Source organism: Stakelama pacifica (assembly GCF_004361835.1).
GTDB lineage: Bacteria > Pseudomonadota > Alphaproteobacteria > Sphingomonadales > Sphingomonadaceae > Sphingomonas > Sphingomonas pacifica.
Genome location: NZ_SNWD01000010.1, coordinates 1 through 57,504 on the forward strand (window position 1 = coordinate 1; position 57,504 = coordinate 57,504).

A 57,504-nucleotide genomic window follows, 5' to 3' on the forward strand; every position below is an offset into this window, starting at 1 on the left:
CCCCAATACGGTTGTTGCCATCACGCCCAGTGAAGGGCATCAAAACGGCCCAAGGCTCTACTCGTAAATGGTAGAAACTACGGGCTCAGACCAATGAGCGACGACTGCGCGCGCTAGGTCGCTCGCGTAACTGCCTGTTCTATTGCGCTGGTCGCATTACCCGAGGCGACAGCCGCATGACGCAGATCTTCACTGCGGGCTGGCCTGCATCACCGCAATGCGAAAGCACTTTAAGACGGTTTCGGGTTGGCGAACGTCTCGAAATCTCGGCGACCAATCTCGCAGAAACCTGCGCATTTTATCGCATGATCGCCACCGATCTGAATAGCGATTGCCCGGCACTCGCATCCGACCGGCTCTGATTTAAGGAAAATAATCTATGACGAATAAGATGGCTTTTCGCGCGAACCGAACACGCCCGCCTGCCGATCAGCAGGAACGACAGGGCCGTATTGCCCGCATCGCCTGGCTTACGCTGCCGGACAGAGACATGGCGATGTTGTTTCTCAACGAACATAACGAAGCTCTGGGTGGCAGGCCGATCGACCTTGCCATCGAAAGCGAAGAGGGATTGCTGGCCGTCGAACGTGCCATTCGCGATCTTGGCAACAACGCAGACGGACCGAATAATGCAGAAACGCCGATGACTACCAAGTGATCACATCGGGGGCGTCGTCACACGTTTCGCACGCCCTCGAGCAGCACGGCATCGACCTGCTCGCCATGCAGTACCGAAATATCGCCTGTGGTTTCGAGCACAACCGCCCGAACGCGGGACAATTGCAAGGCGTTGGCCTCGCGCAGTTTCGCGATGACGTCGCTTCGCGAGACGCGGCTGATCTTCAGCGCCTTTTCGATGAATTCGCCGTCGCGCATCAGCATCAGCGGCTCGTTTTCCAACCCGGTTTTCACGGCGCTGGAGGCATTGCGCGCAAGTGCGAGGCCCATTTGCCCTGCCAGCAGCGCAGCGATCGCGATCATCGCCTGCGCGAATACCGACCAGGAGGAAGCCGTCGCGGCGCTGGCGAGGCATGATCCGATGGCCAGCGTGACGACGAAATCGAAGGCAGTCATTTTTGAAAATGACCGTAATCCAATTATCCTGACCACCAATATGACCCATGCCAGCCCGGCAAGGGCTAATATAAGGCCACGCAGCGCGGTATCGGGCAAAGTATCAAGGCTGAACATCCCCTGTTATGCGCCATTGCGATCAGACCGGCGAACGAAATCGTAACGATCAATCATGCCCGCTTAATTGGCAGGCGGCAGCCCGGTAATCCAAATATTGGGTATAAAGGATCGCCGCGAAGCCCGTCCGGGCGTGAACGGTTTCGTTCCGCCACGTTCGGTCCGGCGCATCCGAGGTTAATTGCCGCTTATCGCACCAAAGCGCGATGATCTTCTCGCAATCATGCTATTGAACCCGCAAAGGCCGGAAAGCGTTCGGTCCCGGTGGAGATATATATGCACGAAGCAATGCCGCGCGACGCGGCGACAGGCATTGTCGGTCTTGATGATGTCCTTGGCGGCGGTCTGGAGCGAGGCCGAACCTATCTTTTAGAAGGAAACCCGGGGACGGGGAAAACCACCGTCGCGATGCAGTTTCTGATGGCTGGTGCGAAAGCAGGCGAGTGCTGTTTGTATATCACCTTGTCCGAGACCGAGGATGAGTTGCGGTCTACGGCGCGGTCCCACGACTGGGATCTGGAAAATGTCGACCTTTACGAGCTGGTTCCCCCCGAAAATCTTCTCGATGACGAACAGCAGCAAAGCCTGCTCTATTCTTCAGATCTGGAACTGGGAGAGACGAGCAAGCGCGTGTTCGAGGCGTTCGAACGGGTCAGGCCGGATCGCGTCGTTGTCGACAGCCTGTCCGAAATCCGCCTGCTTGCGCAAAGCTCGCTGCGTTACCGGCGCCAGATCCTCGCGCTCAAACATTATTTCGCGAAGAGCGGCGCAACGGTGCTGATGCTCGATGATCTGACGACCGACACGAACGACAAGACGGTGCATTCGGTCGCGCACGGCGTGGTCCGGCTGGAAGAGCTGGCGCCGGAATATGGCGCGGAACGTCGCCGGCTTCGCGTCATCAAATATCGCGGACGGCGTTTTCGCGGCGGCTATCATGATTTTGCGATCGAAACGGGCGGGGTGAGTGTTTTCCCGCGTCTGGTTTCGGCAGAACACAGGATGCCGTTCGAGCGTGATGTGCTGGGCACCGATTCGGAGGCGTTCAATGCATTGCTCGGCGGCGGCATCGAACGCGGATCGAGCGTGCTGGTGCTTGGTCCCGCCGGCACCGGCAAGTCGGTGCTCGCGCTGACCTTCATAAAGACCGCGATCTCCCGCGGGGAACGTGCTGCGATGTTCGTCTTCGACGAAGAAATCGGTTTGCTGATTCAGCGTGCCAAAGGCCTTGGCTTCGACCTGCAGAAGATGGTCGACGACGGCAATCTCGTTCTGGATCAGGTTGATGCTGCCGAACTCGCTCCGGGGGAATTTTCCTCACGCGTGCGGCGCTGCGTCGAAGAAGAAGGCGCGCGAACCGTCGTTATAGACAGCCTGAACGGCTATCAGGCCGCGATGCCGGGCGAGCATGCCCTGATCCTGCACATGCATGAATTGCTTCAGTATCTGAACCGTCAGGGCGCAACGACTTTCCTCACCGTTGCGCAGCATGGGCTGATGGGCAATATGCGCTCGCCGGTCGATGTTACCTATCTTGCAGATACAGTAATCCTGCTTCGCTATTTCGAAGCGACGGGAAGGGTCCGGCGCGCAGTATCGGTCGTAAAAAAGCGCACCGGCCCGCACGAAGATACCATTCGCGAATATCAGATCGGTTCGCGGGGCGTTACCCTTGGTGAACCCCTTACCGGGTTCCAGGGCATTCTTCGCGGCGTGCCCGAACTGGTTGGCGATCCAAACCTGCTGAAGCGCGCCGACGCGTGAAACGGACCACCATATCCGAAAGAGCGCTGCTGCTCGCCCCGAGAGGACGCGATGCGCCGCTCGCGGCGTCGATGCTGCACGAGGCAGGTATCGACGCCAGTGCATGCGCGTCGTTGACGAACCTGGTCGAGGAACTCGATCGCGGAGCAGCATTTGCGATCATCACCGAAGAAGCGGTCGCCACCGCCGACCTCAACCGACTTTCACAGTGGCTGGCCAATCAGGAGGAATGGTCAGATTTCCCGATCATATTGTTGACCAGTCGTGGGGGTGGCCTCGAGCGCAACCCTACGGCCACCCGGCAACTCGACGTCTTGAGCAACGTGACGTTTCTCGAACGGCCGTTTCATCCGACGACGCTGGTCAGTCTTGCGCGCTCTGCGGTTCGCGCGCGGCGTCGGCAATATGAGGCCAGAGCCCGACTGATCGCGCTGCGCGACAGCGAAGAACGCTATCGCACGCTGTTCGAAACCATGGACGAGGGTTTCTGCATCATCGAGTTTCTCGACGGGCCACACGGGCCGATGAGCGATTATGTCCATGTTCAGGCGAACCCGGCCTATACCGCAAACGCAGGCGTGCCCGATATCTTGGGCAAACGCTTGCGTGAGGTCGTGTCCGAGTCCGAAGCTGATGCATGGGCGGCCATATACCGCCGAGTTCTGGTCACAGGCGAAGCGATCCAGTTCGAGCGCGAACTCGTCGAGACGAAGCGGCATCTCGAACTTTCGGCATTTCGTATCGAGCCTGAAAGCCGGCGGCAGGTAGCAGTCCTTTTCAAGGATGCCAGCGACCGAAAACAGGCGGAAAATGAGCTTCGCGTCCTGAATGAGACGCTGGAACGCCGTGTCGAAGATGCGGTGTCGGAACGGGAGAAGGCAGCTGCCCAGCTCCACGAGGTTCAGAAGCTGGAAACGCTCGGCCAGCTTACCGGCGGGGTCGCGCACGACATCAACAATCTTCTCACGCCGATCACCGGCGCGCTCGACATGCTGGCGCGGCGACATGTCGGGAATGATGAGCGGGCTACCAGACTGATCGGCGGTGCGCAGCAGTCCGCGGAACGTGCACGCATATTGGTGAGCCGCTTGCTCGGCTTTGCGCGCCGGCAGTCGCTTGAAACGCGTCCCGTCGATCTCGCCAGCCTGATTGACGGTATGCGCGATCTGATCGCGAGTTCGGTCGGCTCGACGATAACGATCGAGGTATTTGCTGAGTCCGATCTTCTTTCGGCAGTCGCCGATCCGAACCAGCTTGAACTTGCACTCCTCAATCTGTGCGTGAACGCGCGCGACGCGATGCCGGATGGCGGAACGGTCACGATAGCTGCGCGAAAGGCCGGAAGCGGCCTGCACGATATTCCGGCACTTCCGCCCGGCGATTATGTGGTGCTGTCAGTGATCGACACCGGAACCGGCATGGACGAAGCGACGCTCGCCCGCGCGATCGAGCCCTTTTATTCGACCAAGGAAATCGGCAAGGGGACCGGACTGGGCCTTTCGATGATCCACGGGCTTGCCGCCCAGCTTGGCGGTGCGTTCAGGCTTTCCAGCGCTGTCGGAGCAGGCACGCGCGCCGAACTCTATCTCCCCACGACCACCGAAACCGGCAAGCGCGACCAGAACGACAATGTCGATCTGGTCGCCACGCTCAATCCGATGACCATTCTCCTCGTCGATGATGAGGAGCTGGTTCGTGCCGGGACGGCAGACATGCTGAGGAATATGGGGCATGTCGTGCATGAAGCCGCCGGCGGCATGGAAGCGCTCGACAAGCTTGGCGGCCAGACGGGAATCGACCTGGTGATCACTGACTATCTGATGCCCGGCTTCAATGGTGCCGAACTGGCGAAGCGGATTCACCAGCAGGACAGCCGACTGCCCGTGCTTGTCGTAACCGGATATGCTGGCGGCAATCTGGACATCGGTCTTCCGCAACTCGCGAAGCCCTTTCGTCAATCCGATTTGGCAAAGGCTCTTGCCGAACTGGTGGGGGCCGCTCCTTCGCCGCTGCCCGCAACCCGCGTGTAAGGTTGCAACCGGATTTTTGTCGGCCTGCAAATTGCCTGATACATTCCGGAAGGGCTGCAATATGCGATGGTGACTTAGCCCCTCCAGACGGCGACATTGCGGCGACTCTGACGATCAAGTTATGCTGTTTGTCAGCGCGCTGGCGGATGTTCGCTGCTTTCCCAATTGGGAATCTCTAATGGGAAAGCCGGCGCGTGAGAATGGCGCTTCGCTGCTCGCTGGACAGCTTTCTTAAAACCTGTTCCCGATTGCGCTTTCCCGAAACGGCCTGCCAAACACGGGAAAACGGGAATCCTGCCGCGGCTTGAACGTCCGATTCGAGATCTTGCTTCGACCAATTGCATGACCGGGATTGGGCGGCGCCTGTCAAGCTGCAATCGCTGACATTGCCGACGTTCTCTGGCCTCGCGTCGCGCGTTGAAACCTGCCTTACATTCATGTCCAGCCAAAGACGGCAACTGTGCCGGGAGCCCCAGGGGGGGCTTACGTGCGAGTAGGCTTGATAGCCGCCGCTTAATCTGTAGCCGAGCCGAGCGCCCGTGCGGCGATCGTCCTAAGGGCGTCCTGGACTTGTAACGGTTTTGCGCCGGTCACCGATCTCATTATGCCACCTTGGCCTCGAAGGCGAGCGGGCTGATGCCGCCCAGATATGAGTGGCGGCGGCGGGTGTTGTAGAATCCGTTGATGTACTGAAAGATGGCGGCTTGCGCTTGCCGCCGGGTTGGCCAACTCTGCCGCCAGATGAGTTCCGCCTTCAGGGATTTGAAGAAGGTTTCGACCGCAGAGTTGTCGTAGCAATTGCCCTTGCCGCTCATCGATGGACGCAGGCCATAGGCCTGCAGCTTTTTCTGATAATCATAAGAGCAATATTGGCTACCGCGATCTGAGTGGAAAATGCAGCCCTCGGGCGGCTGACGCAACCGCACCGCCATATCCAGCGCGCGGATCGCCAGATCCTTTTTCATCCTGTCACTGACAGCCCAGCCAATGACGCGACGGCTGTGCAGGTCGAGAATGTCGGCAAGGTAGAGCCAGCCTTCTGAGGTCCAGATATAGGTGATGTCGCCCGCCCACTTACGGTTGGGTGCATCGGCGGCGAAGTCGCCGTCCAGCCAGTTCGCCGCAACACCCAGACGATGGTGGCTGTCCGTCGTGACCTTGTGCTTGCGCGTGCGGACCGGCTTGATCCCGTTGATCCGCATGAGCCGGCCGACCCGGCGCTCGCCAACCTCGAGCCCGGCCTCCTTCAACTCCATCGTCATTCTCGGACGGCCGTAGCTGCCAAGGCTCAGGCTATATTGTTCTCGGATATGGGCCAGCACTTTCATATCCGTCCGCTCCCGCCGACTGATCGGGCGCGAGCGCCAGGAACGATAGATAGCCGCGCTCGCTCACCTGCAGGACACGGCACATCAACTCCACCGGCCAGCGATGCCGCCAGCTGTGCACAAAGGCGAACCTCACGGCCTTTGGCTCGCGTTGCCTTTTTTAGAACTTCCCTCTCCTCCCGGAGCACACGGTTCTCGAGGCGAAGCCGCTCATTCTCTCGCGCCAGATCTGCCTGTGGCGCTGCCACCACGTCCCACGGACGATAGTGCGACACCCATTTGTTCAGCGTCGATTTGCCGATCCCAAATCTGACGCCACCCGATCGCGCGGCAACCCGCTGGTCAGCGCAATGCGCACAGCCTCCTGCTTAAACTCTTCACTGCGCTTGATCATCTCGTCGATCTCCTTGAAACAAGCCTTAAACTCTCAAGTGACCGGCACAAAACCGTTACAAGTCCACACTGCGCCAGACAATCTGAAAGACGGCGGACATCAACCGGTGACGCAGGTCGCTCCGGTGCGGCGTCGGTTGCCTCCTTGATAGCCATTGGTGTGATAATCTGATCGATACCTTTCGGCCAGAACTGGAAGCGATGCTCTGCCAGATATCGCAGGACGCATTCGGACAGCGCATCGAAAAGGGGCGTTCGCATTTTCACCGTCGCCTTGGCAGCGCTGGCGACCAACAGGGCCTCATATTCAGCCGCCTGCCAACTGCGCCGAGCCAGCAAGGCGCGTGCAATTTCGCGATTGGCGTAGCTCTGGTAGCGTGGATCGCCTTCCAACCCGCTCGACCGGTCTACAAATGCCTCCCGATCCTCTTCGTTAACGAACCCCAAAGGCATGGCAGGGATATAATTCTCCGTCGGGTCCGAAATGTCGCCGAACAATTCAAGCTCGGCCCGAGCGGCATGATCCCGCCCCCCAGGTCAGGCGGGTCCGGTAGGCCAGAAATTTGAGCATCCCATGTGCGACGTTATCCTGGGCGGCTGTAATATCCGTGACACCATCGTCGTTCGCGAGCAGATTGCTTCTGGCCAATGCCTGAAGGCCGCGCTGGCAGATGACGTGAGCTTCGCTGCCGACCGATGCCAGTTCTTCGAATTCTAAAGTCAGGCACGAAGCGCGCGGACTTCACTCAGCTTATAGGCATGCCTTAAACGGGCGACATCGCTGTCTGTCGTCTCCAGCGAATATTTGAATTCGCGCTTTCCAACTCCGTCATGAAATCGGGCTGGGACCGCCATGCGGAACCAGAAATGTTCGATCAGGGACGCTGCCAGATTCCAGCCACGCGTAACCTCATTTGTACCACTGGGCAGTAAACAAATCGAGAAAATGCGCGAAAACCTCGCAAATCCACTCTTCCTGAAGAAGGGTGGTGACCCCTACGGGACTCGAACCCGTGTTTTCGCCGTGAGAGGGCGACGTCCTGGACCGCTAGACGAAGGGGCCATGCCGGAGCGTGGAAGCGCGGGGCTTAGGCTCCCTTTTTCGGCCCGTCAAGCGATGTCGGCTGAATCGCGTCGATGCTTTTCAGCGTCGCATCGTCCCAGCCGCCGCCAAGCGCTTTGTACAGCGAAGCAAGCGATTCCTGAAGCGCGCCGGTGCTTTCAGCCAGCGCCTGTTGCTGTTGCAGCAGCGCGCCGCGTGCCTGAAGCACCGCCGAGATATCGACCAGTCCGACATCATAGCGCGCCTGTACCGCGGCCAGCGCACGCGTCGCGGAATCGACGCTGTCCTGAAGATTGCTGCGGCGCTTCTGTTCACCGTCCACCCGGGCAAGCGCGTCTTCGACATCCTTCATCGCGCCCAGCACGGTCTGCTGATAGCGGATATAGGCTTGTTGCCTTTGCTCCTGCCGCTGATCGATCTGCGCGCGGCGGCGCCCGAAATCGAGAATGGGGAACATCGCCTGCGCCCCGCCGCGCAGCTGAATGCTGTCGGTCGAGATGAGATCGGTCAGCGCGGTCGAGATCAGCTGCGCCGCACCGGTCAGGCTGAATTTCGGATAGAGATCAGCCACCGACACGCCGACATCGGCGGTCGCTGCCGCCAGCTGACGCTCGGCCGCGCGCACATCGGGGCGGCGGCGCAGCAGATCGGAGGGCAGACCGGCGGGGACGGCAGGGGGCACCGCCGCCACCGTATCGGGCCGCGACAATTCGCCGACCAACGCGCCCGGTGCCTTGCCCGCAAGCACGGCAAGTGCGTGCATCCGGATGCGCTCCTCGACCTCGATCGGCAGAAGCTGCGCCTGAACCGCCTGAAGATTGGCGTTTTCGCGGACCGTATCGGTTTGCGGCGACAGGCCGACCCGCGCGCGATTGGTCTGCAGCGAAACCAGCCGCTGCTGGCGCGCAATTTCGTCGCGCATCACAGCTTCGCGGCGTTGCAGCGTGCGCAGTTCGAGATAGGTGCGCGCCACTTCGGCAGCGAGCGAAACCGCGGCATCGCGGGCGCTCCACTGGGCGAGCTCAAGCCGTGCTGCGGCGCCCTCCTCGGTGCGCTTGTTGCCGCCGAACAGATCGATCTCCCAGCTCGCGTCGAACCCTGCCGAATAGGTGGTGAGGCCGCCGCCGGGCAGCTGGATGCCGTCGGGCGGTCCGCTATCACCCGAACCGGTGTCGGAGAATAGTTTGGCGATGTTCGACAGACCCGAATTTTTCGAAAGCTCGATATGGCTGACGCCGCCCGCCGCATTCACCTGAGGCAGATAATTGGCGCGGGCGAGCCGTTCGGCGACGCGCGCTTCGCGCAGGCGCGACGCGGCGGTCTTCACATCGGGACTGTCGGCAAGCGCCATCTTCACCAGCGCGTCGAGTTCGGGATCGCCGAACGCGGTCCACCAATGAGCGAGGTCGACGGTATCGGCGCTCGTCCCCGCAGGCGCGGTTTCGGTGAACTGCGCGGGAGTGGCAACCTCAGGCTGCGTGTAATTCGGGCCAACGGTGCAGCCGGCAAGGACGGTAGCGGCCATCAGGCCGGGGATGAATTTGCGAAGCATCAATGCGCTCCCGGCGGTGCCTTCGCACCTTTTTGGGTCTTGAGTAACAAAGCGACCGGGCTGACGATCAGCACCAGAATCATCATGATATGGAAGGTGTCGAGAAAGGCGTTCATCGTCGCGTGCGTCCGCACCAGCTGGTAGAGGACACCCATACGCGCCTCCATGCTCTGTCCGACACCGCCAAGCGCGCTGGTCGCCCGATCCATCCAGTCAACATAATTCTGATTGAACGGATTGAGCTGATACACCATCCGCGCCTGCTCTTCCTGGCTATAGGTCGCGAGCATCGTCTGCGAAAAGGCAATGCCGACCGTACCGCCAAGGTTTCGCGACACGTTGAGGATGCTCGACGCCTGTGCGGTTTGCGACGGCGGCAGACCCATATAAGCAGCCGCGTTGATCGGCACGAACAGGAAGGGCAGGCCGATCGACTGGAACATACGCGCCATGGACGCATCCATGAACGAGATATCGGCGTTCAGACCGGTCATATACCACAGCGCGCCCGCTTCCACGACCATGGCCGGGAACATCAGGAAGCGCAGATCAACCTTATCGGTCAGCTTGCCCGCGATCGGCACCGCGATCAGCGTCGCGAATCCGCCCAGCGTCAGCGCCATGCCTGCATCGGTCGCGCTATAGCCCAGCACCTGTTGCAACATCTGGGGGATGAGCTGCGTGGTACTGAACACGATAGCGCCGACGGTGAACATCATGATGTTCGAAATGGCGAAATTGCGGTTGGCGAGCAGGCGGATATTCACCACCGGATCGTAATGGTTGAGTTCCCAGATCACGAAAGCAAACAGCGACACCGCCGCAACGATCGCAGTGATGGTGATGGTGTTGCTTGAGAACCAGTCGAGCCGCTCGCCGCGATCCAGCGTATATTCGAGCACGCCCAGACCGATCGCGACCAGTGCGAAACCGATATAATCGATCCGGATTCCCTTCGACAGCCGCTTGCGCCGGTCTTCCTGCACCGCTTCGGGTTCATCGACGAAAAACTGGACGAGGAACAGTGAGGCGATACCCACCGGCACGTTGATCAGGAAGATCCAGTGCCAGCTCGCCCGGTCGGTGATCACGCCGCCCAGCGTCGGGCCGAAGACCGGTCCCACCACCACGACGATCGCGAATACCGCGAACGCCATGCCGCGTTTTTCGGGCGGGAAGGTATCGGCAAGCATCGACTGTTCGACCGGCGCAAGCCCGCCGCCGCCTATCCCCTGAAGGATACGCGCGATGATCAGCACCTGCAGATTGGGCGCGATACCGCACAGGAACGATGCGAAGGTGAACAACGCGATCGAAATCATGAAATAGCGTTTGCGGCCGATGACTTCGGTCAGCCATCCCGAAATCGGGATAATGATCGCATTGGCGACCAGATAGCTGGTGAGAACCCAGGTCGCCTGATCATAGGAGATCGACAGACCGCCCGCGATATGGTTCAGCGACACATTCGCGATGGAAGTGTCGAGCACCTCCATGAAGGTCGGCAGGCTGATGAGGCCGACGATCAGCCAGGGATTGGCCCGACCGGCGACTGAGCGCGCCGGTGTCCAGTCCTGACCGCCGGCGCTTGCGGGAGGCGCCCCGGCCATGGCTTAGCGAACCTTGACCGTGGGGACCACCGACATGCCCGGGCCGATCGGATAGCGCGACGGGTCGACGCCCCCATCCTTGCGATCGAACTCGATCCGCACGGGCACGCGCTGCACAACCTTCACATAATTGCCGGTCGCGTTTTGCGGGGGGAGAAGCGCGAAGGCCTGACCCGCGCCGCGCTGGAAACTGTCGACATGGCCGTGGAAATGAACGCCGGGGAATGCGTCGACTTCGATATCGACGGGGTCGCCGGGCTTCATATCGGTGATCTGGGTTTCCTTGAAATTGGCGGTGACCCAGATGTGATCGGGAACGATCGCCATCATCTGCGAGCTGGGGGCGACGGTCGAACCGATATTGACCGAGCGGTTGGTGACCTGTCCGGCAATCGGCGCGCGTACTTCCAGATCGCCGACCGTAACCTGCGCCTGATCGACCTGCGCCTGTGCCGCGCTGCGCTGCGCCTTGGCGGCGTCGACTGCGCGGCGGGCGACCGTGACCTGCGCTTCGGCGCTTTCGACGGCGCGGCGCGCGGCTGCGGCCTTTGCGGCAGCGCTGACTGCCTGCGCGCGCACGGCGTCGAGCTGCTGACCGGCGACAGCGGCGGTGTCGATCCCGTTAAGGCGGCGATAGCGGGCGAGATCGTCGGCAGCCTTTTTGGCTTCGGCGGCCGGAGCGACTGCCTGCGCGCGCGCCTCGGCAACCTGTGCCTGCGCCGCTTCCAGACGGCCCAGCGCTTCGGTGATCGCTGCTTCTGCCTGAGCCACACCCGCCTGAGCCTGATCGAGTTCGGCGCGTGGGCGAGTCGGCTCGATCTTTGCGAGCAGCTGCCCCGCCTTCACATGCTTGTTATCGGCATCGGCGACATAGGTGAGCTGCCCCGAAATCTGCGGCTGAACGCGCACGATATGAGCGTCGATAAAGGCATCGTCGGTCGAAACGAACTGGCGCGCATGCAGATAGTAAAGCGTGCCGGCAACGCCGATCACCCCGATAATCAGCAACGCGACGACGATGACGACAGGGCGTTTGTAAAAGGGGCGCTTGCGATTTTCGTCCCCGGTTTCGTGATTCTGCCCGTCATTCGGCGTCGCGCCGTTTTCGTCTGCACTCATCGATGACCTCAAAGGGTGATGCCCGAATGTCCGAAAGCCAATTACTGGACGCGAGCGTTTTTTGTGAGGCGGCAAGTAGGATCGATTTTGCGATTGCGCAAGTGCAGCATTGGCGCAAAGGCGGATTAAGTCTTTTTTTGAAACCAGACGCCGTGCACCCGCGGGCGAAATGTCCGGGAGGAGCGTGAGCGCAAGCCACGGCAAAGGCGAGGGTTTTGCCGCCGCCTTTGCCGTGAGTTGAGCAAATCGGGTTTTTTACGCCGCTGCCTTACGCCGCTCCGCCATTTCCGCGTTCAGCATTTCAGCGAGCAGAAATGCCAGTTCGAGGCTCTGGCTGGCATTGAGTCGCGGGTCGCAATGGGTGTGATAGCGATCGCCCAGTGCCGCCTCCGTCACCGCCACCGCGCCGCCGGTGCATTCGGTAACATTCTGTCCGGTCATTTCGGCATGGATGCCGCCGGCATAGGTGCCCTCCGCCCGGTGAACCGCGAAGAAGCTGCGCACTTCCGACAGAATGCGGTCGAATGGCCGGGTTTTGAAGCCGTTTGCCGCTTTCACGACATTGCCGTGCATCGGATCGCAGCTCCATACGACCGGATGGCCTTCACGCTTCACTGCGCGGACAAGCGCGGGCAGGCCGTCCTCGATTTTCTCATGGCCATAGCGGGTGATCAGCGTCATCCGACCTGCAATGCGGGATGGGTTGAGCGTATCGAGCAGGCGCAGCAATGCGTCGGGTTCAAGGCTCGGCCCGCATTTCATGCCGATCGGATTGTCGATGCCGCGCAGGAATTCGACATGCGCCGATCCCTCGAACCGTGTCCGGTCGCCGATCCACAGCATATGCGCCGAGGTATCGTACCAGTCGCCGGTCAGACTGTCCTGCCGGGTGAGCGCCTGTTCATAGGGGAGCAGCAGCGCTTCATGGCTGGTGTAGAATTGCGTGGCCTTCAGCTGCGGCACGCTGTCGGCATCGATGCCGCACGCCGCCATGAAGTCGAGCGATTCGCCGATACGATCGGCCAGATCGGCATATTTGCGCGCCCATGGACTGCGCCCCATAAACTCATGCGTCCATTTATGGACCTGATGCAGATTGGCATAGCCGCCCTGTGCAAAGGCGCGCAGCAGGTTGAGCGTCGCCGCTGACTGGCTGTACGCGCGCAGCATCCGCTGCGGATCGGGAATGCGGCCTTCAGGGGTAAAGGCGCTGTCGTTGATGATGTCGCCGCGATAGCTGGGCAGCTCCACCCCGTCGATCGTCTCGGTATCGGCCGAACGCGGCTTGGCGAACTGACCCGCCATCCGCCCGACCTTCACCGTCGGCAATTTGGAGGCGTAGGTCAGCACCACCGCCATCTGCAAAATCACGCGGAAGGTATCGCGGATATTATTCGGGTGAAACTCGGCAAAGCTTTCCGCGCAGTCGCCGCCCTGTAACAGGAAGGCACGCCCCGCCGCCACCTCGGCAAGGTCGCTGGTCAGATTGCGCGCTTCGCCGGCAAAGACGAGCGGCGGATTGCTGCCGAGCTGCGTCACCGCCGTGGCGAGCGCATCGGCATCGGGATAGGTCGGAAGCTGACGCGCCTCGGCCGATTTCCAGCTTTCGGGTGACCATTGAGCGCGTTCGGGCTGCGCATCGGGAAGCTCGACATACCAGTCGGCATGATGCGCGATGCCGTTGGCCGCGATCTGGTTGACGACCTTCGCGGCTGCGCGCTTACCATGCTCCTCCCAGCCCTGAACGGTACTGCCGGGCGTGTCGAACCACGCACCGAACGCCGAACGGGTGATCGAGCGCTCTTCACGGAAGCGGCGGATTTTGGAGCCTGCAAGTGTCGTCATGCGAATGCTTTACCCGATGCGGGTAATTATGCGCAAGGGACAATCTGCTGGGATGCGAAATTTACCCTGAAGGGGCGATCAATAGCCCGCGGCGAGATCCACCACATTGGTCATTTCGCGGCCCTCCATGAATGCGCGGAGATTGTCGAGGAACAGCCGCGCGGCGCGCTGGAACATGCCGGCATCGCTGCGTCCGGCGAGGTGGAGCGACAGGATGGCGTTATGCTCCGACCAGAGCGGATCGCCCGAGGGGAGCGGTTCGGGGGTGACGGTATCGAGGAACGCGCCGCCGATCCGCCGCTTGCGCAGCGCAGTGAGCAGCGCGGCCTGATCGACCATTGATCCGCGCGCGACGTTGATGAGCCAGGCCGATTTCTTCATTGCGGTGAATTCGTCCTCGCCGATCATCGCGCTGGTCTCGTCGGTCGCAGGGGCGGCGAGGATCACCCAGTCGAATTCGCCCAGCCGTTCGCGCCATTCGTCGGGACGAAGCGTGCCTTCGCTTCCCGATCTTGTGACGCCGGTGACCTTCACGTCGAACGCTTCCAGCCGCTTGCCGATCGCCCGGCCGATATCGCCATAGCCCATGATGAGCGCGCTCGATCCTTCGAGCAGCGTGGTGCCCGGCGGCTGGGTTGACCATTGATGATCGTCGGCAAGGTGGAGCACCTCGTCGAACCGCTTGGCCGCGACCAGCATCCCCATCAGCGTATATTCGGCCACCGCCGCGCGGTGCAGGCCGATACCATTGGTAAGTACCGTACCCCGTTCGCGCAGCAGACCGGTGTCGAAATCATCGACGCCGGCGCGCATGGTGAACAGCCATTGCAGCCGCTCGCCCTGCGCCGCGACGCGCGCAGAGGCAGCGGCGCCCTGCATATCGACCCAGGCGATATCGGCATCGCCGATCTCGCGCTCCGCCATTTCGGGCGTGTCGAACCAGATGGCGTCGATCGTGTCGGGCAGTTGCTCCCCGATCAGGGGGCGGGCGATGGCGGGAAGGAGCGCTTTCATGCACGGAAATTAGGAGCGCCGCCGCCCGCCCGCAAGCATTTGCGCGGACGGGCGGCGTACTGCATCAGCTCAGCCGGACGATCCAGTCCCATCCAAGCGGGTCGCCGTCCATGACTTCGACCCCCGCTTCAGCGAGTTCATCGCGCAGCGCATCGGAAGCTGCGAAATCTTTTGCTTTGCGCGCTTCCTGCCGCGCTTCGATCTTATCGCGCACATCCGCTTCGGTGATCGTCGCATTGCGCGGCTGAATCCTGAGATCGACCCGGCGCAGTTCGAGCAGGTTGAGGCCGAGCAGACTGTCGAACGCCTGCAACGTGCCGAGCCGTTCAAAAGCAGACCGTTTCTTGTCGGCGAGCATCGCTTCGAGCAGGGTCAGCGCCCTGGGCGTGTTGAGATCTTCCGAAATTGCCGCGTCGAGTTCGGCGGCAACGCTTTCGTCCGGTGAGGGGAGCTCTTCGCCCAGCTCCGCTTTGGCGCGCAGTCCCTCAACGGCGATGACCAACCGCTTCAGCCGGGTGAGCGCGGCAAGGACATGATCCGGCCCGAATTCCAGTTCGCTGCGATAATGCGCCTGAAGGCACATCAGCCGGTACGCGAGCGGGTGAAGCCCCGCATCGATCAGCGAAAAGAGCGTCGAAAAACCGCCCTTGGATTTCGACATCTTGCCGCTGCGATCGACGAGGAAATTATTGTGCATCCAGAAATGCGCGCCGGTAAAGCCGGGCTGCGCATCCATGCAGCTGCAAAATGCCTGATTTTGCGCAATTTCATTCGGGTGATGAATCTCGCGATGATCGATGCCGCCGGTATGGATGTCAAAGGGAAAGCCGAGATATTTCTCGCTCATCACCGAGCATTCGAGGTGCCATCCCGGTGCGCCCTTGCCCCAGGGGCTGTCCCATTCCATCTGGCGGTTTTCGCCCGGAGCGGATTTGCGCCAGATCGCGAAATCCTGCGGATGACGTTTGCCCGCGACCGGGTCGATCCGCCCTTCGCCGGCATCATCGCGCGCTCCGGCCAGCTTGCCGTAATCAGGGACGGTGGTGGCATCGAAATACAGGCCGCTGTCGATTTCGTAGCAATGATCGGGCGCGATCCGCTTCGCAAAGTCGATCATTTCTTCGATATGATCGGTCGCGACCGACCATCGGGTCGGCTGACGGATGTTCAGCGCTTCGATATTGCCTTTGAACGCAGCGGTATAATGGGCAGCGACATCCCAGATGCTCTGCTGATTGGCTCTGGCCGCCGCCTCCATTTTGTCATCGCCCGCATCGGCATCGGACGTCAGATGGCCGACATCAGTGATGTTGATGACATGGGTAAGGGGGTAGCCCTTCCACACCAGCGCACGGCCCAGCGTGTCGGTAAAGACATAGGCCCGCAAATTACCGAGATGGGCATAATTATAAACCGTCGGCCCGCAGGAATAGACGCGCGCGCCCTTTTCGGGGTCGAGCGGGGCAAAGACCTCCATGCTGCGGGAGAGGCTGTTATACAGGGCTAGCGGCGCACGGTTCATGGCGCTTGCCTTAGCCAGAAGCGCTGCGCTCGCGCAAAGGAAAATCGGCGCTGCGCGAATGGCCGCTTTGGCTCACGCCGCCGATCAGGGAGGCTCACTCCGCCTCGCCGAGCGCAGAGCGAACCATCGCGTTCCAGACGTCGGCAGCACCGCCGCCCGCCGCTTCACCGGCTTTCACCATGTCCTCGGTGGGTTCGCGCAGCGTTCGCAGGACTTCGGCGGCGCGGACGATTTCCTCGCGCCAGCCATGATCGCAATGCGAACTGACCGCAGCCGAAATGGCAGCGCCGCGGCCGGAGCCCAGCCCTTCGCCTTTTTCGCTATAATCCTGCGCGCACAGCACGCGGGCGATGCGTTCGACGGGATGGGTAATGGCGATGTCGGTCATATATGCTCCTGTATTATCACGGGAAAATGGCTGGCTCGTCACTATGTCCTTTGGCAAGCGAACGTCCCCGTGGCAAAGCCGTTCCAACCTGTCGCAGGACGGAACCCATTGCGTCGTCCGCTCGCTTAGCCCGTGACAGCAGAATTAAAGGCAGCATGGTCATGGCAAAAAACGAACCGCATAAGCCGAGGGGCGAAACCGGGGACAATGGAAAACCGCGCAAGGTAGAAGATCGCGGCGCCGTCGAAAATCAGAGCAGTGTGACGCCGGAAGACTATCCCGACAGCGACGGCGGCAGGCCGGATTATGGCAGCCCTAGACGGTCAGGCGCGTAACCCCCGGCGTTGATGCCGGACGCCTATACGGAGAATATCGGATGGCGTCCGGCACCGCGCGGCTGCATCGCATGCCCGCATAGATCGACGCATGGAGAAAATATCATGACACAGCAGCAGGTAACGACCAGCGGTGGCGTTCGCCTCACCGTCCGGGCGGCGGAGAAAGACGATTCGGCCCTGCTGGATGAATTTTTCGAACACGTATCGCCCGAAGATCTGCGATTCCGCTTTCTTTCGAGCGTGCGCAAGGTCGGCGCGGATCAGATCGCCGCGATGACCGATATCGATCATCGGCAAACTGAAAATCTGCTTGGTTTTGAAGAGGAAAGCGGGCGGCTCGTCGCGACCGCAATGCTTGCCTGCGATGCCGCGATGGAGCGCGGTGAAGTCGCCGTGGTACTCGACCGCGATTTCAAAGCGCGCGGGATCGGCTGGGAAATGCTCCGCCTGATTACCGAGGCCGCTGCCGAGCGCGGCGTCAAACGGGTCGAATCGATCGAAAGCCGTGAAAATCATGCGGCGCTGAATCTGGAGCACGAGATGGGCTTTGCGCTGGAAAGCTATCCCGGCGATTCAACCCTCATGCTGGTCAGCCGGACGTTGTAATATCGGGCGCGACGCTGCGCTCCGGGTTGCTCTTGCCGCGCCGCTATATTGCAGATCGCCCGGCCGCGTGGAATATTGCGGCGCGGAGGGGATAAGAGTGGCAATTCCGGACTATCAAACGCTCATGCTGCCGGTCCTGAAACTGGCAGCCACCAACGAAATGCGCGTACCGCAGGCCGCCGAGATAATCGCTGAAGATTTCAATCTGAGCGAGGCGGAAAAGAACGAACTTCTGCCGAGTGGACGGCAGCGGATATTGCACAACCGAATTCACTGGGCAAAATTCTACATGTCGAAGGCCGGGTTGATCGACAGCCCGAAAAAGGGCGTGTTTACGGCATCCGAAGAAGGCCGCAAACTGCTGGCGCGAAACCTCCCGGCAATCGACAATGATGTTCTGAAAAAATATTCATCCTTTGTCGATTTCTACCATGCCGGGGCGAGCAATAAGCCGAAAGCCGAAGAACCTGCCTTGCAATCTGCCGCCGATTCACCCGCGACGCCGGAGGAGCAGATCGATGCGGCTCACCATGTTCTGCAATCGGCGCTGGGCAGCGAATTGTTGCAGCGTATTCTGAATAATTCGCCCGGTTTCTTCGAACAGATCATCGTCGACCTGCTGGTCGCCATGGGCTATGGCGGCAACCACCGGAATGCTGCGCTGCGGTTGGGAAAAAGCGGCGATAACGGCGTGGATGGCGTGATTGATGAGGACCGGCTTGGCCTTGATCGTATCTATGTTCAGGCCAAACGCTATCAGACCAACATCGTCCAGCGGCCTGAAGTGCAGGCCTTTGTCGGCAGTCTGGTCGGGTTCGGCGCCAATAAGGGCGTGTTCGTGACAACGTCGAAGTTCAGCTCCGGCGCGCGCGATTATGTTGCGCAGATACCCCAGCGGGTAATCCTGATCGACGGGAGCCGGCTGACCGACCTGATGATCGAACATGACGTCGGTATCCGCGTTTCGCGTACAGTCGCCATCAAACGGATTGACGAGGATTTTTTCGGCGAAGCGTTGGGATGATCCGCGACCGCCTTCGCCCGCAAATTCAGAAAAACCAGCTGATCGCTACGCACGCGGTCAGGCCGACTGCGATGTTGAGCGGCAGGCCGATCTTCACGAAGTCGGTGAAGCGGTAATTGGCGGCGCCGTAAACGAGCGTGTTGGTCTGATAGCCGATCGGCGTGGCGAAGCTGGCGCTGGCACCGAACATCACGGCGACGATCATCTGGCGCGGATCAACGTGCAGCACGTCGCCCAGACCGATCACGATCGGGGTCATGATGACGGCGACGGCATTGTTGGTGACCGTTTCGGTCAGCAGGCTGGTCAGCGCATAGACCCCGATCAGCAGCATCAGGGGCGAAGCGTGCGTCAGCATGGGCTGTGCCCATCGCACGATCAGTTCGACCGTCCCTGCATTTTGCAGCCCGATACCGAAGGCGAGCATGCCGAAGATCAGGACCAGCGTATTGCCGTCGATCACGCCCCAGGCTTCTTCCGGTTCGACGCACCGGGTGATGAGCACGATCGCAACGCCGCCCAGTGCCAAGGCTTCGATGGGGAGCGCAAAGACAGCGGCAAGCCCCACGATCGCCGCGAGCGTCAGGATGGCGATCGGCGCTTTTCGCCGCTTGAACGCGCGGGCCGGCGCCCGGGTGACCTGGGCGAGATTGGCATTGCCCTGAAGCGCGCTGGCGGCGTCCGGCGCGGCCGCGACCAGCAGCCGGTCGCCCGCACGGACGCGGACTTCGGCAAGGCTGGGGCCGGCGACATGGCGCGGGCGCGACAGCCCCAGCACGCGTAGCCTCAGCCGTGAGAGCAACGGAATATCGGCCAGCCGCCGCCCGATGATCGGGTGCGAAGGCGACACCACCGCCTCGATCAGCTTCGCATCCTTGTCGCGATCGGGGCCGCTCATCGTGATGCCGCCGCCCATGCCGGTCAGACCGACACGGAAATCCGGGCTTTCGGCGAGGCTGGCGAGTTCCGACGGACTCGCCGCGACAACGAACTGATCGCCGCTCTGGATCTCCAGCGCTTCGATATCGTGGCGATAAAGGGTCAGTCCGCGCTGAACCGCCATGATGCGGATGCCTTCGCGCCGCGAAAGCGCGCTTTCGCCGATCACCTGGCCGATAAAGCCGCTCTCGGGACTGACAAGAAGATGCGAAAGATAGCTGTCGCTTTCGCCCTGTTCGGCAAGGCCCACCGGCTCGCGGTCGGGCAGCAGGATCGGACCGAGAATGGCGAGGAACAGGATACCCGCCAGCGCGACGATGACACCGACACCGGTAATTTCGAAAATGCCGAATGCCGGCTGACCATGCGACGTCGCGACCCCGGCCACCAGCAGGTTGGTCGAGGTACCGATCAGCGTCAGCGTCCCGCCCAGAATCGATACATAGGAGAGGGGAATCAGCAGGCGGGTCGCCGACATCTGGAGCAACCGCGCCAGCCGCTTCACGATCGGGATCATCACGATCACGACCGGCGTATTGTTCATGAATGCCGAGGCGAGCAGCGTACCGCCGCCGATTTCGGCGAGTGCGAGACGCGGGCGGCGCTGGGTTCGCCGGATGACCCATCCCGATACTTCCTCCAGCGCGCCGGTACGCAGCAGCGCGCCCGATATCACGAACATCGCGCCGATAGTGATCGGTGCCGGATTGCCGAACACACCCAGCAGCTGATCGGGCGATACGAAGCCGAGCGCCATCATCGCGACGCCGCCCGCCACCGCCAGTACCACAGGCGACATGCGTTCGGTCGCGAACAGGACGAACAGAGCGATCAGCAGGACAAGCCCGATCACAGCGCCATGATCAGCGATCATCTGATGAAGGAAAGCGATCACCGGCTCGATTCCCGATGGTCCGCGTGGCGGGGAAGGCAGGGTTGTTGCCGGATGGCGTTCAGCCCGGATCGTTGCATCTCATCCCTTGTCTGTCAGTGGCCGATCGCATGACGCTGATCGCAGCGCCCGGCCCGGCGACATGATGTTCGCAAGGACTGGATATCGCCAAAGCGTCGACGGGCAAATAGGTTCCGCTCCGTTCTCCCGCAGGAATGCCGACGACGCACCGGCATATTTGCCCGGAAATCGCCGGTGCCGGCTATCGTGCTGTCATCAAAACGATTTTCTTGGTCTTCGCACCGTCCGTCGCCCCGGCGCCCTCTATAATGCCCTGTCGATGCTTCAATCGGCGCAACATCGACGATGTGCGCTTTGCTGTATCGGTCACTTTCAGAGACGGATGTGAATATGACGGTTCAGGCAGATAGCAAGCAATTCGATATGGCGACCCAGGATCGCGGCCTTCGCGAACTGGGCAAGATGCTCGACAGTTCGCAGGCGGTGATTGAATTTGCGCCTGACGGTACGATCCTGCGCGCGAATGACCTGTTTCTGAAGCTGATGGACTATGCGCCCGAAGAAGTGATCGGGCAACATCACAGCATCTTCTGCGAAGAGGCTTTTACCAAAAGCGCTGATTACGAATTATTCTGGCTGAGCCTGCGCAGCGGTGCGGCGAAGGACGGCGAATTCAAACGGTTCGCCCGCAACGGTCGGGAAGTCTGGATTCGCGCGAAATATTTCCCGGTGATGGATGGCGACAGCGTCAGCCATATCGTCAAGCTGGCGATGGACGTCACCGAAACGCGCCAGCAGAGCATCATGCAGCAGGGCGTGCTGGAAGCGATCAGCCGCGCTCAGGCGGTGGTCGAATTCGACCTTGGCGGCAATGTGCTGAGCGCCAACAAAAATTTCCTCGAAATCACCGGCTATAAGCTCGACGAGATTGTCGGTCAGCATCATCGTTTGTTCTGCACCCCCGAACATGCGCGCAGCGGCGAATATGCCCAGTTCTGGGAAGCGCTGGGACGCGGCGAATATCAGAGCGGAGCATTTAAGCGGGTGGCCAAGGGCGGCCGGGAAATCTGGATTCAGGCGACCTATAACCCGATCATGGATATGCGCGGGCGACCGATCAAGATCGTCAAATATGCCATGGACGTGACGGCGCAGCGGCTCGCTGCGGCCGAAGCGGAGGGCAAGGTAGAGGCGATCGGTCGTTATCGCGGCGTCGTCGAATATGACATGACGGGCAAGATTTTGTTCGCAAACGATATTTTTGCAAAGATGCTGGGATATCGCGCGGACGAGCTGATCGGTCTTCACCATCAGGATACCAGCCATCCCGGCTGTCATATTCATGGCGATTATCGCCAGTTCTGGTATCGCATGGGGCGCGGCGAAGCGGAGGTCAGCGACTTTTTGCGCTCCGACAAAGAGGGACGTCAGCGTTGGGTGCTGTCGAGCTTCAACCCCATTTTCGATCTGGACGGCCGCCCGTCCAAGGTTGTGGAATATGCCCATGACGTGACCGAAGCGAAGCAGATCACGCTGGAATTTCAGGGCAAGGTCGACGCGATCAGCCGCGCCGAATGCGTGCTCGAAACCATGCTCGACGGTACGATCCTCGACGCCAATGACAATTTCCTCAAAATGGTCGGCTATTCGATCGAGGAGCTGCGCGGCAAGGATCAGCGGATGCTGGTCGAACCGGAGGTCGCGCAAAGCGAAGGCTATCGCCAGCGCGAAGAAGGCGTGTCGCAGGGCGAATTTCTGTCGGGCGAGTTCAAGCGCATCGCCAAGGGCGGGCGCGAGGTCTGGATTCGCGCGACGGTCAATCCGATCCTCGATCTGTGCGGCACACCCTATAAACTCGTCACCTATGCCATGGACGTGACCGAGGATAAGCTGAAGTCGATCGAGACCGAGAACCGGCTGGAAGCAATCGAGCGCAGTCAGGCGACGATCGAATTCGATCTGGACGGCAATGTCCTGACCGCCAATCATAATTTCCTCGCAGTGATGGGGTATACGCTGCGCGAGATCGTGGGTCAGCATCACAGCATGTTCTGCCTGCCCGAATATCTCAAAACGCAGGAATATGGTGATTTCTGGCGCCGCCTGAATTCGGGCGAGACGCATTCGGGCCGGTTCCACCGGCTCGGCAAATATGGCCGCGACGTGCATATTCAGGCCAGCTACAGCGCGGTACGTGACCTGTCGGGTCGCCCGGTACGCGTCATCAAACATGCCTATGACATCAGCGCCCAGGTCGAGCTGGAGCAGCGGATCGCAACCAAGAGCCAGGAAATGCAGGGCATGGTCAAGCAACTGACTCAGGCGATCGAAACCATCTCCAACGGCGCTCGCGGTGCCAGCGAAGTGGCGGAAGAAACACAGGGCGCGGCGACCGAAGGCAGCGAATCGATCCGCAACGCGATCGAATCGATCGATCTGATCAGCCGTTCCTCGACTCAGATTGCCAAGATCGTCGATGTCATCGGCGAACTGGCGAGCCAGACCAACTTGCTGGCCTTCAACGCTGCGATCGAAGCGGCGCGGGCGGGCGAGCACGGAGTCGGCTTCTCGGTTGTGGCCGAGGAGGTTCGCAAGCTCGCCGAGCGCAGCGCCGATGCCGCGAGCGAGATCGCCAAGCTGATCGATGAATCGAGCGAGCGAGTCGCGCACGGCACCGAACGGTCGCAAAGCGCGCATCAGGCGTTCGAGGGGATTGTGAAGAGCGTCGGCAGGACCAGCCGGTCGATCAGCGAGATCGCGGATGCTGCGGTGACTCAGGAACAGCTGACGATGCAGGTCATCGGCATGATCGGCGAACTCGCCTCGACCACCCGGGCGCACGGATGAGCACCGACATCGTCCCGGTGAACGCCGCGTCCGCACGGTCCGCGCTCGATGTCGGGATCATGCGGCTGTGCGGGCGCGATCTTGCCGTCGCGGCCACGCATATTCGCGAAGTCGTGCCGCTGCCCGAAACGCTCTATCCGGACTTTACCGGGCACGCGGATTGCATCGGCGGGATCGTGATCCGGGGACAGGTGATCCCGGTGCTCGATATCGCCCCGCGACTGGGTTTCCCGCCGCGCAGCGGTGGATCGGGCGTGGTGCTGATCCTGCGGCATGAGGATCGCCGCATCGGCCTGGTCATGGATCTGGTTTCGGGGCTTGCCCGCATTCCCGGCGAGCGGGTCCAGCCCTTTCACCGGTCCCAGCCCGGCCCGGCGCAGATTATCGGCCATAGCTTCCCGCATCGCGACATGCTGGTCGGGCTGATCGATGCCGAAGCGATCTTTGCGCTTCCCGGCGTGGCACATGCCGTCGAAACCGGCAGCGATGCCAAACGGCGGCTGCGCAGCGACACCCGCTCGGCGGTGCTGGTGTCGGTCGCTGACACCCATCTCGCCATCGACGCAGCGATTGTCGTGGCGACGCTGCCCGGCGTGCAGTTGCGCCCGAGCCCGGCACCGGCCAGCAAATGGGCGGGGGTGGTGCATTATCTCGGCCTCGAAGTGCCCGTGGTCGAGGATCTGACGCTGTTCGACCTTTCCGGAAGCGCGGCCGAAGGGCAGGGCGGTGCGATCATCGTGGTGAAGCTCGACGAAAAATGCCTGCTCGGTATCCGGATCGACCGGGTGCGGTCGATCCGGCAACTCGACAGCGATTCGGTTCGCCCGCTATCCGGGGCGCTCGCCGAACGGCTGACGCTGTTCGCCGGGGCCGTGCGCGATCGCGAAGGGCTGCAAAGCCTGTATTTCGATTCTGATGCGCTGCGTGCAAACCCACGGTTGCGAATGCTCGGCGCATTGTCCCGCGAGGTGAAGGCTGAAGCGACAACCGCACCCGGCGTCATTTCCGGCGCGCAAGGGAACGGGATGCAACAGGCTTATGTCATCTTCCGCATGGGGGGGCGTCATTGTGCCGCTGCGCTCGCCACGGTGAAGCAGATCATCCCCTTGCCCGATCAGCAATCGGGCGCGCAGTCGCCGGGTTCGGCGTTGCGCGGCATGGCCACCTATAACGGCACGCCGCTGCCGTTGCTCGGCATATCCCCAGTCGAAGAGGGCAGGAGCGCGGAAAAGCCGATGGTGCTGATCGTCGAACAGGCGGGGGCGTTTAGCGGTCTGGTCGTCGACAAGCTCGAAAATATCGTCCGCGCGGCCGAACAGCGCCGCCCCGGCCCGACGGGGCAGGGACGCTTCATTCAGGCGCGGGTCGGCGGGGCGGCAAAGGCAGTGCCGCTCTATGATCTGGCCGAGGAGGTCGATCGCCTGTCAATGACCGGCGCCGCGCCTGCCCGCGCGCTTCCTTCGCCGGCGGTACCGGTCGAAGGCGCGCGCGCCGGCGCATAGGCAGGAGCGGCCGCGTCGCCGGGAGGTTCAGGCGGCGCGGGCACGGGGGAGGCAGGCGGGGCCGGTCGGTTCGAAGCTCTTATAGGTCAGGATGAATTCCTGATGCCCCAGCGCTTCGGACACGCTCGGTTCGCCGCCTGCCACGGCCAGCGTGCGTTCGTAGATTTCGGTCCCGACCGCATCGAGCGTCGCTTCCCCGTCGAGGATGCGGCCCGCATTGACGTCCATATCGGCGGCAAGGCGGCGCGCGGTATCGGGGTTCGCGCAAATCTTGATGACCGGCGAGATCGCCGACCCGACCACCGATCCTCGCCCCGTCGTGAACAGCACGACATGCGATCCGCACGCGATCAGCTCGACAATCTCGGCATTATCGGAAATGTTGGGAAAGCCGAACCGCGGTTCGCCATCGGGCACGACATCGAGCAGATACAGGCCGTTCGACGGCGGGATTTCGGCCGGGCGTACGATGCCCGAAATGGGCGAGCTGCCCGATTTGGAATAGGCGCCCATCGATTTTTCTTCCTGCGTCGTCAGCCCGCCTTCGGCATTGCCCGGCGCAAAGCTGCCAAAGCCCATGATGGTGTAATAGCGTTCCGCCTTTTGCACCGATGCCATCAGTTCGCGGCCGAGTTCAGGGGTTACTGCGCGATCCGCCATGATCGCCTCGCACCCGACAAGTTCGCCGGTTTCTTCGAAGATGCAGGTTGCGCCTTCGTCGACAAAACGGTCAAAGGCGCGGCCGACGGCGGGATTGGCGGTGATGCCGCTGGTCCCGTCCGACCCGCCGCAGATCGTACCGATGACCAGTTCATCGACCGCCATGGTCGTGCGCTCTGCCTTGTCCGCCTCGGCGCGAACGCGTGACACAGCGGCAAGTCCCGCTTCGATCGTGGCTGCCGTGCCGCCAACTTCCTGAATGACCAGCGTTTCGACCGGCCGCCCGCTCGCTTCTGCAACGCGCGCCAGCCCTTCGCGATTGAAGCTCTCACAGCCGAGCGACACGATCACCAGCCCGCCCAGATTGGGATGGGCGGCAATCGCCTTCATCATCTTGTCGGCATAGCTGTTGGGGTAGCAGCCGGGAAAGCCGATCAGCTGGACATCGGTGCGATCCGCCTTGTCGACGATCCGGCGCGCGACATGATGCGCGCATTCGACGAGATAGCAGACCGCCACGACATTGCGGATTCCCTTGCGGCCGTCTTTACGTTGCCAGGCTGGGATCATCATGCGTTCCTTTGCTCGACCGTATCGCGCGAATGCGTGGGGATATAGTCGCTTTTCATATTGTGGAGATGGACATGCTCGCCGGTTTGTGCGGCCTGTGTCATCGACCCGATCGGTGCGCCATAGCGATAGACCTTGTCGCCCGCCTGCAAGGGGCGCCGGGCGAGTTTGTGGCCGATATCGACGGCTTTCCCAATGGTTACATTCTGCCCCTCAATCTCCACCGTATCGCCGGGTGCCAGCGCAGCGGTGACGATCAGGATATTGTCGTCGGGGTGAAGCAGTACAAGCTTCATGCGGTAAGTCCCTTTCCGTCGATACGAAGCACCGGCACGAAGCGTTCTCCGGCGTCGGAGGGCAGGCGAAAGCGCAGCGCGTCGCCATCCTGACGATGGCTGATCGTTCCGCCGCCCAGCAGCGTCACGCGCTCCACCCGGCGACCGGCCAAAGCCCTGGCGCCCAGTGATTTGATGATGGTTTCGCCGCGCGGCCAGCCGAGCAGGATTGCGTACAGCGTCTCGCCCTTTGTGGTGAAGCGGATATCCTCCGCGGTGAACGGCTTTTGCTCGGCCTCGTTTTGCATGCCGGTTTTCAGCGTGGTCGGACCTTCGCCGAAGCGATGCCAGGGGCGGGATGCGAAGATCGCCTCACCATTGATCGCCATCCAGTCGGTCATCCGGTCGAGGATTTTCTCTTCCTCGCTGTCGATGCTGCCATCGCCCGGCTGCGGGATGGAGAGCAGAAGATTGCCGTTCTTCGACACGACATCGGCGAGCCGCTGCATCACCTGTTCGGCGCTCTTGTAGCTGCGATCTTTGAGCCGTGCGATATTGTAGAACCAGTCGCCGATGCACGTATCGGTCTGCCAGGGCTCGTCCCAGATACGGTCGGCAAAGCCGCGCTCGACATCCTCGACCACCCCGAACCGCTCCCAGGGTTTCAGCTTCTTCGCAGTCAGCGCAACGTCGATCTTGCCATGCCAGTCGATCGAGCGGTTGTAATAATCCGCCGCCGCTTCCAACCCGACCGAGCCGAAGGGCAGGCGGTAATCATCGAAATACACAAGGTCCGGTCTGTATTTCTCGACCAGATCGATCTGGCGCATCAGCCATTTGGAGACATAAGCGGGATCGTTTGGCGGGCCGTGTTCGACCCACTGGCCGTCATGTTTCTCATGCCACGCGTTCATCGCATCGATCGAATCGATACCGTCGGGCGCGACGATATGCGCGCCGGTATAGAGCTGCTGCGGGTCCAGCCCCTCCCACCACTGGCCTTTGCCGTCCGCTTTGGTCAGGCGAAAGGCATCGTAGCGAACGCCCTTCAGCGGCCCTTCGGGGTCATAGCCATAGGCGGTCTGATACCAGTGCCAGCTATGCGCGGCATGGTTCGATACGCCGAAACGCAGGCCGGCTTTGCGTGCCGCCTTTTCCCAGATGCCGACGACATCCTTTTTCGGGCCGACGCGAAGCGAATTCCACGGCTGATAGCGGCTGTCATAGCAATCGAGATTGTCGTGATGGCAGGCAAGCGCGACGAAATATTTGGCGCCTGCCTTTTGATAGCGCGCGATCAGCGCATCCGGGTCCCATCGGTCGGCGGTCCACCGGTTCTGAACATCCATGAACCCCGTTTTCGACGGATGGCCATAGGTTTTCAGATGATGTTCGTACATCGGATGGCCCTGCATATACATGAAGCGGCCATACCAGTCGCCCTGTTCGGGAACCGATTGCGGGCCCCAATGCGCCCACAGGCCAAGCTTCGCGTCGCGAAACCATTCCGGATAGCGGTAATTGTCGACCAGCGAGGGCCAGTTCGCCTGAACCGGTCCCTGTTTCAATGCCAGCGGCCCGGCGGCGAGCGCATTGCGCGCCATACCCATCGCCGCCATTCCGGCCAGTACCGAACGTCGCCCGATTTCCAGTGCCATGCGCTTGCCCCCGTTCGTATTGCCCGCTTATTTGCCCAGTGTCTTGCGGATCGCGGCGCGCGTTAGCGGCTCCATCACCGCATAGCCTTTGGCGGTAGGGTGCACGCCGTCGCTCGACAGGCCATCCTTCATTCCGCCTTCGGGTGTCGTCATCGCGGCATGATAATCGACATAGGTGAAGCCGTTGCGCTTCGCATAGTCGCGCAGCCATGCGTTCATCCTGTCGATGATCGGGGCAGGCTGCTTGTCCTTCGCCCAGGGAAATGCGGCGGCGGGCGGAACGGACGCCAGTATGACCTTGATACCATGCGCTTTGGCCAGTTCGGCCATCGACCGGATATTGCCCTCGACCGTTTCCAGCGTCGCTGCGCCGGTATTGCCCGCAATGTCGTTGGTGCTCGCCATGATGTGCACTGCCTGAGGCTTCAGGTCGATTACATCCTCGCGAAACCGGACGAGCATTTGCGGTGTGGTCTGGCCGCTGATGCCGCGATCGACGCGGCCATCGACGAAGAAATCCTTGTCGAGATTGATCCAATTATCGGTAATCGAATCGCCCATGAAAACGACGCGCACCGGCTTTCCGCTGGCCTTCAGCTCGGCATTGGCCGCGCGGTAGCGGCAGAGCTGCCCGAAATCGCGGGTCAGCATATGGAGGTTCCACGCCTGCCACCCTGCGCCATTCGTGGGTGTGGGGTGGGCAGGGCACGGATCAGCGACAATGCCAGCGGGATCGTCGGCATAGGGATCGCCCGGAATCTTTACCTGCGCCTGAGCGCTGCCGGCAAGGGACAGGCTGGTAATTCCGGCAAGCGCCAGCAGCGAACAGGCGGCGTTTCGATATTTCGGTTTCATCGTGATCCTCCTCCAGAGACGCCTTTCGTGCCGGGATAGCGACCGGTTGCTGCGCCCTATTTTGATGCCAATGCTACGCGCATCACGCCGATTAGCAAATGCATGTTTCGAATATAAATCATATGTGCATCAGTAAATGGCGAGCGGCGGCGCAATTTCACTCGATCGCCGTCCCCTCAAGCGCATGGGAAATTGCCCGCGCGGTTCGGATCAGCAGGTCGCGGGTCGTCTCCCGGTCGAGCTTTGCGCCTTCGCCACTTGCATAGGGAATGGTCAGAGCGGCGCGCGTTTCGCGGGCCGCAATGATAGGGGCCGACATATCGACGATGCCGTTGATCACCCCGCTTTCACGAACGATGAATCCTGCCTCCCGAATATCGCGCAGCTCTGCGATCAGCGCCTTGCGTGCTTCTGCATCGTTAATCGTTCCGATCTCATCGATCATCTGCGCCTGACGCCGCGTCGGTTCGAACGCCAGCAGGGTAAGCCCCGATGCGGACTGATGCAGCGGGCGGCGATATCCGACGCGCACGGTAAAACCGAGCAGTCCCGGCGCTTCGACGCGGGCAATCACGACCATTTCGGTGCCGGAGGATACGGCAAGGTGGCAGGACTGACCCGCCTCTTCCGAAAGGCCGGTCATCAGCGGAAAGGCGAGCGACAACAGGTCGCGAATCGGTGGCTGGCGCATCGAGAGCGCAAACAATCGGTTGGTCAGCGAATAGCAGCCGGTCGGATCGCGGCTGATATAATGCATGTCCTCCAGCACCTGCAGCATCCGGAAAATCTCATTTCGGGACCGGGAAAGCGCTGTAGATATTTCCGACATGCTCATCGGCGAACGCGCATTCGCCAGCGCCTCAAGAATCGAAAGCCCTTTTTCCAGCGCAGGTGCGCGATATTTCGGATCGGTGGTCACGTTGCCTGTATCATCCTCTGTTGCCCGATCGCAGCTTAGCGCCGACCGGTAAGCGAACGCCACCGAATGTCACCCACCGGCAAAGATATGATTTATCCTTGAAATCTATCTCGGCTTGAACGAGGGTCGCGGAGATTAGGGGAGCGCTAACATAGCGTGTATTGATCGCGGTTGAGGGTAACGGCCCCACGCCCATAGGGAGGATAGATTTGTTCACACGCCTGACCATGGCGGCCGGTGCCGCTACGGCCCTGTTCGCTGCCACACCTGCGCTTTCCCAGTCCGGATCGCCGCTGCCGCATATCGAGACGAAGCAGGGGCGCCATGCGCTGATCGTCGATGGAAAGCCCTTCACCATCCTTGGCGGACAGGTGAATAATTCCAGCAACTATGCCTTTTCCCTGCCGAAGGTCTGGCCCGTGCTCGACCGCATCCACGCCAATACGGTCGAGGTGCCGGTGGCGTGGGAGCAGATCGAGCCGGAGGAAGGGAAGTTCGACTTCTCCTTCGTCCAGACGTTGCTCGAACAGGCGCGCGTGCATGACAAGCGAGTCGTGCTGCTGTGGTTCGCGACATGGAAGAATACTGCGCCCGGCTACACCCCCGACTGGGTGAAGCTGAACAACAGCCGTTTCCCGCGCATGAAGACCAAGGACGGCAAGGATCATTACGCCCTGTCGCCGATGCATCGGACGACGCTGGAGGCGGACAAGCGCGCCTTTGTCCGGCTGATGACCTATCTGAAGGAGCATGACCCGCAGAATACGGTCATACTCGTCCAGCCGGAAAATGAGGTTGGCAGTTATCGTAACCCGCGTGATTATGGCGACAAAGCGCAGAAGCTGTTCAACGGGCCGGTTCCTGCTGAACTGGTGAAAGCGCTGGGCAAGCGTGCAGGTACGTGGGCCGCAGTCTTCGGCGATCAGGCCGACCGCGCATTCAACACGTGGTATATCGCGCGCTATATCAACGAGATTGCGGCGGCCGGCAAAGCGGTGAAGCCGCTTCCCATGTATGTGAATGCGGCGCTTTCTGACCCGTTCAAAACGCCAGCGCCCGATGCGGTGGCGAGCGGCGGGCCGCAACAGGATGTTATCGATATCTGGAAAGCGGCAGCGCCCGCGATCGATTTCGAAGCGCCCGATATCTACGATCGCAAGAGTAAGGATGTGGACGCCTATCTTCAGGCCTATGCCCGCCCCGACAACCCGCTGATGGTACCCGAAATCGGCAATGCCCGCGAATATGCGCGCTATTTCTACCCGGCTATGGGGCTGGGCGCGATCGGCTTTGCGCCGTTCGGCATGGATGACACCGGCTATTTCAACTATCCGCTCGGCGCGAAGGCGCTGGACGAGGCGACGCTCGATGCGTTCGCGTCCAAATATGCCGTATTCGAAGCGATGGGTAGCGAATGGGGACGGATCGCGCTGACCCGTCCGACCTGGGGCGTGGCGAAGCCCGATGACGGTGCGGGGCAGTCGACCGTCATGGGGAACTGGAAGATCGCGACCAGCTATGGCGAATGGCAGTTCGGACAAAAGGACTGGGACTTTCTCGACCAGACGCCGCCCGCATGGGCGGACGAACCGGTCGGCGGGCTGGTCGTTGCGCAGCTGTCGGCGAACGAATTTCTGCTGACCGGCGACCATGTTCGCGTGAATTTTTCCGCTGCCGAAAACGGGCCGGCCAACGGCATCATGGTGCGCGTCGAACAGGGGCATTTCGCTGACGGCAAATGGGTCATGGATCGCATCTGGAATGGCGACCAGACCGATTACGGCATCAACCTGATCGATTCTCCGGTGCTGCTGAAAGTCATCATGGGCAGCTATCGCTAAGCGCTGCCGAAAAAAATGAAAAAGGAACGGGTGGAATGAAAAAGGCAATGATGGTTTCGCTGCTGATGGCGGCGAGCGCGATGGCCCCGGCGGCGATGGCGCAGACGGGCAAGGGAAGCTATTCGCGCGTCGATAACGGCGTTGTGGTCACTCCCGCGACGGGCACTGCGTCAAAGGTCACGGTGACCGTTCATGGCGATGGCATCTTCCATGTGATCGCTGCGCCGAAAGTAGCGGCAGGCGCGACGGCCGACACCAGCCTGATGGTACCATCGCCCCCCAAAGCGGACGCATTCACCATTGCCGATCAGAACGGCCATGTCCTGCTGAAAACCGCGCGCGACACCGCTGATATCGACCTTGCCACCGGTCAGGTTCGCTTTCTCGACGCGAGCGGCAACGTGCTGCTCGATCAGAGCGGTCAGCCCGGTTTCCGGCCGGAAACCATCGATGGAAAACCGTTCGTCGCAGTGTCGCAGCAGTTCAATCGCGGCAGCGATGAAGGGCTGTATGGCCTTGGCCAGCATCAGAATAGCCAGATGAACTATAATGGCGAGGATGTCGAACTCGCCCAGCATAATATGGACATTGCGATCCCGTTTCTGGTGTCGACGCGCAATTACGGGCTGCTGTGGGATAATGAATCGATCACCCGCTTCGGCAACCCGAAGGAATATTCCTTTGTGGGGCAGGGGCTGAAGGTCACGAGCGATGGCAAGCCGGGCTTCACCGCCAAATATTATCTGGGCGACAAGCTGGCCGTGACGCGGCGTGAGCAGACGATCAACTATCAATATATCAAGGATCAGGCGAACTGGCCCGAAGCGGCAAAGGCGAAGACGGTTGCCGCCGATAGCGGCCAGAATACTGCTGGAAATGCGGTCGAAAAACAGCAGGTCGTGTGGACCGGCGAACTGACCCCGGACAAGAGCGGGATGCACAAATTCCGCGTCTATGGATCGAGCTATTTCAAGGTCTTCATGGACGGCAAGGAGGTGCTCAACCGCTGGCGTCAGAACTGGAACCCCTGGTACGCCAATTTCGAATATCCGATGACCAAGGGCAAACCGGTCAAGGTGCGGATCGAATGGGAGCCCAATGCCGGATATATGGCTTTCTTCCACAATGATCCGCTCGCCGATGCCGACCGTCATTCGGTCTGGTTCTCAAGCGATGTCGGCCATGGCGTGAATTACTGGTTCGTTCCGGGCACCGATATGGACGATGTTATTGCGGGCTATCGCAAGCTAACCGGTAAAGCCGTGATGATGCCCAAATGGGCCTATGGCTTCTGGCAGTCGCGTCAGCGTTACAGCACACAGGACGAACTGGTCGATGTGGTCGAGCAGTATCGCAAGCGCGATATCCCGCTCGATAACATCGTGCAGGATTGGTTCTACTGGCCCGAAAATGCCTGGGGCAGCCATGATTTCGACAAGAGCCGCTATCCCGATCCCAAGGGGATGATCGACAAGGTGCACGATCTGCACGCGCACTTCATGATCTCGGTCTGGCCCAAATTCTATCCGACCACCGAAAATTACAAGGAACTGGATGCCAAGGGATATACCTATCACGGCAATCTGGAGATGGGGAACAAGGACTGGGTCGGTAAAGGGTATCTGAACACCGACTATGATCCCTACGCCCCCGAGGCGCGCAAAATCTATTGGCGACAGATGAAGGACAAGCTCGCGGTGCTGGGCGTCGATGCCTGGTGGATGGACGCGACCGAGCCCGACATCCATTCCAACCTGTCGATCGAAAACCGCATCAAAACGATGGGCCCGAACGCGATGGGTCCGGCAGCCGAATATTTTAACAGCTTCCCGCTGATCCATGCCGAGGGCGTGTATGACGGCTGGCGCAAATATAAGCCCGATGTACGCCCGTTCATCCTGACCCGGTCGGGGTTCGGCGGGTTGCAGCGGGCAGGGGCGGCCTTGTGGTCGGGCGACGTGGCGAGCCGCTGGTACGATCTGCGCGCGCAGATTTCGGCGGGCGTGAACCTCTCCATGTCGGGCATTCCCAACTGGACGCACGATATTGGGGGCTTCGCGCTTGAAGATCGCTATTCGACAAAGAACCCCAACCCGGCGGATCTCGACGAATGGCGCGAGCTGAACCTGCGCTGGTTCCAGTTCGGCGCGTTCAGCCCGCTGTTCCGCAGCCATGGCGAATTTCCGTATCGCGAGATTTACGAGATTTCGCCGGACGGTTCCGACATGCGCAAGTCGATGGTCTGGTATGACGAGCTTCGCTACCGCCTGATGCCCTATATCTATACGCAGGCGGCGAATACCTGGTTCGATAACGGCAGCATCATGCGCGGCCTCGTCATGGACTATCCGAACGACAAGCAGGCGCGCGATGTTGCGGACGAATATCTGTTCGGTGACAGCTTCCTCGTCGCGCCGGTAACCGAATATAAGGCGCGCAGCCGTTCGGTCTATCTGCCCGGCGGTTCGACCGGCTGGTACAATTTCTATACCGGCGAGCGGGTGACCGGCGGACGCAGCGTCACCGTCGATGCGCCGTTCGAACGCATGCCGCTTTTCGTTCGTGCAGGATCGATCGTGCCGATGGGACCGGTGCAGCAATATGTCGATCAGAAGCCCGATGCGCCGATCACGCTCAACATCTATACTGGCGCTGACGGCAGCTTCGCGCTGTATGAGGATGACGGCACGAGCGAAGGATATCGCACCGGCGAATATAGCCGCATCCCGATCCGCTATGACGATGCCAGCGGCACGGTGACGCTGGGCGCGCGTGAGGGCAAGGGATATGAGAATATGCTCGCTTCCCGCGCGATCCGCATCCGGTGGATCACGCCGGGCCGCGCGCTCGATCTGGACGGAAAGGCGGATGCGACCGCGACCTATAGCGGCAGCGAGATGACGGTTCGCCGTCCGCGATAAAGGCAAGAGCGGCCGCGCTTTGCTGCGGAGCGTGGCCGCTGGTTATACCAATCTGCAGGGATGGCGACTCATCCCCCAGCCGTCATGCCAGCATAAGCTGGCATCTGCTGCACGTATACTGCTCCGTTCTCCCCAAGCCCCGGAGACCCCGGCTTTCGCTGGGGTGACGACTGGTGGCGAGGATCGCAATACGCGGATGGGTCCACATCAACGCAGGTCGGTATTAGCCAGCAAAAGGGGTGTCGGTCGTAAGACCGGCACCCTTTTTTGTAGTCGGTGTTTCTCCGCAAAAAAAGGGCCGGAGCCCGAAGGCTCCGACCCAGAGGGGAGAGGATTATGGTGTCCGCGATCAGTAGGTGATGCGTGCGGTGAGGCTCACCCGGCGATCGTTTAGAACCGACGATTGCGGGCGGCTTTCGATGCCGTAATAGGTCCGGTTTTCGGTATCCGTGAGGTTGATGCCGTCGACCGTGATCGCGAAATTGGGGTTCACGGTGTAGGTGATCGAGGCATCGAGCTGACCACGCGGCGCGTTGAAGATCGGCAGATTGCCCGAACCGTTGCCCCGCGTCGTCACGACATATTTGCTGCGCCAGTTATAGGCGACGCGCGCCGATATTGCCCCGCGATCATAGATACCGACAAGGTTATAGCTGTATTTCGACAATTGCTCGAGCGGCACGAGGATCGGATTGCCCTCATTATCCTCGGCATCCGGGCTGGGTGCCTTGCTGTCGACATAGGTGAAATTGGCCTGCACCCCGAAGCCCGACCAGATACCCGGCAGGAAGTCGAAGAACGTGTTTCCACCGACTTCGAAGCCCTTGATCGTGCCGTTATCGCCGTTCACCGGGCGCGACACATTGTAGACATAGCTGTTGTCGCCGAACGTGTAGGTTTCCTGATCGACGACATTGGCGATGAAGCCATCGACCTTTTTGTAAAAGGCTGCGCCATAGACCATGCCGGTGCTGGCGAAATAATATTCAAGGCTGGCATCAAGCTGCTTCGCGGTCAGCGGCCGCAGACTGGGATTGCCCGAAGACGCCTCCCGGCGCTGGCCGGTCGGATTATATTCGACGATGTTGATGTTCGGGTTAAGCTGCGTGAAGCTCGGCCGCGAAAGGGCTTCCGAAGCCGCGAGACGCAGCTGCAATTCGCGGGTGAGGTGGAAGGTCAGGTTCAGGCTGGGCAGCGCCTTGGTATAGTCGGAATCGACGCTGATCGGCTGATAGACGACGTCGCCATTGCCATAGAGCGGATTGCCCTCATTATCGGTGCCGACCTGCACCTGCGGCGTGCGGACCTGGAAGCCGCTGGTGTTGACCTTGGTCTTTACGACACGAACGCCCAGATTGCCGTCGAACGGCACCGCGAAATCATCGCTGCCGAAACGGACCAGTCCGTAGGCGGTATAAGTGTTCTCGCCCTGCGTGTTGCGGTCGCTCGGCACATAGCCGACGCCGTCGAGCAGCGCCTGACGCTGGCTGTCCGCGACATAGGGCGCGAGTGCTTCGCGCGTCGCATCGTAATCGAGCACGGTGTTGCGGTTGAAGAACACCGCCCCGACCGGAACGTCCTGATATCCGCGATACAGCTCGCCGCGGAACGGGCGTACCTCCAGCAGCGAGTCGGGCAGCGGCGTGGAAATGCCGTAATAGGCATAGGTGCTGCTATCGGTGATCGCCGAGCGATCCGTATAGCGAAGCCCGCCCTCCAGCGCGCGCAGGAATCCACCGTGCAGCTGGTATTTCACATCGAAGCGCCCGGCATATTCGGTGCCGACCGAATGCTCGATATGATCGAGATAGCCGCCGCCGCTGCGATAATTATCGAAATTCGTGGTCGAGCCGTCGCCGTTGGTCGGATCGTCGTCGCCATAAATGAACATGGTGGGGACGCCGTTGCCGACCGACGTGCGGAACCGTTCGGCGGTCGAGGACAGGATCACGATCGAACGCTGCCCGTCGGTGTTCGCGCGAATGTATTGGAAGTCACCGCTTACCTCCAGATCGGAGGTCGGGTTCCACACGCCGTGCAGCGAATAGTCATTGGTGACCGATTTGCGCCGTTCCAGGCTGGTATTCGCGTTGATCGGAACGTTGACGAACGTGCCTGAACGGAAATTGCCGGCATCGTCGAAGGTGAAGGGCTGCGTATAATCCGGCGTGATGTCCGCATCGCCGGTATAGGCGAAGAAGCTATAGTCGCCATATTGGAACTTATAGTCCGAACGGATATATTCGCCGGTGAATTGCAGCGTATCGGTCGGGCGCCACTGCACCGCGACATCGACGCCAAGACGGCGGCGATCGCCGAGATACTGGCCGATGCCGGTGCCATGGGCGAGATAGGTTTCCTGTCCCGTGCGGCCCAGCCCGGCGAGCACTGCGGCGTCTTCGGCATCCGATGGCAAAAGGCGGAAAAACGGCTCGCTTGAAATCTGGTCCTGACGGAATGCGGTCTTCTGAAACGCCACATCGGCAAGAATGCCGATTTCGCCGATCCCGGTGTCCCAGCGATTGGAAACCAGCAGGTTCGCCTGCGGTTTGCTCTTCCCGTACAGATCGTAATAATTGACGCCAGCGCTCGCCGACAGCTTGAAGCCGTCGAAATCGAACGGTTTGCGCGTGCGGAGGTTGACGAGGCCGCCAATGCCGCCCTCGATCAGCTCAGCCGACGGATTCTTATAGACATCGATCCCGGCGAGCAGTTCGGAAGGAACATCCTCAAGGCTGAGCGAGCGTCCGCCATTGGCGGTGAAAACGTCGCGGCCGTTAATCTCGGTACGAACCTGGCTCAGCCCGCGAATGGCGATCGAGCTGCCCTCGCCATAGCTGCGCTGAATCTGAACGCCGGTAATGCGCTGCAGCGCTTCGGCAACGTTCCGGTCGGGCAGCTTGCCGATATCCTCGGCAACGACCGAATCGACGATCTGGCCCGCATTGCGCTTGATGCTTTGCGCGGACTGAAGGCTGGCGCGAACGCCGGTGACGACGATATCCGAAACCGGCTGATCGCTTGTGCCCTGAACCGGCGCTGCGGTGTCGTCGCCGCTGGGGGCTGTGCTGCCGCTATCGGCGGCCTGCGTGCTGTCCTGTGCGAACGCAGCGTTCGACCAGCCGGTAACGAGCAGCGCGGCGAGCGATGCAGTCGCTGTGAAATATGCGGATGCGCGGCGAGTGCGCGCGGTGGCGTGGGTCAATTTCTCTCTCCCTGTGGTGCGTGCAGATCCTTCGGGACGGTGCTGCATCGTCTCATTGTCAATCGGCGCAATCGCCCCGATCGAACCGCTCTTAGATTATTTATCAGCTAATTCATATCTGAAAATTGCGCTCACCAGCGGTGAATGGTAACGCAACCGAAACGCGATGATTTTGCCCGAAAATTCGACCAAATCGCGAGAGTGTCTGGAGAAAAGAGAGGATCATGATCCCGAATCGGGGCACAGCTATCATCGGTGCGATAGCGCTAGCATCGCTATTCCACGCCCCCTTCGCGGATGCTGTTGCGGCCGATCGCGCCGCCGAGCAGGTCTTCCGGAACTCACCACCGCGCCGCGAGGTGAAGGAAAGGGACTGGGGGCCCTGGCTTGGGCCATTTCGTGAGAAGCTGGTGCCCAGCCTGATGCAGGATTTCGGCGAACGTTACCTCTATGCCCCCGCCAACGCTGCGCTCGAACCGCCGCGTTCCGGTGAGAAGCGCGTCGTCTTTCTGGGCGATTCGATCACCGACCGCTGGGACCTGAAGCGCAGCTTTCCCGACAAATCCTATATCAACCGTGGGATCGGCAGTCAGGTCACGGCGCAGATGGTGCTACGTTTTCAGCAGGATGTCGTTGCCCTGCATCCCAGGGTCGTCGTGATCCTCGCCGGGGTGAACGATGTGCAGGGATTTTTGCAGCGCGAAACCGTGGAGACCATTGAGCAGAATTATACCGCGATGGCGGATATGGCCGACCGGCATGGCATTGCGGTGGTGTTCGGGTCGCTGCTTCCGGTCAATAATTATACCGAGCAGGCAAAGGATGTGCTGAGCGAACGCGATCCCGCCGAACTGCGCGCGCTCAACGACTGGCTGAAGGGCTTTTGCGCCGGGCGCGGCTATGCTTATGCCGATTATTATTCGGCGCTGGTCGATGATAAGGGACTGATGAAGCGCGATCTGACGATCGACGGGATTCACCCGCTTCGCGCGGGCTATGCGATCATGGCACCGATTGCCGAAGCTGCTATCGGGCAGGCGCTCGACGCGCGATAAGACAGTGTCACGAAAGGAACGTCTCGAATGAAATTATGCCGCTATGGCGCCGTGGGTGCTGAAAAGCCCGGACTGATCGATGCGACAGGCGCGATACGCGATCTCTCCGGAGCGATCGGCGACCTTACCGCAGATTCGCTTTCGCCGGACGGGCTGAAGAAGCTGGCGGCGATCGATCCGGCGACGCTGCCGCTGGTCGAAGGCGATCCGCGTTACGGCGTGCCGTTTACCGGCACGCGGCAGTTTATCGCCATCGGCCTCAACTATGCCGATCATGCGGCGGAATCGAACCTGCCGATCCCCGAAGAACCCGTGATGTTTACCAAGGCGGTATCGTGCCTGACCGGCCCGAACGATCCGGTCACCATTCCGCGCGGATCGGTAAAGACCGACTGGGAGGTCGAACTGGGCGTCGTGATCGGCAGCCGGGCAAGCTATGTCGAGGAAGCCGACGCGCTTTCGCATGTGGCGGGTTATTGCGTCATCAACGACGTGTCGGAACGCGATTATCAGCTGTCGCGCGGCGGCACCTGGGACAAGGGGAAGGGATGCCCGACCTTCGGACCGGTCGGTCCCTGGCTGGTGACGGCGGACGAGGTTGGTGATCCGCAGAATCTGGGCATGTGGCTGGAAGTGAATGGCGAGCGGGTACAGGACGGTAACACCCGCACGATGATCTTTTCGGTAGCGAAGATCGTCAGCTATCTCAGCGAATTCATGGTGCTGGAACCCGGCGACATCATCACCACCGGTACGCCTCCCGGTGTCGGCATGGGGCAGAAGCCCGAACCGCGCTATCTGAAGGCTGGCGACAAGGTGCGCCTCGGCATCGAGAAGCTGGGCGAACAGGGGCAGAGCTTCGTCGGCTGGAGCCGCTGAGCAGGCAGCAGGTGCCGGGCAGCAAGTCCGGCACCCCTGTCGTTATCGGTTGTTGCAATAAGCGATCCGGCGACACGCACGCCGCTTCTGGATTGTCGCGCCCCTTCGGGGCTCGCAATGACGATCGAGGCATGGTCCGGATCAATCCGGGTGGTGTTAGTGGATGGTCGGAACCGGGGCGGAGCCGGCCGCATCGATCCCCGCTTTATGCGCCCGCATCGCATAGATCGCCACGATCGCGAAGCACGCGCCCGGCATCAGCATCACCGGCTGGAGCGCGCCCTCCCATTGGGAGATGAGCCCCATCAGCGGCGGGAACACCGCCCCGCCGATAATCGCCATGACGATCAGCGGTGCACCGAGCATCGCCCGCTCTCCGAGCCCTTTCAGTCCCAGCGAGAAGATGGTCGGGAACATGATCGACATGAAGAAGCTGCTGAGCGTCAGCGCACCCACCGCGATCCATCCTCCGGTCAACGCAGCGATCACTGCCAGGGCGATCCCCGCGAGCGCGAAGATCAGCAACAGCCGGGTCGCCGCGATTTTATGCATCAGCGCGGCGCCGATGAACCGGCCCGCCATGAACAAAGCGAGGCTGAACGACAGCAGAAAAGCAGCAGTGCGTTCGGGAGTCGTCGGTGTCACTTCCTTCACGAAATCGATGAAGAAGCTCCACACGCCCACCTGCGCGCCGATATAGAAGAATTGCGCGATTACCGCGCCGAGCAGCTCTGGTTCGCGCAGCACCGAGAACAGCGATTCCCGCTTCGCCCCCGTTGCTGCGGGCGGATCGATCCGGGGCAGGCGAACCATCGCGACGGCGATGGCGATCAGCACCACGACTGCGGCGAGTACCAGATACGGCCCCTGCACCATCTGCGCCTCCGCCGCGCGATAGGCGGTCTGCTGCGCGGCGGCCATCGCGGCGATATCCGCCTTGCTATGTTCGATGCCCGAAAAGATGAAGATACCGCCGATGATGGGTGCGAGAAAGCCGCCAAAGCCGTTGAACGCCTGCGCCAGATTGAGCCGCTGTTCGGCGCGCGAGGGATTGCCGAAGGCGACGATATAGGGATTGGCCGCCGTCTCCAGAAACGCAGCGCCCGCCGCCAGCACGAACAGTGCGCCCAGAAACGCCGCGTACACGCGAATCTCCGCCGCCGGATAGAAAAGCAGCGCGCCGACTGCATAAAGCCCCAGCCCCGTCAATATTCCGGCGCGATAGCCGAAACGCCGCATCACCATGCCTGCGGGCAACGCCATGGTGAAATAGCCGATATAGAAAATGAACTGGATCAGCCCCGCCTCAGCGCGGTTGAGGTCGAGCGCCTTTTGAAACTGGCGGATGAGGATGTCGTTGAAATTATTGGCGATCGCCCAGAGGAAGAACAGGCTGACGACCAATGCGAACCCCGCCTTATATCCCGGCGTGATGAACGCGCCATGCGCCGGGGCGGATGGGGCCGGCTCCTCATAGGGTGTCATTCGGTCAACTCTCCTGATGTCGGACGCCGCATATTTGCGTGCGAAGATATGATATGGCTTGCCTTTGTCAGGATCCGGGATGATCGATCAGGTGAAAGATGCGCTCCATTTCGGTCCATGCGATCCGGGGCGCGCCGGGCAGCGCGCGCTGAAACTGCTGCATCCGCTTCTCCCACGCAATCACATGCGGATTTTCTTCGTCCGCTTTCGCCTTGGCCGCGGCGTCGAAATCTTCGGTCACGTCCATGACCATAACCATGCGGTCGGCGAGCCGGAAAATCTCCATATTCTCGATCCCCGCGTCGCGGATCGAGGCAAGTATTTCGGGCGGCGTATTGCCGACCTGGTGCCAGCGTTCGTACTCGGCGATCAGATCGGCATCATCGACCAGATCGAGCGCAAGACAAATTCTCCGGGTCATGTGTTCGCCCATCCGCCATCGATCACATTGGCGGTGCCGGTCGTATAGGCCGACAGGTCGCTCGCCAGATACAGCGCCAGTTCGGCGATTTCCCCGGCGCGGCCGAGCCGGCCCATCGGCTGGCGCGCGACGAAATCGGCGCGGGCCTTTTCGGGGTCGCCGGTCGCTGCCATGCGTTCGTCGAGCGAGGGCGACTGCACCGTGCCGGGGCAGATCGCGTTGCAGCGCACGCCGTGCTGGACGAAATCCGCGGCCACTGCCTTGGTCAGCCCGATCACCGCCGCTTTGGACGCGCCATAGACGAAGCGGTTGGGCACCGCGATCACCGAACTTGCGACCGACGACATGTTGACGATCGACCCGCCGCCCTTCGCGATCATGCCGGGGAGAAACGCCCGGATCATGCGATAGGCGGATTTGACGTTGAGATCGAACGAGAAGTCATACGCATCCTCGTCGCAATCGAGGATCGTTCCGGCATGGACGAACCCGGCACAGTTGAACAGAATATCGACCGCGCCGATCTTTTCCGCCAGCGCAGCGATCGCCGCTCCGTCCATCAGGTCGAGCTGGTGCGTTTCGCATCCCTGCATCGCCGAAAGCGCATCGCCGTTGATATCGACGGCATGGACCTGCGCCCCCTCGCGCACGAACAATTCGGCGCTGGCACGGCCGATACCCTGTGCCGCGGCGGTGATGATCGCTGTTTTGCCCTGAAGGCGGCCTGCCATCGAAATATTCCTCTTAATTGTTTTGGGGGAGCGGCGCGTCGGTCCGGATCAGCTGCCTGTCGGCCAGCTCGCGCCAGAAATCGGGGGGGATGGGAACAGCGAGCAGATCGGTCGCCGAACAAATCTGACCGGGCGTGCGCGTGCCGGGAATGACGCTCGCGATCTGCGCATGGGCGAGCGGGAATTGCAGCGCGGCGGCGGGGAGAGGAACGCCATGCGCTTCGCACACCGCCTCGATCGCCGCGACGCGCGCCACGATGTCCGGCGGTGCGGGGGCATAGTTATAATGGAGGTCGCCGCCCTTCGCGCCGGTTGCGAGAATGCCCGAATTGAACGGTCCGCCCAGCACGATGCACACATTGCGTGCCGCACATAGCGGCAGGAAACCGTCCAGCGCGTCCTGTTCCAGCAGCGTATAGCGCCCGGCAAGCAGGATCAGGTCGAGATCGGCATGGCCGAGCACAGTTTCGCATATCGCGGTTTCGTTGACGCCAAGCCCGATCGCATCGACCGCGCCCGAATCGCGCAGCTCGCGCATCGCGCGATAGCCGCCGTCGAGAAATTCGGCGAGCCGTTCGGCATGGTCCTCGCCATGCGTCATTTCGCCCAGATCATGCGCGTAGAGAATATCGATCCGCTCGCGCCGCAGCCGCTCCCGGCTCGCTTCCCAGGAGCGCATCACGCCATCATAGCTGTAATCGAAGCAGCTCTCGACCGGTTCGGGCGAGACAAAGCCCTGACGCGGCCGGGACAGATCGGCATCGGGCACGGGCGCGAGCAGGCGCCCGACCTTTGTCGATACAATCGCCTGCTGTCCGGGGTCGATCCGCGCCAGTGTCTCGCCCAGTCGCTTTTCGCTCAGGCCGAAGCCATAATGCGGCGCGGTGTCGAAATAGCGCAGACCGTGCTGCCACGCCGCCTCGACCGTGGCGGTTGCTTCGTCATCCGGCATTGCCTGATACAGATTGCCGATCGGCGCCGATCCGAAACCCAGCGGACCGAGCATAGCGGGGGAGAGGGTGCGGCGATCCTCGGCTTCCATCGTGCAGGTCATGCGCCGCGCGGCGCCCATCGACAAGCGGCGTGGCGGTTATGGCCCATCATGCGCGGAACAAGGATCACCGTCTCTCCTGCAATGCTGCGCGGTCATTGCCTGACCGTCGGTCGCTGCTTTATTTGCATATGGGGTCCGTGTTCACCAGTGGGTATTTGATTTTTATATGACAAAGCCCCGCCACCCCATGATCGGTCGGGGGGCGGGGCTCTATCACAGACGCTGTGCGTTTGGGCGGTTCAGCCCTTTTTGCGGAAATGCAGGATACCCCAGGTGAGCTTGCCGGCATCGGCACCCTTCACCCAATGGCTCAGCCCTTCGAGCATCCGGTTCACCCAGGCATCGCCGGCATCGACATCGCCGCGCCGGGCATCCAGTTCCTCGGCGACTCGCGCATAATGGTTGCGCAGTTCGATCGAGCGATCCTCAATTTCGACCTCTTCGAAGCCCAGCCGCGCAAGCTCACGCCGATAAAAGCCGAACGAGGCGAGATTGGGCAGGTGAATGCGGTCGTAAATCGGCTGCAAATCGCCTTCATCGGTCAGGTCGTCGGCCTGCATCGGATCAGTGAAGATGAAATGCCCGCCCGGGCGAAGCACGCGCGCCACTTCCTCCAGCACCGCGACCCGGTCGGGCGCGTGCAGGATCGCATCCTGGCTCCATGCTGCATCGAACCGTTCATCACCGAACGGCAGATCGTCGAACGATCCGTCCACCACCTCGATACGATCCGAAAGCCCGGCTGCCCGCGTCATCTCCCGGTTGCGGTCATTCTCGACGATTGCGACGTTGAGGCAGGTGACATGCGCGCCATGCTGTGACGCCATCACCCGCGCCGCACCGCCATAGCCCGACCCGATATCGAGCAGCGATTTGCCGTTCACATCGCCGAGTAACTGCGCCATGCGGTCGACCGTCGTCCGGCTGGCCGTGCGGATATCGCTGGTATTTTCGTAGATGCCGACATGAATATCCTCACCACCCCATATGGTGTTGTAGAAATTGTCGGCCTCATCGCTGTCATAATAATCGCGCGCCGTCGCGACGCCCTGATCAGTCTTCGTCGCCATAGCTCTTCTCCGCTACATGAATGAAGAAATCGGGATTTGCTTCCTCGCCTTCTTCAAGGAAATCTCCATAGCTGTGGATCTGCTGAAAGCCCGCCTCACGCAGCAGCCCGCGCGTATAATCCTTGCGCAGCGGGAACATGTTGAGGTTATGCTTCGACCCGTCGGGAAAGGTATATTCGAAGCGGGCGAGTCCGTCGTCGACATGGACCGGCTCTGCGCTGACCTTGTCCCCGCAATAATAATATTTGTGCTTCGTCGAAAAACCATCGTCGAGAATGGTGTCGTAATTGCGCTGGTCGATAATCAGGATGCCGTCATGTTTGAGCGCGGCATAAAATTCGGCGAGCGCGCGGCGGCGATCGGCCTCATCGAACAAATGGGTGAAGCTGTTGCCGAGGCAGATGACCGCATCGAATTTGCCATGGACATCGCGGTTGAGCCAGCGCCAGTCGGCATGAACGGTTTTAAGGACGACGTCATTATCGACCCCGTTCTTAAATGCCTTTGCCAGCATTTCGGCGGAGCCGTCGGCAGAAAAAACGTCGAATCCGGCCTTTAAGAGCTGTACCGAATGAAATCCGGTGCCGGTCGCCACGTCGAGCACGCTGGTTTTCCCGCGCGCCTTCAACACGTCGATGAAGAAACGCCCCTCGCTTTTGGCGCGCTGTTCCCAATCGATCAGCTCGTCCCATTTCTCGACGAACCCGCGAACATATTCGGTCGTATATTTGCCCGACTGACGGACGGCGGTCGGGTCGTCACCATAATCCTGACGATCGTCAGGCGCGAAGACGCGCGGCTTGGTCTCAGTGGTCATAGGCTCCCTCTTATGTTGGGGCCGAAACGAAAGCGGTATGCGGACGGATCGTAGGTCTGCCGGGATGGCAGGGCGGCCCCGCGGAAAAGATACGCTGGAGCATAGTAGAACAGATAGTCAGTTCGGTTACAACGAAAGCGTGCTTATTCTTCTGACGCAGCGCCAGGAGGAAGGCCGCGAAGGGCAGGGCCGGACGGCTATATTGTCGCAGGTCGCGCCTGATCGGATGGGCAATTTGTCGATCGGCGATGCGGCGCGCCTGTAATCCGCTATGCCGCCCTTTAAAACAATCGCTGCACAGGACGGCTGCTTGTTCCCGGTTGACGGCCACACCCGGCAACCCTAGGGAAATCGCCGTTCGCCGGTTTAGCTCAGTTGGTAGAGCAGCGGTTTTGTAAACCGAAGGTCGCGGGTTCGAATCCTGCAACCGGCACCAGCTTTTCGTCCGAACCTTATGCCGCCACCGATGCCGGGATCAGCCGGTTGAGCGTTGTCGGGCCGAGCGGCTGGACAAATTGCGCGCCATATTTTCCCGCCTCGCGCCAGCGGATGCGCGCGGCGAGCATATGGCCGTCGCATATCACCACGATCCGGGTATCGTCGGGCAGATCGGCATCGCAATGCACGCACATGCCCGTGTGCGACAGATTGAGCAGATGGCAGCGATATTCCCCGCTGGTGGTGCGAAGTGTCGCGGGCTGGAACACCTTGTGACGATAGGCGCGTTCGCGCTCCGCGGGAGCGACGCCAGATACTGGTTTTTGCAAGATTTTTTCCGAACAGGCTGGTGTTTTGCGCATCAACCCGTGCGGCGGGGAGGCGTTCCCGCGCGGCGCTGCGATGCGATAGAACGTGCTGCGTTGCCGCCGGATCAGACGACGCCGAAGGTCCAGCCTTCGCGGGTGGCGATGTCCTCGCTCAGCGGTGCGGGCGCCCAGAGGTCGGCGCGCGCCGCGTTGCGGCGCAGCCATGCCGCGGCAAGGATCGCGTCGGTCGCATGGTCGCTATAATGCGCGAGCGGATCGTGCGGGCGCGATCCCAATGCGGTGAGCGCCGTATCGAGCGCCGGACCGTCGCGAAACTTGCTCAATCCCTTGCGCAGGCCAGCCGCGCGTGCGGCGATAGCGGTGTAGATTTCGACAATGGCCGCGCCGCGCTCCGGCACCGGATCGAACGGCCACACCGGAACCGCATCGCCCAGATGGTGGAGCAGCCGCATGCCGGCAAAGCTCGCCTTCGCCACCTGCGCCGCCCCGATGGCGTCGTACACGGTCGAGGGCTTGCCGCCGCCGTTCGCGTTGAAATGCGCCTCGCACCGGCGGAAATGCATGAAGCGCGCTTTCACCCCGTCGGCCGCGCCGAGATAGAAATGGCGCCCCCGCCGCCGCTCCAGAAAGGACGCAGCGCCGAGGTCGGCATCGGGGCTGTCGGCGTCGACATAGCCCCAGAAGCGCCGCGCGGTATCGGGGGCCGCCTCACCGGGGAGATAGGCGCCGCGCTCGATATGCGGGGGCGCGAAGGAGAAATCGAAGCCAATCAGCGTCGGGCGCTCGGCTTCTTCGCGCAGCCATTCCAGAATCCCGGTGCGCGACCATGCCCGGCCCGGCGGGTGGATGAGGCGTGGCGCTGCATCGCCCGCTTCGCACAGCGCCAGCGCGATGCCGCGATGACTGCTGCCCTTCGCGCCCGACCAGTCGATCGCGGCGAAGCGAGTGAAATGTGTCGGGGCTGCGCTCACTCCTGAGCGGCTCGGGCGCGCAATTCGTCCCAATAGGCAAGCCGCTCCGCGATGCGCTTTTCGAAACCGCGCGGCGTTGGTGCGTAATAGGTTTCGGGCGCCATTTCCTCTGGCCAGTAATTCGCGCCCGAAAACCCTTCCTCACGGTCATGGTCATACGCGTAATTCTTGCCATAGCCGATATCCTTCATCAGCTTGGTCGGCGCGTTCAGGATATTGGGCGGCGGCATCAGCGATCCGGTAGCCTTGGCCGAGCGCCATGCCGCTTTCTGCGCCTTATAGGCTGCATTCGATTTGGGCGCAGTGGCGCAATACAGGCACGCCTGCACGATCGCGAGTTCGCCCTCGGGGGAGCCGAGAAAGTCATACGCCTCCTTGGCGGCGAGGCACTGGACCAGCGCGTTGGGATCGGCAAGGCCGATATCCTCGCTCGCAAAGCGCACGATCCGGCGCAGCACATAAAGCGGCTCCTCGCCCGCCACCAGCATCCGCGCGAGATAGTAAAGCGCCGCCTGCGGGTCCGATCCGCGCAGGCTCTTGTGGAGCGCGCTGATCAGGTTGTAATGGCCTTCGCGATCCTTGTCATACACCGCCATGCGCCGCTGAAGCAGCGCCGACAGCCCCGCGGGATCAAGCGGCGCGTCGAGGTTCACCGAAAACAGCGTCTCCGCCTGATTGAGCAGGAAGCGCCCGTCGCCATCGGCGCTGGCGACCAGTGCGGCGCGCGCGTCTTCATCGAGGGGCAGGGGGCGCTCCTCGATTGCCTCGCCGCGTTTCAGCAGCGTGTCGAGCGCAGCAGCGTCGAGCCGGTGCAGGATCAGGACCTGCGCGCGCGAGAGCAGCGCAGCATTGAGTTCGAAGGAAGGGTTTTCGGTCGTCGCCCCGACGAGCGTGACCGTGCCGTCCTCGACATAGGGGAGGAAACCATCCTGCTGCGCCCGGTTGAAGCGGTGGATTTCATCCACGAACATCAGCGTGCGTTTGCCCAGCTTCGCATGATCGCGCGCTTCGGCAAAGACGCGCTTGAGGTCAGCCACGCCCGAAAATACTGCCGAGATCGACGCGAAGCGCAGCCCCACCGCATCGGCGAGCAGCCGCGCAATCGTCGTTTTGCCCGTACCCGGCGGCCCCCACAGGATGATCGAGGACAATTTGCCCGCCGCGACCATCCGACCGATCGCGCCGTCCGGCCCGGTCAGATGTTCCTGCCCGACCACCTCGTCCAGCGTACGCGGGCGCAGCCGGTCGGCGAGCGGTGCGTCTTCCCGCACGGTTTCCCTGATTTCCTGCGGTTCGGTGCCGCCAAAAAGATCTGCCATCGCGCGCCAAGATAGGGGGGAACGAAAAAATTTGCAGCCGGGGATTGTGCGATCGCTTCTAAGATATATCTTAGAGCCATCGAAAACAGATTCGGAAAGAATGAAAATGCGTTTTGGGCGCGGATATGACAGCTGGACCGGTGGCTTCGGCCATGGGCATGAGGGCATGGGACATGATGGCATGGGGCGCGGCGGCATGGGCCGTCGCGGCATGGGGCACGGCCCCGGCCATGGTCGCGGCATGGGGCGCGGCGGACGCGGTAAGCGGATGTTCGACAGCGGCGAGCTTCGCCTTGTCGTGCTCGCGCTGATCGCCGAACAGCCGCGCCATGGCTATGATGTGATCCGGGAGATCGAGGAACGGACCGGCGGCGCCTATGCCCCCAGTCCGGGGGTCGTCTATCCGACCATCACCCTGCTCGCCGAGATGGACCTGATCGCCGAGCAGGAAAGCGAAGGCGCGAAGAAAATCTATGGCCTTACCGATGCCGGCGCGGCGCATCTCAAAGAGCAGGAAGAACAGGTCGCGGCGCTGATGGAACGGCTGCGCGCGATCGCCAGCGTGCTTGCCAGAACCGATGGCGGGCCGGTGCGCCGGGCGATGGGCAATTTGCGCACCGTTCTGCAACAGCGGCTCTCCGCCGATGTGGCCGACGAAACGCTGCACGATGTCGCGGAGATCATCGACGAGGCGGCGCGCAAGATCGAACGGCTGTGACCCGGCTCGACCTGTTACGGCGGCGGCACGGTATCGCGCCTCCGCCTTTGTGTGAAGAAAAGGAAATGCTTATGAACAGCGCGATTGCCCGCGTCCCCACCGACCATGCCAGCCGCTATCTTCAGCAGCTGTGCAAACATTGGTCGCATAATCTGAAAGTCGAATTCACCCCCGACCATGGCACGGTCGTCTTTCCCAAAGATGCGCGCGGTGCCGAATGGAGCGCTGACGGTCTCGCCACCTTCGATGCCGAGGCGGATGCGCTGATCGTCCGGATCGATGCCAGCAGCGAAGCGCATCTCGACGCGCTGAAGGGCGTGCTGGCCAGCCATATCGACCGTTTCGCGCATCGCGAAGCGCCGCTCGATTATCCCTGGCAACCGGTGTAACGGGTGCGGTTCAGCGCGCCAGCTGCAGATAATGGTGCAGCACGGTCTCGTTGATCCGCTCCCATTCGAACCCCTGCGCAACGGCGTGGCCGGCGCCCCCGGCCGCGCGGCGCAGCGCGGGATTGTCGACCAGCTCGCCGATGCGTTCGGCATAAGCAGCGACATTGCGCGGTTCGACCAGAAAGCCGGTCACCCCGTCGCGCACCAGATCCATCGCCCCGGTGGCGCGCGCCGCGACCACCGGCACTCCCGCCGCCATCGCCTCCAGCGTCACATTGCCGAAGGTTTCGGTGACCGAGGGATTGAAGAAAATATCCATGGAAGCAACCGCGCGGCCCAGATCCTCGCCGGTCTGAAACCCGGCGAACACCGCTTCGGGAACGCGTTCGGCGAACCAGTCGCGCGCCGGGCCTTCGCCGATCACCAGCACTTTGTGCGGCGTACCGCGTGTCTTTAGCGCCGCGATCACGTCGGCGAAGATGTCGAGCCCCTTTTCGAGCACCAGTCGGCCCAGAAAGCCCACCGCAACCTCGCCATCGCCGATCCCCAGCGCGCGCCGCCATTCGAGCGAACGACGCGCCGGATTGAAGCGGTCGTGATTGACCCCGCGCGACCAGATGGCGATGGGCGTTTTCACGCCCCATCCGGCGACGATATCGGCGATCGACTGGCCCGGCACCAGCACCTGATCGGCGCGATCATAGAATCGGCGCGACAGGCGGATGGCGAGCGGTTCCAGCGCGGTGAGATGATAATAGCGCGGATAGGTTTCGAACCGGGTATGAAGCGAAGCGACCGAAGCGATCCCGTGCTTCCTTGCCCAGCTGAGCGCGCGATGGCCGAGAATTTCGGGCGCGGATACATGCACGATATTGGGTGCGAACTCGGCGAGATCTTCCCTGATCCGGCGCGGCAGGCCGATCGCCATCTTATATTCGCTGCGCCCGCCGGGCAGTGACAAAGCGGGGACGCCGATCAGATCGCCGGTCGGTTCGAACGCCGGATTCTCGACCGTCGGCGAATAGACGCGCAACCTCACCCCGCGCGCGAGCAGGTGGCCGGCGAGCGAGTTGAGTGCCTGATTCGCGCCGTCGCGGGTATAGTTATAGTTCCCGCTGAACAGCGCCACGCGAAGATCGTTCGGCTGCATCGTGCGAGCCTTTAGCCCCTGTTTTGTCGGAAGGCCATCGGAACGAAGCATTTCCCGCCGGGGTTTGTTCACGCACTTTGATGGAGACGGGCAATGTCGAACAAATTTCGCGAAGGCCAGAAGGTCAAATGGAACTGGGGCAATGGCGAAGGCACGGGTAAGGTCGAGGAACGCTTCGAACGCCGCGTCCAGCGGACGTTCAAGGGTTCCAGAATCGTCAAAAACGGCACCGAAGACAATCCCGCTTATGTCATCGAACAGGAGGATGGCGATAAGGTATTGAAGCGCGGCAGCGAACTTAGCGCGGCCTGATATTCCCTTTTCGTTCCGCCTGCGCTAAGCCGCGCGGCATGGCAAAGCCCCAAAAACGATATGTCTGCCAGCAATGCGGTTCGGTCGCATCGAAATGGCAGGGCCAGTGCGCCGATTGCGGCGAATGGAACACGCTGGTCGAGGATGCGGGCGCGATCGTTACGCCGTTTCAGGCAAAACATAATCTGCAATCGGGCGGGCGCGCGATCGACCTTTCGGGGCTCGACGCCGATGTCGCGCTGCCCGAGCGTATGGCGACGGGCATTGCCGAACTCGACGGCGCGCTGGGCGGCGGCTTTGTCGAAGGATCGGCGACGCTGATCGGCGGCGATCCGGGAATCGGCAAATCGACGCTGCTGCTTCAGGCGGCGGCGAAGCTGGCGCTTGCCGGGAAATCGGTCGCCTATGTTTCGGGCGAGGAGGCATCGGATCAGGTACGGCTGCGCGCGCGCCGCCTCGGGCTGGGAAAGGCGCCGGTTCAGCTTGCCGCGGCGACCAGCGTTCGCGACATTCTGACGACGATCGGCACCGCTAACCCGCCTGCTTTGCTGGTTATCGATTCGATCCAGACAATGCATTCGGACCTGATCGAGGGCGCGCCCGGCACGGTCAGTCAGGTGCGCGCATCGGCGCAGGAACTGATCCGCTTTGCCAAGGAGCGCGGCACCGCGCTGGTGCTGGTCGGCCATGTGACGAAGGACGGGACGATTGCGGGCCCGCGCGTGCTTGAACATATGGTCGATACCGTGCTAGCATTCGAGGGCGAGCGCAGCCATCAATATCGCATCCTGCGCGCGGTGAAGAACCGGTTCGGCGGTACCGACGAAATCGGCGTATTCGCCATGGCGGGCGAGGGGCTCACCGAAGTGGCGAACCCGTCCAGCCTGTTCCTCACCTCGCGCGATGAGGATGTCAGCGGCACGGTCGTTTTCCCCGCGCTGGAGGGGACGCGGCCGGTGCTGGTCGAAATACAGGCGCTGGTCGTCCGGCTGGCGAGCGGAGCGACGCCGCGCCGCGCGGTGGTCGGATGGGATTCGGGGCGGCTCGCGATGATTCTGGCGGTGCTGGAGGCGCGCTGCGGCCTCAGCTTTTCAACGAGCGAAGTCTATCTGAACATCGCGGGCGGCTATCGCGTGTCCGATCCCGCCGCCGATCTGGCGGTCGCCGCCGCGCTGATCTCGGCTTTGTCCGAACGGCCGGTACCGACCGATGCGGTCGCATTCGGCGAAATCGCGCTGTCGGGCGAGGTGCGCCCCGTCGCGCATGGCCCGCTGCGCATGAAGGAAGCGGCCAAGCTCGGTTTCCAGCGCGCGCTCGCGCCTGCGATGCAAAAGGCGGAGAAGTCCGCGCTTTCGGTCGCCGGTTTCTCGACGCTCGCGGCCTTTGTCGATCATATGCTGGGGCGATAGCGTTGACGCATTTCTCAGGCGGGGCTAGCGGCGCGAAAGCGTGGATTGACGCGCCGGTCGCATATTGGGCCGGGAAGGGATGAAATGGCGATGGGCCTGACCGCACTCGATATCATCGTGCTGATCGTCGTCGGCGGAGCGGCGGTGCTGGGGTTCATGCGCGGCTTCGTGACCGAAGTCCTGTCGCTGATGGCATGGCTGTTCGTCGTCTTCGCGCTGAAATTCTTTCACACGCCGCTTGCGGCGGCGCTTGCCGGGCCGATCGGGACTGCGGCGGGCGCGGCGGTGCTTGCCTTTGCGATCATCGCAGGCGGTACCTATTTCGGCGGGCGGATGGTGGCGCGCGCGATCGGCAAGCGGACGCGCACCTCGATTCTGGGGCCGGTCGATCGCGCATTGGGCTTCGGCTTCGGCGCGTTGAAGGGGCTGATTCTGGTCAGCCTTGCCTTTTCGCTGATGGTGCTGGTCCTCGACACGATTCATGGCGGCCCGCGCGACCGGCCCGAATGGATGACGAAGTCGCGCACCTATCCGATGCTCAACGAAACCAGCGCCGGGATCGCCGATTTCATTGCGCGCAGGCGGCGGGGCGAACCGGTTTTCGGCAATAGCGATTCAGGCGCCTGACGGCGCCGGGTCGACAGGGCGCTGCGCCGTCCTGCGATCTACCCCCTCGCGCTTTGCGCGCGACGCGCCTAAATGCACAGGTGTGAACGCTCCGCTATACAATAAGGAAATCCTGCGCCTCGCAGCGTCGATCCCGTTTCAGGAGCGGCTCGATTCGCCGATGGCCAGTGTCGAGAAACGCTCGCCCATCTGCGGCAGCCGGGTGACGGTCGATGTGAATATCGACGCAGAAGGTAGGGTGAGTGAACTGGGCATGCTCGTGCGCGCCTGCGCATTGGGTCAGGCATCGGCCTCGCTGCTTGCCGCGAACATCATCGGCAAAACGCCCGAAGAGCTGGCGGCGGCGCGCGATTCGCTCACCGACTGGCTGGCGGGGGGTGAGGGGCCGCCCGACTGGCCCGGCATCGATATCTTCACGCCCGCTTTGCCGCACAGCGCGCGCCACGCCTCGATCCGGCTGGCGTTCGAAGCGGCGGCGCAGGCAGCAGCGGAGGCGCGGGGCTGATGGAAGGACATGGCATCGGATCGCTGATCAGCGAAGGCGCGATCCTGCTGGGCTTCGCGCTGGTCTGCGTCCTGTTGTTCCGCAAGCTCGGGCTTGGTGCGACGCTGGGCTATCTCGTCGCCGGTGCGCTGGTCGGGCCGCAGGGGCTTGGCTTTGTCGGCGGTGCCGAATCGAAAATGGGGATCGCCGAACTCGGCATTACCCTGCTGCTGTTCATCGTCGGGCTGGAGCTGAACCCGTCGCGGTTGTGGCGGATGAAGCAGGATATTTTCGGCTTCGGTCTGGCGCAGGTGGCGCTGTGCGGTGTCGCATTGATCGCGCTGTTATGGCTTCCCACCGGATTTTCCTTTGCCGCCGCGATCGCACTTGGCCTGCCGCTGGCTTTGTCCTCGACCGCGCAGGTGCTGCCGATGCTGCAATCGGCCGGGCGGCTGCGCACGCCCTTCGGTGAGCGCGCCTTTTCGATTCTGCTGTTTCAGGATATTTCGATCGTCCCGCTGATTACGATCATCGCGGCGCTTTCGCGCAATCCTGCTGATGCTTCGGGGCCGCCGGGATGGCTGCTGGCGGTGTATACCGTGCTGGCGATCGTCGGGCTGGTTCTTGCCGGGCGTTTCCTGCTGCGCCCGCTGTTTAAGCTGATCGGGACCTGGGGCGAGCGTGAAATGTTCGTCTTTGCGGGATTGTTCACGGTGATCGCGGCCGCCGCGATCATGGACATGCTGGGCCTTTCCACCGCGCTCGGCGCGTTCATCGCGGGCGTGATGCTGGCGGACAGTCCCTATCGGCACGAGCTGGAGGCCGATGTCGAACCGTTCCGGTCGATCCTGCTCGGCCTGTTCTTCATGTCGGTCGGCATGATGCTCAACCTGCATGCCGTGGCCGAACGACCCATCTTTGTCATCGGCATGGCGATGGCGCTGATCGCGACCAAGGCGGCGGTCATCATGCTCCTTGGCCTTGCCGCGCGCATGCCGCTGCGCTCGGCATTCGCGCTGGGCCTGTTGCTCAGCCAGGGCGGCGAATTCGGCTTCGTATTGTTTGCGCAGGCGCAAAACGCCTATCTGATCGCGCCTGAGGCCGCGAGCGTGTTCGGCGCAATCGTTACCCTGTCGATGGCGACCACGCCGTTCCTGATGATACTCACCCGGCGGTTCCGGGCGTCTGCGGCGGCGAATACCGAAGGGCTGGACGGACCGCGTCATGACGGGGCGAGCGCGCTGGTCGTCGGCTATGGCCGTTTCGGGCAGACGGTCGCGCAGATGCTGATCGCGCAGGGGATCAGTGTCACCCTGATCGATACCGATCCCGAAATGATCGAAACGGCGGGAACGTTCGGCGCGAAGGTCTATTATGGCGACGGCACGCGGATCGACCTGTTGCGTCAGGCGGGCGCGGCGGACGCGCAACTTATCCTCTTCTGTCAGGATGGCGATGTGATGGACGCCGAATCGCTGACCAGCATCGATCAGGCATTTTCGAAGGCCGCGATCTTCGTTCGTGCCTATGACCGGCGCAGCGTGCTTCGGATGAAGGGTGCCCCGGTCGAAGGCGTGTTCCGCGAGGTGTTCGAATCGGCGATCGGCATGGCGCGCGCCGCGATGCAATGTGTGGGCGTCGACGAAACCGAACGCGACGCGACCGAGGCCGAATATCGCGAACGCGATCAGGAACGGCTGGAGGCGCAGGCAAAGGCGGGAAGCCTCCATGCCGGACGCGAGGAATTCCTGCCCGCGCTCGAAGCGTTTCGCAGCGCCGATCGGGTCGCGAAGGAGAAGAAGCAATGAACCTCATTCTGTTGTTCGCTGCATTGTCCGGCGCGCTTGCCGTCGGCGCGGGCGCGTTCGGCGCGCATGGTGCGAGCGGTGAGGCCGCAGAGTGGCTCAAGACCGGCGGCCAATATCAGCTGATCCACGCGGTCGCGGCGATCGCGGTCCTGCGGCTGGAGGCGAAGGGGCCGGCGATCCTGTTCCTCGCCGGCGGGATGATGTTTGCGGGCACGCTCTATCTGATGGCGCTGGGCCTGCCGCGCTGGCTGGGCGCGATCACCCCGATCGGCGGCATCGCGCTGATCATCGGCTGGCTGTGGCTCGGCTGGAGCGCGCTGCGCGGTTAATAGGGGCCGGGAGCGGGGGGCAGTGGCGTCGGATCGAGCATCATATAGCCGTAGCGATAGCGTTTGAGCCGCTTGCCCATGCATTTCACCGTCGGAGACGGCTTGTCAGGTGCGGGGGCGACGTCCGAAAAGCCGAAACTGACATTGGGATAGCCGCTTAACTGCGGTCGCAATAGCGGATTGGCCGCGCCGCATTTTGCCGCGATTTCGCCAAGCGCCTCAGGCGTGAGCACCAGCCCGTCGGACGGACGACCGGCCGCGCACCCCGCCGTGCTTACCAGGGTGAGCGCGGCGATGGCCGCCGGGAGAGGGTTCCGCCTTGTCATACCCCCCGCATAGAGGATTGGGCTCAACCCCGGTCGCAGCGGTCCAGAAATGCGGCCACATCGTCCAGCGCGACATCGCGGTCAAGATAGGTCTGCCCGACCCCGTGCGCGAGGAGGAAGGGCAGGGTGCCCGCCGCCATTTTCTTATCATGCCGCATATGATCGGCCAGCCGCGCGCCGCTCGCCCCGATCCCCGCCGAGGCAAGGTCGTGCGGCAGTCCGGCCGCGCGCAGATGCGCCTTTACCCGTTCGGAATCCTCCTTCGGGCACAGTCCTTTTTCCGCCGAATAGGCAAAGGCGAGCGCCATGCCCGCCGCGACCGCTTCGCCATGGAACAGCCGGTCGGAAAAGCCGCTCTCCGCCTCAAGCGCATGGCCGAACGTATGGCCGAGGTTGAGCAGCGCCCGCTTGCCCGTCGTCTCGCGCTCATCCTCGGCGACGATCCGCGCTTTTGCCGCCACCGATCGCGCGATCGCGGTTTCGCGCGCCATCGAATCGCCCGCATAGAGCGCTTCGAAATTCGCCTCGCACCATGCGAAGAAATCGGGATCGTCGATAAGTCCGTATTTCACCACCTCGGCATAGCCCGCCCGCACCTGCCGCAACGGCAGCGTGTCGAGCGTCGCCGGATCGATCAGCACCATCGCGGGCTGATGGAAGGCACCGACCAGATTCTTGCCTGCAGGCGTGTTGATCGCGGTCTTACCACCGACCGAGCTGTCGACCTGCGCCAAAAGCGTGGTCGGCACCTGAATGAAATTGCAGCCGCGTTTCAGGATTGCTGCGGCGAATCCGACCAGATCGCCGATCACCCCGCCGCCCAGCGCGATGATATGGTCGCTGCGTTCGACGCCGAGGTCGAGCAGCCGGTCGGTCAGCGCGGCAAGCTGATCCCAGCTTTTGGTCGCTTCCCCCGCGGGCAGTTCGATCGCCTCGCTTGGGATCCCCGCCGCGCCGAGCGATCCGCGCAGCGTGGAAAGATGAACCTTCACATTGCGGTCGGCGACCACCACCACGGGCCGCTTGCCCACCAGCGGCGCGATCACTTCGCCCGCCCGGCCCAGCAGCCCCTGTTCGATATGAATGTCATAGCTGCGCTTGCCCAGCGCGACAGGAACCGTCTTCAACGTCGCAACACCTTCAATATCGCGTCCACCGTCACATCGTGCGGTGCCGCCTTGCTTTCGATCCGTACCGGCGCGAGCGCATAGACCGGATTGCGCTTCGCGGCGAGTTCGGTGAGCACCTCGATCGGTTCGCGGTCGCGCAGCAACGGCCTGGTGTCGCGCCGCTGCACGCGCTCGGCAAGCACCGACGGATCGGCATCGAGCCAGATCGCATAGGTATGACGTAGGATAAGCTCGCGCGTGTCCTCCTGCATGAACGCCCCGCCCCCCGTCGCGATCACCTTGGGCCGGCCGTCGATCAGCCGGTGGATGACGCGGCGTTCACCGTCGCGGAAATGCGCTTCGCCGAACCGGTCGAAAATTT

At 61.9% G+C, this 57,504-nt stretch carries 52 protein-coding genes, 2 tRNA genes and 1 pseudogene (1 of these 55 only partly in view); 23 read left to right on the plus strand and 32 right to left on the minus strand.

The window, feature by feature from the left end; genetic code table 11:
• Positions 1–176 precede the first annotated feature (176 nt).
• Positions 177–362 (plus strand): hypothetical protein, encoded by a 186-nt coding sequence (locus EV664_RS13515; RefSeq protein WP_133496267.1) that lies wholly within the window; start codon positions 177–179, stop codon positions 360–362.
• Positions 363–379: 17 nt separating this feature from the next.
• Positions 380–658 carry an antitoxin Xre/MbcA/ParS toxin-binding domain-containing protein gene (locus EV664_RS13520; RefSeq protein WP_133496268.1) on the plus strand — a complete coding sequence of 93 codons (279 nt, stop codon included), beginning with the start codon at positions 380–382 and terminating at the stop codon, positions 656–658.
• Between the two features lie 17 nt (positions 659–675).
• Here EV664_RS13520 and EV664_RS13525 read toward each other — a convergent pair whose 3' ends face one another.
• Positions 676–1,074: a YetF domain-containing protein gene (locus tag EV664_RS13525; protein ID WP_229668269.1), complete on the minus strand. Its 399-nt coding sequence runs from the start codon at positions 1,072–1,074 to the stop codon at positions 676–678.
• Between the two features lie 393 nt (positions 1,075–1,467).
• Between EV664_RS13525 and EV664_RS13530 the strand changes: the two genes are divergently transcribed.
• A complete protein-coding gene (locus tag EV664_RS13530; protein WP_162848853.1) occupies positions 1,468–2,955 on the plus strand; it encodes a DUF7125 family protein in 1,488 nt (495 codons plus the stop codon).
• Entirely contained in the window at positions 2,952–4,985 is a 2,034-nt protein-coding gene (locus tag EV664_RS13535) for a hybrid sensor histidine kinase/response regulator (RefSeq protein WP_229668270.1), read from the plus strand. The genes EV664_RS13530 and EV664_RS13535 overlap by 4 nt, the downstream gene beginning before the upstream one ends.
• Before the next feature lie 602 nt (positions 4,986–5,587).
• Here the strand turns inward: EV664_RS13535 and EV664_RS13540 are convergent.
• Positions 5,588–6,707: pseudogene (locus EV664_RS13540) on the minus strand (IS3 family transposase).
• Positions 6,704–7,204, minus strand: coding sequence for a hypothetical protein (locus EV664_RS13545; protein ID WP_133496270.1), 501 nt, complete (start codon positions 7,202–7,204; stop codon positions 6,704–6,706). The pseudogene EV664_RS13540 and the gene EV664_RS13545 overlap by 4 nt, the downstream one beginning before the upstream one ends.
• Before the next feature lie 76 nt (positions 7,205–7,280).
• Between EV664_RS13545 and EV664_RS19285 the strand changes: the two genes are divergently transcribed.
• On the plus strand, positions 7,281–7,424 hold the full coding sequence (locus tag EV664_RS19285; RefSeq protein ID WP_162848854.1) for a hypothetical protein: 144 nt from the start codon (positions 7,281–7,283) through the stop codon (positions 7,422–7,424).
• Positions 7,425–7,426: 2 nt separating this feature from the next.
• On the opposite strand, the gene EV664_RS19795 is transcribed toward EV664_RS19285, so the two are convergent.
• The 9 genes from EV664_RS19795 to EV664_RS13585 all read right to left on the minus strand — a co-directional run bounded on the left by EV664_RS19795 (position 7,427) and on the right by EV664_RS13585 (position 16,819).
• Complete coding sequence (locus tag EV664_RS19795) at positions 7,427–7,561, minus strand: hypothetical protein (protein ID WP_373287519.1); 135 nt, start codon at positions 7,559–7,561, stop codon at positions 7,427–7,429.
• Positions 7,562–7,693: 132 nt separating this feature from the next.
• Positions 7,694–7,769 (minus strand) — tRNA-Glu (locus EV664_RS13550).
• A gap of 25 nt (positions 7,770–7,794) precedes the next feature.
• Positions 7,795–9,321, minus strand: a complete 1,527-nt coding sequence (locus tag EV664_RS13555) for an efflux transporter outer membrane subunit (protein ID WP_133496271.1) — start codon at positions 9,319–9,321, stop codon at positions 7,795–7,797.
• On the minus strand, positions 9,321–10,931 hold the full coding sequence (locus tag EV664_RS13560; protein ID WP_133496272.1) for a DHA2 family efflux MFS transporter permease subunit: 1,611 nt from the start codon (positions 10,929–10,931) through the stop codon (positions 9,321–9,323). Before EV664_RS13560 ends, EV664_RS13555 begins: the two co-directional genes overlap by 1 nt.
• Before the next feature lie 3 nt (positions 10,932–10,934).
• Positions 10,935–12,050, minus strand: a complete 1,116-nt coding sequence (locus tag EV664_RS13565) for an HlyD family secretion protein (protein ID WP_133496273.1) — start codon at positions 12,048–12,050, stop codon at positions 10,935–10,937.
• A gap of 255 nt (positions 12,051–12,305) precedes the next feature.
• Positions 12,306–13,895, minus strand: a complete 1,590-nt coding sequence (locus EV664_RS13570) for a class II 3-deoxy-7-phosphoheptulonate synthase (protein ID WP_133496274.1) — start codon at positions 13,893–13,895, stop codon at positions 12,306–12,308.
• A 78-nt stretch (positions 13,896–13,973) separates the two neighbouring features.
• Complete coding sequence (locus tag EV664_RS13575) at positions 13,974–14,909, minus strand: D-2-hydroxyacid dehydrogenase (protein ID WP_133496275.1); 936 nt, start codon at positions 14,907–14,909, stop codon at positions 13,974–13,976.
• A gap of 64 nt (positions 14,910–14,973) precedes the next feature.
• The gene (gene cysS, locus EV664_RS13580) at positions 14,974–16,431 is read right to left on the minus strand and encodes a cysteine--tRNA ligase (RefSeq protein ID WP_133496276.1); all 1,458 of its coding nucleotides are present in this window, start codon (positions 16,429–16,431) and stop codon (positions 14,974–14,976) included.
• Positions 16,432–16,525: 94 nt separating this feature from the next.
• Complete coding sequence (locus EV664_RS13585; RefSeq protein ID WP_133496277.1) at positions 16,526–16,819, minus strand: hypothetical protein; 294 nt, start codon at positions 16,817–16,819, stop codon at positions 16,526–16,528.
• A 440-nt stretch (positions 16,820–17,259) separates the two neighbouring features.
• Between EV664_RS13585 and EV664_RS13590 the strand changes: the two genes are divergently transcribed.
• Complete coding sequence (locus EV664_RS13590) at positions 17,260–17,763, plus strand: GNAT family N-acetyltransferase (RefSeq protein WP_133496278.1); 504 nt, start codon at positions 17,260–17,262, stop codon at positions 17,761–17,763.
• Positions 17,764–17,860: 97 nt separating this feature from the next.
• Entirely contained in the window at positions 17,861–18,787 is a 927-nt protein-coding gene (locus EV664_RS13595) for a restriction endonuclease (RefSeq protein WP_133496279.1), read from the plus strand.
• A 25-nt stretch (positions 18,788–18,812) separates the two neighbouring features.
• Here the strand turns inward: EV664_RS13595 and EV664_RS13600 are convergent, their stop codons facing one another.
• Positions 18,813–20,621, minus strand: a complete 1,809-nt coding sequence (locus EV664_RS13600; protein WP_308423533.1) for an SLC13 family permease — start codon at positions 20,619–20,621, stop codon at positions 18,813–18,815.
• 408 nt (positions 20,622–21,029) lie between these two features.
• On the opposite strand from EV664_RS13600, the gene EV664_RS13605 reads away from it, so the two are divergent.
• Together EV664_RS13605 and EV664_RS13610 are read left to right on the plus strand one after the other, a co-directional pair.
• On the plus strand, positions 21,030–23,486 hold the full coding sequence (locus EV664_RS13605; protein ID WP_188656437.1) for a methyl-accepting chemotaxis protein: 2,457 nt from the start codon (positions 21,030–21,032) through the stop codon (positions 23,484–23,486).
• Positions 23,483–24,988 carry a chemotaxis protein CheW gene (locus EV664_RS13610; RefSeq protein ID WP_133496281.1) on the plus strand — a complete coding sequence of 502 codons (1,506 nt, stop codon included), beginning with the start codon at positions 23,483–23,485 and terminating at the stop codon, positions 24,986–24,988. The genes EV664_RS13605 and EV664_RS13610 overlap by 4 nt, the downstream gene beginning before the upstream one ends.
• Positions 24,989–25,015: 27 nt before the next feature.
• On the opposite strand, the gene EV664_RS13615 is transcribed toward EV664_RS13610, so the two are convergent.
• From EV664_RS13615 to EV664_RS13635, 5 genes are all read right to left on the minus strand, one after another.
• Positions 25,016–26,218, minus strand: coding sequence for a UxaA family hydrolase (locus EV664_RS13615; RefSeq protein ID WP_133496354.1), 1,203 nt, complete (start codon positions 26,216–26,218; stop codon positions 25,016–25,018).
• Positions 26,218–26,514 carry a UxaA family hydrolase gene (locus tag EV664_RS13620; protein ID WP_133496282.1) on the minus strand — a complete coding sequence of 99 codons (297 nt, stop codon included), beginning with the start codon at positions 26,512–26,514 and terminating at the stop codon, positions 26,218–26,220. The genes EV664_RS13615 and EV664_RS13620 overlap by 1 nt, the downstream gene beginning before the upstream one ends.
• Entirely contained in the window at positions 26,511–28,151 is a 1,641-nt protein-coding gene (locus tag EV664_RS13625; protein ID WP_133496283.1) for an alpha-L-fucosidase, read from the minus strand. Before EV664_RS13625 ends, EV664_RS13620 begins: the two co-directional genes overlap by 4 nt.
• 27 nt (positions 28,152–28,178) lie before the next feature.
• The gene (locus EV664_RS13630; protein WP_133496284.1) at positions 28,179–29,006 is read right to left on the minus strand and encodes an SGNH/GDSL hydrolase family protein; all 828 of its coding nucleotides are present in this window, start codon (positions 29,004–29,006) and stop codon (positions 28,179–28,181) included.
• Between the two features lie 157 nt (positions 29,007–29,163).
• Positions 29,164–29,925 carry an IclR family transcriptional regulator gene (locus EV664_RS13635; protein WP_229668271.1) on the minus strand — a complete coding sequence of 254 codons (762 nt, stop codon included), beginning with the start codon at positions 29,923–29,925 and terminating at the stop codon, positions 29,164–29,166.
• A 227-nt stretch (positions 29,926–30,152) separates the two neighbouring features.
• Here EV664_RS13635 and EV664_RS13640 point away from each other — a divergent pair, with 227 nt between their 5' ends.
• Complete coding sequence (locus EV664_RS13640) at positions 30,153–31,766, plus strand: DUF5597 domain-containing protein (protein ID WP_133496355.1); 1,614 nt, start codon at positions 30,153–30,155, stop codon at positions 31,764–31,766.
• Positions 31,767–31,813: 47 nt separating this feature from the next.
• Positions 31,814–34,687 (plus strand): TIM-barrel domain-containing protein, encoded by a 2,874-nt coding sequence (locus EV664_RS13645; protein WP_244923136.1) that lies wholly within the window; start codon positions 31,814–31,816, stop codon positions 34,685–34,687.
• Positions 34,688–35,036: 349 nt separating this feature from the next.
• Here EV664_RS13645 and EV664_RS13650 read toward each other — a convergent pair whose 3' ends face one another.
• Positions 35,037–37,892, minus strand: a complete 2,856-nt coding sequence (locus EV664_RS13650; RefSeq protein WP_229668272.1) for a TonB-dependent receptor — start codon at positions 37,890–37,892, stop codon at positions 35,037–35,039.
• 410 nt (positions 37,893–38,302) lie between these two features.
• Here EV664_RS13650 and EV664_RS13655 point away from each other — a divergent pair, with 410 nt between their 5' ends.
• Positions 38,303–38,947, plus strand: coding sequence for a GDSL-type esterase/lipase family protein (locus EV664_RS13655; RefSeq protein WP_244923137.1), 645 nt, complete (start codon positions 38,303–38,305; stop codon positions 38,945–38,947).
• 27 nt (positions 38,948–38,974) lie between these two features.
• The gene (locus EV664_RS13660) at positions 38,975–39,826 is read left to right on the plus strand and encodes a fumarylacetoacetate hydrolase family protein (protein WP_133496288.1); all 852 of its coding nucleotides are present in this window, start codon (positions 38,975–38,977) and stop codon (positions 39,824–39,826) included.
• 156 nt (positions 39,827–39,982) lie between these two features.
• Here the strand turns inward: EV664_RS13660 and fucP are convergent, their stop codons facing one another.
• From fucP to EV664_RS13690, 6 genes are all read right to left on the minus strand, one after another.
• Positions 39,983–41,311, minus strand: a complete 1,329-nt coding sequence (gene fucP / locus EV664_RS13665; protein WP_133496289.1) for an L-fucose:H+ symporter permease — start codon at positions 41,309–41,311, stop codon at positions 39,983–39,985.
• A 67-nt stretch (positions 41,312–41,378) separates the two neighbouring features.
• Positions 41,379–41,732, minus strand: coding sequence for an L-rhamnose mutarotase (locus EV664_RS13670; protein WP_133496290.1), 354 nt, complete (start codon positions 41,730–41,732; stop codon positions 41,379–41,381).
• Complete coding sequence (locus EV664_RS13675) at positions 41,729–42,463, minus strand: SDR family oxidoreductase (RefSeq protein ID WP_133496291.1); 735 nt, start codon at positions 42,461–42,463, stop codon at positions 41,729–41,731. Before EV664_RS13675 ends, EV664_RS13670 begins: the two co-directional genes overlap by 4 nt.
• Before the next feature lie 13 nt (positions 42,464–42,476).
• On the minus strand, positions 42,477–43,517 hold the full coding sequence (locus tag EV664_RS13680; RefSeq protein WP_229668273.1) for an aldo/keto reductase: 1,041 nt from the start codon (positions 43,515–43,517) through the stop codon (positions 42,477–42,479).
• 239 nt (positions 43,518–43,756) lie between these two features.
• On the minus strand, positions 43,757–44,587 hold the full coding sequence (locus EV664_RS13685) for a methyltransferase domain-containing protein (RefSeq protein WP_133496292.1): 831 nt from the start codon (positions 44,585–44,587) through the stop codon (positions 43,757–43,759).
• A complete protein-coding gene (locus EV664_RS13690) occupies positions 44,571–45,404 on the minus strand; it encodes a glycine/sarcosine N-methyltransferase (RefSeq protein WP_133496293.1) in 834 nt (277 codons plus the stop codon). The genes EV664_RS13685 and EV664_RS13690 overlap by 17 nt, the downstream gene beginning before the upstream one ends.
• Before the next feature lie 139 nt (positions 45,405–45,543).
• On the opposite strand from EV664_RS13690, the gene EV664_RS19680 reads away from it, so the two are divergent.
• Both EV664_RS19680 and EV664_RS13695 read left to right on the plus strand, forming a co-directional pair.
• Entirely contained in the window at positions 45,544–45,669 is a 126-nt protein-coding gene (locus EV664_RS19680; protein ID WP_268237684.1) for a hypothetical protein, read from the plus strand.
• Between the two features lie 95 nt (positions 45,670–45,764).
• Positions 45,765–45,840 (plus strand) — tRNA-Thr (locus EV664_RS13695).
• Positions 45,841–45,856: 16 nt separating this feature from the next.
• On the opposite strand, the gene EV664_RS19290 is transcribed toward EV664_RS13695, so the two are convergent.
• The 3 genes from EV664_RS19290 to EV664_RS13710 form a co-directional block, all read right to left on the minus strand.
• Positions 45,857–46,171 (minus strand): PilZ domain-containing protein, encoded by a 315-nt coding sequence (locus EV664_RS19290; protein ID WP_162848856.1) that lies wholly within the window; start codon positions 46,169–46,171, stop codon positions 45,857–45,859.
• 104 nt (positions 46,172–46,275) lie between these two features.
• Positions 46,276–47,142, minus strand: a complete 867-nt coding sequence (locus EV664_RS13705; RefSeq protein WP_133496295.1) for a hypothetical protein — start codon at positions 47,140–47,142, stop codon at positions 46,276–46,278.
• Complete coding sequence (locus EV664_RS13710) at positions 47,139–48,461, minus strand: replication-associated recombination protein A (RefSeq protein ID WP_133496296.1); 1,323 nt, start codon at positions 48,459–48,461, stop codon at positions 47,139–47,141. Before EV664_RS13710 ends, EV664_RS13705 begins: the two co-directional genes overlap by 4 nt.
• Positions 48,462–48,567: 106 nt before the next feature.
• On the opposite strand from EV664_RS13710, the gene EV664_RS13715 reads away from it, so the two are divergent.
• Entirely contained in the window at positions 48,568–49,179 is a 612-nt protein-coding gene (locus EV664_RS13715; protein WP_373287520.1) for a PadR family transcriptional regulator, read from the plus strand.
• A gap of 71 nt (positions 49,180–49,250) precedes the next feature.
• Positions 49,251–49,568, plus strand: coding sequence for a DUF2218 domain-containing protein (locus EV664_RS13720; RefSeq protein ID WP_133496297.1), 318 nt, complete (start codon positions 49,251–49,253; stop codon positions 49,566–49,568).
• 10 nt (positions 49,569–49,578) lie between these two features.
• Here the strand turns inward: EV664_RS13720 and EV664_RS13725 are convergent, their stop codons facing one another.
• Positions 49,579–50,718: a glycosyltransferase family 4 protein gene (locus EV664_RS13725; protein WP_133496298.1), complete on the minus strand. Its 1,140-nt coding sequence runs from the start codon at positions 50,716–50,718 to the stop codon at positions 49,579–49,581.
• 93 nt (positions 50,719–50,811) lie between these two features.
• Here EV664_RS13725 and EV664_RS13730 point away from each other — a divergent pair, with 93 nt between their 5' ends.
• From EV664_RS13730 to EV664_RS13755, 6 genes are all read left to right on the plus strand, one after another.
• Complete coding sequence (locus EV664_RS13730) at positions 50,812–51,030, plus strand: hypervirulence associated TUDOR domain-containing protein (RefSeq protein ID WP_133496299.1); 219 nt, start codon at positions 50,812–50,814, stop codon at positions 51,028–51,030.
• Positions 51,031–51,068: 38 nt separating this feature from the next.
• On the plus strand, positions 51,069–52,439 hold the full coding sequence (radA, locus tag EV664_RS13735) for a DNA repair protein RadA (RefSeq protein ID WP_133496300.1): 1,371 nt from the start codon (positions 51,069–51,071) through the stop codon (positions 52,437–52,439).
• Positions 52,440–52,529: 90 nt separating this feature from the next.
• A complete protein-coding gene (locus tag EV664_RS13740; protein ID WP_133496358.1) occupies positions 52,530–53,066 on the plus strand; it encodes a CvpA family protein in 537 nt (178 codons plus the stop codon).
• Positions 53,067–53,148: 82 nt separating this feature from the next.
• Positions 53,149–53,571, plus strand: coding sequence for an iron-sulfur cluster assembly scaffold protein (locus EV664_RS13745; RefSeq protein WP_133496301.1), 423 nt, complete (start codon positions 53,149–53,151; stop codon positions 53,569–53,571).
• Positions 53,571–55,358 carry a cation:proton antiporter domain-containing protein gene (locus EV664_RS13750; protein WP_133496302.1) on the plus strand — a complete coding sequence of 596 codons (1,788 nt, stop codon included), beginning with the start codon at positions 53,571–53,573 and terminating at the stop codon, positions 55,356–55,358. Before EV664_RS13745 ends, EV664_RS13750 begins: the two co-directional genes overlap by 1 nt.
• A complete protein-coding gene (locus EV664_RS13755; RefSeq protein ID WP_133496303.1) occupies positions 55,355–55,687 on the plus strand; it encodes a DUF423 domain-containing protein in 333 nt (110 codons plus the stop codon). The genes EV664_RS13750 and EV664_RS13755 overlap by 4 nt, the downstream gene beginning before the upstream one ends.
• Here the strand turns inward: EV664_RS13755 and EV664_RS13760 are convergent.
• The 3 genes in view from EV664_RS13760 to EV664_RS13770 are tightly spaced (at most 23 nt apart) and all read right to left on the minus strand, a layout consistent with a single transcriptional unit that may run on beyond the window.
• Entirely contained in the window at positions 55,684–56,013 is a 330-nt protein-coding gene (locus EV664_RS13760; protein ID WP_133496304.1) for a hypothetical protein, read from the minus strand. The genes EV664_RS13755 and EV664_RS13760 overlap by 4 nt on opposite strands.
• A gap of 23 nt (positions 56,014–56,036) precedes the next feature.
• The gene (gene aroB / locus EV664_RS13765) at positions 56,037–57,140 is read right to left on the minus strand and encodes a 3-dehydroquinate synthase (protein WP_133496305.1); all 1,104 of its coding nucleotides are present in this window, start codon (positions 57,138–57,140) and stop codon (positions 56,037–56,039) included.
• Positions 57,137–57,504: the 3' portion of a shikimate kinase gene (locus EV664_RS13770; protein WP_133496359.1), read on the minus strand. 172 nt of this gene lie beyond the right edge of the window; the window shows 368 of its 540 coding nt (coding positions 173–540); the start codon falls outside the window, past its right edge; it ends in the stop codon at positions 57,137–57,139. Before EV664_RS13770 ends, aroB begins: the two co-directional genes overlap by 4 nt.

What these genes read in the sequence shown, in the direction of transcription:
- EV664_RS19795 (WP_373287519.1), bottom strand. Translation starts at nt 7,561, where the DNA reads ATGGCGGTCCCAGCCCGATTTCATGACGGAGTTGGAAAGCGCGAATTC.
- EV664_RS13630 (WP_133496284.1), bottom strand. Translation starts at nt 29,006, where the DNA reads ATGAAACCGAAATATCGAAACGCCGCCTGTTCGCTGCTGGCGCTTGCC.
- EV664_RS13685 (WP_133496292.1), bottom strand. Translation starts at nt 44,587, where the DNA reads ATGGCGACGAAGACTGATCAGGGCGTCGCGACGGCGCGCGATTATTAT.
- EV664_RS13645 (WP_244923136.1), top strand. Translation starts at nt 31,814, where the DNA reads ATGATGGTTTCGCTGCTGATGGCGGCGAGCGCGATGGCCCCGGCGGCG.
- EV664_RS13755 (WP_133496303.1), top strand. Translation starts at nt 55,355, where the DNA reads ATGAACCTCATTCTGTTGTTCGCTGCATTGTCCGGCGCGCTTGCCGTC.
- EV664_RS13720 (WP_133496297.1), top strand. Translation starts at nt 49,251, where the DNA reads ATGAACAGCGCGATTGCCCGCGTCCCCACCGACCATGCCAGCCGCTAT.
- EV664_RS13620 (WP_133496282.1), bottom strand. Translation starts at nt 26,514, where the DNA reads ATGAAGCTTGTACTGCTTCACCCCGACGACAATATCCTGATCGTCACC.
- EV664_RS13605 (WP_188656437.1), top strand. Translation starts at nt 21,030, where the DNA reads ATGACGGTTCAGGCAGATAGCAAGCAATTCGATATGGCGACCCAGGAT.
- EV664_RS13525 (WP_229668269.1), bottom strand. Translation starts at nt 1,074, where the DNA reads ATGACTGCCTTCGATTTCGTCGTCACGCTGGCCATCGGATCATGCCTC.
- EV664_RS13575 (WP_133496275.1), bottom strand. Translation starts at nt 14,909, where the DNA reads ATGAAAGCGCTCCTTCCCGCCATCGCCCGCCCCCTGATCGGGGAGCAA.
- EV664_RS13530 (WP_162848853.1), top strand. Translation starts at nt 1,468, where the DNA reads ATGCACGAAGCAATGCCGCGCGACGCGGCGACAGGCATTGTCGGTCTT.
- EV664_RS13730 (WP_133496299.1), top strand. Translation starts at nt 50,812, where the DNA reads ATGTCGAACAAATTTCGCGAAGGCCAGAAGGTCAAATGGAACTGGGGC.
- fucP (WP_133496289.1), bottom strand. Translation starts at nt 41,311, where the DNA reads ATGACACCCTATGAGGAGCCGGCCCCATCCGCCCCGGCGCATGGCGCG.
- EV664_RS13710 (WP_133496296.1), bottom strand. Translation starts at nt 48,461, where the DNA reads ATGGCAGATCTTTTTGGCGGCACCGAACCGCAGGAAATCAGGGAAACC.
- EV664_RS13590 (WP_133496278.1), top strand. Translation starts at nt 17,260, where the DNA reads ATGACACAGCAGCAGGTAACGACCAGCGGTGGCGTTCGCCTCACCGTC.
- EV664_RS13690 (WP_133496293.1), bottom strand. Translation starts at nt 45,404, where the DNA reads ATGACCACTGAGACCAAGCCGCGCGTCTTCGCGCCTGACGATCGTCAG.
- EV664_RS13715 (WP_373287520.1), top strand. Translation starts at nt 48,568, where the DNA reads ATGCGTTTTGGGCGCGGATATGACAGCTGGACCGGTGGCTTCGGCCAT.
- EV664_RS13680 (WP_229668273.1), bottom strand. Translation starts at nt 43,517, where the DNA reads ATGACCTGCACGATGGAAGCCGAGGATCGCCGCACCCTCTCCCCCGCT.
- EV664_RS13615 (WP_133496354.1), bottom strand. Translation starts at nt 26,218, where the DNA reads ATGATCCCAGCCTGGCAACGTAAAGACGGCCGCAAGGGAATCCGCAAT.
- EV664_RS13660 (WP_133496288.1), top strand. Translation starts at nt 38,975, where the DNA reads ATGAAATTATGCCGCTATGGCGCCGTGGGTGCTGAAAAGCCCGGACTG.
- EV664_RS19285 (WP_162848854.1), top strand. Translation starts at nt 7,281, where the DNA reads ATGTGCGACGTTATCCTGGGCGGCTGTAATATCCGTGACACCATCGTC.
- EV664_RS13585 (WP_133496277.1), bottom strand. Translation starts at nt 16,819, where the DNA reads ATGACCGACATCGCCATTACCCATCCCGTCGAACGCATCGCCCGCGTG.
- EV664_RS13625 (WP_133496283.1), bottom strand. Translation starts at nt 28,151, where the DNA reads ATGGCACTGGAAATCGGGCGACGTTCGGTACTGGCCGGAATGGCGGCG.
- EV664_RS13725 (WP_133496298.1), bottom strand. Translation starts at nt 50,718, where the DNA reads ATGCAGCCGAACGATCTTCGCGTGGCGCTGTTCAGCGGGAACTATAAC.
- EV664_RS13520 (WP_133496268.1), top strand. Translation starts at nt 380, where the DNA reads ATGACGAATAAGATGGCTTTTCGCGCGAACCGAACACGCCCGCCTGCC.
- radA (WP_133496300.1), top strand. Translation starts at nt 51,069, where the DNA reads ATGGCAAAGCCCCAAAAACGATATGTCTGCCAGCAATGCGGTTCGGTC.
- EV664_RS13750 (WP_133496302.1), top strand. Translation starts at nt 53,571, where the DNA reads ATGGAAGGACATGGCATCGGATCGCTGATCAGCGAAGGCGCGATCCTG.
- EV664_RS13515 (WP_133496267.1), top strand. Translation starts at nt 177, where the DNA reads ATGACGCAGATCTTCACTGCGGGCTGGCCTGCATCACCGCAATGCGAA.
- EV664_RS13675 (WP_133496291.1), bottom strand. Translation starts at nt 42,463, where the DNA reads ATGGCAGGCCGCCTTCAGGGCAAAACAGCGATCATCACCGCCGCGGCA.
- cysS (WP_133496276.1), bottom strand. Translation starts at nt 16,431, where the DNA reads ATGAACCGTGCGCCGCTAGCCCTGTATAACAGCCTCTCCCGCAGCATG.
- EV664_RS13610 (WP_133496281.1), top strand. Translation starts at nt 23,483, where the DNA reads ATGAGCACCGACATCGTCCCGGTGAACGCCGCGTCCGCACGGTCCGCG.
- EV664_RS13555 (WP_133496271.1), bottom strand. Translation starts at nt 9,321, where the DNA reads ATGCTTCGCAAATTCATCCCCGGCCTGATGGCCGCTACCGTCCTTGCC.
- EV664_RS13560 (WP_133496272.1), bottom strand. Translation starts at nt 10,931, where the DNA reads ATGGCCGGGGCGCCTCCCGCAAGCGCCGGCGGTCAGGACTGGACACCG.
- EV664_RS13740 (WP_133496358.1), top strand. Translation starts at nt 52,530, where the DNA reads ATGGGCCTGACCGCACTCGATATCATCGTGCTGATCGTCGTCGGCGGA.
- EV664_RS13565 (WP_133496273.1), bottom strand. Translation starts at nt 12,050, where the DNA reads ATGAGTGCAGACGAAAACGGCGCGACGCCGAATGACGGGCAGAATCAC.
- EV664_RS13760 (WP_133496304.1), bottom strand. Translation starts at nt 56,013, where the DNA reads ATGACAAGGCGGAACCCTCTCCCGGCGGCCATCGCCGCGCTCACCCTG.
- EV664_RS13670 (WP_133496290.1), bottom strand. Translation starts at nt 41,732, where the DNA reads ATGACCCGGAGAATTTGTCTTGCGCTCGATCTGGTCGATGATGCCGAT.
- EV664_RS13570 (WP_133496274.1), bottom strand. Translation starts at nt 13,895, where the DNA reads ATGACGACACTTGCAGGCTCCAAAATCCGCCGCTTCCGTGAAGAGCGC.
- EV664_RS13640 (WP_133496355.1), top strand. Translation starts at nt 30,153, where the DNA reads ATGGCGGCCGGTGCCGCTACGGCCCTGTTCGCTGCCACACCTGCGCTT.